General features: G+C 69.5%; 52 protein-coding genes, 1 tRNA gene and 1 pseudogene (1 of these 54 cut by a window edge). 18 read left to right on the top strand and 36 right to left on the bottom strand.

The annotated features are described in order from the left end of the window. Together fxlM and FRANCCI3_RS22610 are read left to right on the top strand one after the other, a co-directional pair. Positions 1-1,093 carry the 3' portion of a methyltransferase, FxLD system gene (gene fxlM, locus FRANCCI3_RS22605; RefSeq protein WP_011438821.1) on the top strand. The gene continues 110 nt to the left of window position 1, outside the view, so 1,093 of the gene's 1,203 nt are visible here — the last part of the coding sequence; the start codon falls outside the window, past its left edge; its stop codon occupies positions 1,091-1,093. A gap of 481 nt (positions 1,094-1,574) precedes the next feature. Beyond that, positions 1,575-1,778, top strand: a complete 204-nt coding sequence (locus FRANCCI3_RS22610) for a cold-shock protein (RefSeq protein WP_011438823.1) — start codon at positions 1,575-1,577, stop codon at positions 1,776-1,778. A 175-nt stretch (positions 1,779-1,953) separates the two neighbouring features. Here FRANCCI3_RS22610 and FRANCCI3_RS22615 read toward each other — a convergent pair whose 3' ends face one another. Further along, the gene (locus tag FRANCCI3_RS22615) at positions 1,954-2,400 is read right to left on the bottom strand and encodes a response regulator (protein ID WP_011438824.1); all 447 of its coding nucleotides are present in this window, start codon (positions 2,398-2,400) and stop codon (positions 1,954-1,956) included. 456 nt (positions 2,401-2,856) lie between these two features. Here FRANCCI3_RS22615 and FRANCCI3_RS22620 point away from each other — a divergent pair, with 456 nt between their 5' ends. Then, positions 2,857-3,306, top strand: a complete 450-nt coding sequence (locus FRANCCI3_RS22620) for a carboxymuconolactone decarboxylase family protein (protein ID WP_011438825.1) — start codon at positions 2,857-2,859, stop codon at positions 3,304-3,306. A 320-nt stretch (positions 3,307-3,626) separates the two neighbouring features. Beyond that, positions 3,627-3,962 (top strand): ferredoxin, encoded by a 336-nt coding sequence (gene fdxA, locus FRANCCI3_RS22625; RefSeq protein WP_011438826.1) that lies wholly within the window; start codon positions 3,627-3,629, stop codon positions 3,960-3,962. Between the two features lie 487 nt (positions 3,963-4,449). Here fdxA and FRANCCI3_RS22630 read toward each other — a convergent pair whose 3' ends face one another. The 17 genes from FRANCCI3_RS22630 to nifV form a co-directional block, all read right to left on the bottom strand. Then, positions 4,450-5,529 carry a 2-oxoacid:ferredoxin oxidoreductase subunit beta gene (locus FRANCCI3_RS22630; protein WP_011438827.1) on the bottom strand — a complete coding sequence of 360 codons (1,080 nt, stop codon included), beginning with the start codon at positions 5,527-5,529 and terminating at the stop codon, positions 4,450-4,452. Then, the gene (locus tag FRANCCI3_RS22635) at positions 5,526-7,529 is read right to left on the bottom strand and encodes a 2-oxoacid:acceptor oxidoreductase subunit alpha (protein ID WP_011438828.1); all 2,004 of its coding nucleotides are present in this window, start codon (positions 7,527-7,529) and stop codon (positions 5,526-5,528) included. The genes FRANCCI3_RS22630 and FRANCCI3_RS22635 overlap by 4 nt, the downstream gene beginning before the upstream one ends. A 114-nt stretch (positions 7,530-7,643) precedes the next feature. Further along, positions 7,644-8,996 carry a cysteine desulfurase family protein gene (locus tag FRANCCI3_RS22640; protein ID WP_011438829.1) on the bottom strand — a complete coding sequence of 451 codons (1,353 nt, stop codon included), beginning with the start codon at positions 8,994-8,996 and terminating at the stop codon, positions 7,644-7,646. Beyond that, the gene (locus tag FRANCCI3_RS22645; protein ID WP_011438830.1) at positions 8,993-9,829 is read right to left on the bottom strand and encodes a HesA/MoeB/ThiF family protein; all 837 of its coding nucleotides are present in this window, start codon (positions 9,827-9,829) and stop codon (positions 8,993-8,995) included. Before FRANCCI3_RS22645 ends, FRANCCI3_RS22640 begins: the two co-directional genes overlap by 4 nt. Positions 9,830-9,876: 47 nt before the next feature. Beyond that, positions 9,877-10,497, bottom strand: coding sequence for an iron-sulfur cluster assembly accessory protein (locus FRANCCI3_RS22650; RefSeq protein WP_011438831.1), 621 nt, complete (start codon positions 10,495-10,497; stop codon positions 9,877-9,879). After that, positions 10,494-12,023: a nitrogenase cofactor biosynthesis protein NifB gene (gene nifB / locus FRANCCI3_RS22655; RefSeq protein WP_369808114.1), complete on the bottom strand. Its 1,530-nt coding sequence runs from the start codon at positions 12,021-12,023 to the stop codon at positions 10,494-10,496. The genes FRANCCI3_RS22650 and nifB overlap by 4 nt, the downstream gene beginning before the upstream one ends. Before the next feature lie 50 nt (positions 12,024-12,073). Next, the gene (locus FRANCCI3_RS22660; RefSeq protein ID WP_011438833.1) at positions 12,074-12,433 is read right to left on the bottom strand and encodes a nitrogen fixation protein NifZ; all 360 of its coding nucleotides are present in this window, start codon (positions 12,431-12,433) and stop codon (positions 12,074-12,076) included. After that, a complete protein-coding gene (gene nifW / locus FRANCCI3_RS22665; protein WP_011438834.1) occupies positions 12,430-12,885 on the bottom strand; it encodes a nitrogenase-stabilizing/protective protein NifW in 456 nt (151 codons plus the stop codon). Before nifW ends, FRANCCI3_RS22660 begins: the two co-directional genes overlap by 4 nt. Next, complete coding sequence (locus FRANCCI3_RS22670; protein ID WP_011438835.1) at positions 12,882-13,148, bottom strand: CCE_0567 family metalloprotein; 267 nt, start codon at positions 13,146-13,148, stop codon at positions 12,882-12,884. The genes nifW and FRANCCI3_RS22670 overlap by 4 nt, the downstream gene beginning before the upstream one ends. Beyond that, entirely contained in the window at positions 13,138-13,581 is a 444-nt protein-coding gene (locus FRANCCI3_RS22675; protein ID WP_011438836.1) for a NifX-associated nitrogen fixation protein, read from the bottom strand. Before FRANCCI3_RS22675 ends, FRANCCI3_RS22670 begins: the two co-directional genes overlap by 11 nt. After that, positions 13,578-14,012, bottom strand: a complete 435-nt coding sequence (gene nifX, locus FRANCCI3_RS22680; RefSeq protein WP_011438837.1) for a nitrogen fixation protein NifX — start codon at positions 14,010-14,012, stop codon at positions 13,578-13,580. Before nifX ends, FRANCCI3_RS22675 begins: the two co-directional genes overlap by 4 nt. Further along, positions 14,006-15,733: a nitrogenase component 1 gene (locus FRANCCI3_RS22685; RefSeq protein ID WP_011438838.1), complete on the bottom strand. Its 1,728-nt coding sequence runs from the start codon at positions 15,731-15,733 to the stop codon at positions 14,006-14,008. The genes nifX and FRANCCI3_RS22685 overlap by 7 nt, the downstream gene beginning before the upstream one ends. Next, entirely contained in the window at positions 15,733-17,103 is a 1,371-nt protein-coding gene (gene nifE / locus FRANCCI3_RS22690) for a nitrogenase iron-molybdenum cofactor biosynthesis protein NifE (protein ID WP_011438839.1), read from the bottom strand. The genes FRANCCI3_RS22685 and nifE overlap by 1 nt, the downstream gene beginning before the upstream one ends. 208 nt (positions 17,104-17,311) lie before the next feature. Further along, positions 17,312-18,868: a nitrogenase molybdenum-iron protein subunit beta gene (nifK, locus tag FRANCCI3_RS22695; protein WP_011438840.1), complete on the bottom strand. Its 1,557-nt coding sequence runs from the start codon at positions 18,866-18,868 to the stop codon at positions 17,312-17,314. Positions 18,869-18,935: 67 nt separating this feature from the next. Next, positions 18,936-20,396 carry a nitrogenase molybdenum-iron protein alpha chain gene (gene nifD, locus FRANCCI3_RS22700; RefSeq protein ID WP_011438841.1) on the bottom strand — a complete coding sequence of 487 codons (1,461 nt, stop codon included), beginning with the start codon at positions 20,394-20,396 and terminating at the stop codon, positions 18,936-18,938. A gap of 43 nt (positions 20,397-20,439) precedes the next feature. Then, positions 20,440-21,303, bottom strand: coding sequence for a nitrogenase iron protein (gene nifH, locus FRANCCI3_RS22705; protein WP_011438842.1), 864 nt, complete (start codon positions 21,301-21,303; stop codon positions 20,440-20,442). Between the two features lie 201 nt (positions 21,304-21,504). After that, a complete protein-coding gene (gene nifV, locus FRANCCI3_RS22710; protein ID WP_035729057.1) occupies positions 21,505-22,710 on the bottom strand; it encodes a homocitrate synthase in 1,206 nt (401 codons plus the stop codon). A gap of 742 nt (positions 22,711-23,452) precedes the next feature. Here nifV and FRANCCI3_RS22715 point away from each other — a divergent pair. After that, positions 23,453-23,890, top strand: coding sequence for a hypothetical protein (locus FRANCCI3_RS22715; protein WP_011438844.1), 438 nt, complete (start codon positions 23,453-23,455; stop codon positions 23,888-23,890). A gap of 128 nt (positions 23,891-24,018) precedes the next feature. Here the strand turns inward: FRANCCI3_RS22715 and FRANCCI3_RS22720 are convergent, their stop codons facing one another. After that, the gene (locus FRANCCI3_RS22720; RefSeq protein ID WP_041258067.1) at positions 24,019-24,246 is read right to left on the bottom strand and encodes a hypothetical protein; all 228 of its coding nucleotides are present in this window, start codon (positions 24,244-24,246) and stop codon (positions 24,019-24,021) included. Between the two features lie 2,241 nt (positions 24,247-26,487). On the opposite strand from FRANCCI3_RS22720, the gene FRANCCI3_RS22725 reads away from it, so the two are divergent. Together FRANCCI3_RS22725 and FRANCCI3_RS22730 are read left to right on the top strand one after the other, a co-directional pair. After that, positions 26,488-26,910 (top strand): TOBE domain-containing protein, encoded by a 423-nt coding sequence (locus tag FRANCCI3_RS22725; protein ID WP_011438847.1) that lies wholly within the window; start codon positions 26,488-26,490, stop codon positions 26,908-26,910. A 78-nt stretch (positions 26,911-26,988) separates the two neighbouring features. Next, positions 26,989-28,134, top strand: a complete 1,146-nt coding sequence (locus FRANCCI3_RS22730; RefSeq protein WP_011438848.1) for a site-2 protease family protein — start codon at positions 26,989-26,991, stop codon at positions 28,132-28,134. Between the two features lie 49 nt (positions 28,135-28,183). On the opposite strand, the gene FRANCCI3_RS22735 is transcribed toward FRANCCI3_RS22730, so the two are convergent. Genes FRANCCI3_RS22735 through FRANCCI3_RS22760 form a run of 6 tightly spaced genes read right to left on the bottom strand, consistent with a single transcriptional unit; the run spans position 28,184 to position 33,362 of the window. Next, complete coding sequence (locus FRANCCI3_RS22735) at positions 28,184-28,717, bottom strand: hydrogenase maturation protease (RefSeq protein WP_011438849.1); 534 nt, start codon at positions 28,715-28,717, stop codon at positions 28,184-28,186. Then, positions 28,675-29,967 (bottom strand): Ni/Fe hydrogenase subunit alpha, encoded by a 1,293-nt coding sequence (locus FRANCCI3_RS22740; RefSeq protein WP_011438850.1) that lies wholly within the window; start codon positions 29,965-29,967, stop codon positions 28,675-28,677. The genes FRANCCI3_RS22735 and FRANCCI3_RS22740 overlap by 43 nt, the downstream gene beginning before the upstream one ends. After that, positions 29,954-30,778 carry an oxidoreductase gene (locus FRANCCI3_RS22745; RefSeq protein ID WP_049761148.1) on the bottom strand — a complete coding sequence of 275 codons (825 nt, stop codon included), beginning with the start codon at positions 30,776-30,778 and terminating at the stop codon, positions 29,954-29,956. Before FRANCCI3_RS22745 ends, FRANCCI3_RS22740 begins: the two co-directional genes overlap by 14 nt. A gap of 11 nt (positions 30,779-30,789) precedes the next feature. Continuing rightward, entirely contained in the window at positions 30,790-31,749 is a 960-nt protein-coding gene (locus tag FRANCCI3_RS22750; RefSeq protein ID WP_108913670.1) for an FAD/NAD(P)-binding protein, read from the bottom strand. Next, entirely contained in the window at positions 31,721-32,188 is a 468-nt protein-coding gene (locus tag FRANCCI3_RS22755) for a cyclic nucleotide-binding domain-containing protein (protein ID WP_011438853.1), read from the bottom strand. Before FRANCCI3_RS22755 ends, FRANCCI3_RS22750 begins: the two co-directional genes overlap by 29 nt. Then, positions 32,175-33,362, bottom strand: a complete 1,188-nt coding sequence (locus FRANCCI3_RS22760) for a sulfite reductase subunit A (RefSeq protein WP_011438854.1) — start codon at positions 33,360-33,362, stop codon at positions 32,175-32,177. Before FRANCCI3_RS22760 ends, FRANCCI3_RS22755 begins: the two co-directional genes overlap by 14 nt. A 243-nt stretch (positions 33,363-33,605) precedes the next feature. Here FRANCCI3_RS22760 and FRANCCI3_RS22765 point away from each other — a divergent pair, with 243 nt between their 5' ends. Beyond that, complete coding sequence (locus FRANCCI3_RS22765) at positions 33,606-34,523, top strand: NUDIX hydrolase (protein WP_035957976.1); 918 nt, start codon at positions 33,606-33,608, stop codon at positions 34,521-34,523. 54 nt (positions 34,524-34,577) lie between these two features. Here the strand turns inward: FRANCCI3_RS22765 and FRANCCI3_RS22770 are convergent, their stop codons facing one another. Both FRANCCI3_RS22770 and FRANCCI3_RS26520 read right to left on the bottom strand, forming a co-directional pair. Beyond that, entirely contained in the window at positions 34,578-35,288 is a 711-nt protein-coding gene (locus tag FRANCCI3_RS22770; protein ID WP_011438856.1) for a DUF1918 domain-containing protein, read from the bottom strand. Between the two features lie 2 nt (positions 35,289-35,290). Beyond that, a complete protein-coding gene (locus FRANCCI3_RS26520) occupies positions 35,291-35,554 on the bottom strand; it encodes a hypothetical protein (RefSeq protein ID WP_148214927.1) in 264 nt (87 codons plus the stop codon). Between the two features lie 366 nt (positions 35,555-35,920). Between FRANCCI3_RS26520 and FRANCCI3_RS22775 the strand changes: the two genes are divergently transcribed. The 5 genes and pseudogenes from FRANCCI3_RS22775 (at position 35,921) to FRANCCI3_RS25745 (ending at position 40,344) form a co-directional block, all read left to right on the top strand. Next, positions 35,921-36,514 (top strand): DoxX family protein, encoded by a 594-nt coding sequence (locus tag FRANCCI3_RS22775; RefSeq protein WP_011438857.1) that lies wholly within the window; start codon positions 35,921-35,923, stop codon positions 36,512-36,514. Positions 36,515-36,733: 219 nt separating this feature from the next. Further along, entirely contained in the window at positions 36,734-39,163 is a 2,430-nt protein-coding gene (locus tag FRANCCI3_RS22780; protein ID WP_011438858.1) for a UvrD-helicase domain-containing protein, read from the top strand. A 465-nt stretch (positions 39,164-39,628) separates the two neighbouring features. Continuing rightward, on the top strand, positions 39,629-39,931 hold the full coding sequence (locus FRANCCI3_RS22785) for a DUF6342 family protein (protein ID WP_011438859.1): 303 nt from the start codon (positions 39,629-39,631) through the stop codon (positions 39,929-39,931). A gap of 50 nt (positions 39,932-39,981) precedes the next feature. Then, positions 39,982-40,095 (top strand): annotated as a pseudogene (locus tag FRANCCI3_RS25190) (IS607 family transposase); the annotation flags it as partial. Continuing rightward, positions 40,084-40,344: a zinc ribbon domain-containing protein gene (locus FRANCCI3_RS25745; RefSeq protein WP_349257427.1), complete on the top strand. Its 261-nt coding sequence runs from the start codon at positions 40,084-40,086 to the stop codon at positions 40,342-40,344. The pseudogene FRANCCI3_RS25190 and the gene FRANCCI3_RS25745, both read left to right, overlap by 12 nt. Before the next feature lie 487 nt (positions 40,345-40,831). On the opposite strand, the gene FRANCCI3_RS22795 is transcribed toward FRANCCI3_RS25745, so the two are convergent. From FRANCCI3_RS22795 to FRANCCI3_RS22805, 3 genes are all read right to left on the bottom strand, one after another. Then, a tRNA-Ala gene (locus FRANCCI3_RS22795) sits at positions 40,832-40,904 on the bottom strand. A 317-nt stretch (positions 40,905-41,221) separates the two neighbouring features. Then, entirely contained in the window at positions 41,222-42,286 is a 1,065-nt protein-coding gene (locus FRANCCI3_RS22800) for a ParA family protein (RefSeq protein WP_011438861.1), read from the bottom strand. 187 nt (positions 42,287-42,473) lie between these two features. Then, positions 42,474-43,328: a maleylpyruvate isomerase family mycothiol-dependent enzyme gene (locus FRANCCI3_RS22805; RefSeq protein WP_011438862.1), complete on the bottom strand. Its 855-nt coding sequence runs from the start codon at positions 43,326-43,328 to the stop codon at positions 42,474-42,476. A gap of 224 nt (positions 43,329-43,552) precedes the next feature. On the opposite strand from FRANCCI3_RS22805, the gene FRANCCI3_RS22810 reads away from it, so the two are divergent. Continuing rightward, entirely contained in the window at positions 43,553-43,900 is a 348-nt protein-coding gene (locus tag FRANCCI3_RS22810) for a hypothetical protein (protein ID WP_011438863.1), read from the top strand. A gap of 79 nt (positions 43,901-43,979) precedes the next feature. Here FRANCCI3_RS22810 and FRANCCI3_RS22815 read toward each other — a convergent pair whose 3' ends face one another. Together FRANCCI3_RS22815 and FRANCCI3_RS22820 are read right to left on the bottom strand one after the other, a co-directional pair. Further along, positions 43,980-44,126 carry a DLW-39 family protein gene (locus FRANCCI3_RS22815; RefSeq protein ID WP_035729042.1) on the bottom strand — a complete coding sequence of 49 codons (147 nt, stop codon included), beginning with the start codon at positions 44,124-44,126 and terminating at the stop codon, positions 43,980-43,982. A 101-nt stretch (positions 44,127-44,227) separates the two neighbouring features. Further along, positions 44,228-45,019 carry a nuclease-related domain-containing protein gene (locus tag FRANCCI3_RS22820; protein ID WP_011438864.1) on the bottom strand — a complete coding sequence of 264 codons (792 nt, stop codon included), beginning with the start codon at positions 45,017-45,019 and terminating at the stop codon, positions 44,228-44,230. A 386-nt stretch (positions 45,020-45,405) separates the two neighbouring features. On the opposite strand from FRANCCI3_RS22820, the gene egtA reads away from it, so the two are divergent. From egtA to egtD, 4 genes are read left to right on the top strand one after another with little or no spacing between them, the layout of a single operon-like run. Next, the gene (egtA, locus tag FRANCCI3_RS22825; protein ID WP_011438865.1) at positions 45,406-46,914 is read left to right on the top strand and encodes an ergothioneine biosynthesis glutamate--cysteine ligase EgtA; all 1,509 of its coding nucleotides are present in this window, start codon (positions 45,406-45,408) and stop codon (positions 46,912-46,914) included. Further along, complete coding sequence (gene egtB, locus FRANCCI3_RS22830) at positions 46,896-48,359, top strand: ergothioneine biosynthesis protein EgtB (protein ID WP_011438866.1); 1,464 nt, start codon at positions 46,896-46,898, stop codon at positions 48,357-48,359. The genes egtA and egtB overlap by 19 nt, the downstream gene beginning before the upstream one ends. Positions 48,360-48,389: 30 nt before the next feature. After that, a complete protein-coding gene (gene egtC, locus FRANCCI3_RS22835) occupies positions 48,390-49,127 on the top strand; it encodes an ergothioneine biosynthesis protein EgtC (RefSeq protein ID WP_011438867.1) in 738 nt (245 codons plus the stop codon). A gap of 43 nt (positions 49,128-49,170) precedes the next feature. After that, positions 49,171-50,250 carry an L-histidine N(alpha)-methyltransferase gene (gene egtD / locus FRANCCI3_RS22840; RefSeq protein WP_011438868.1) on the top strand — a complete coding sequence of 360 codons (1,080 nt, stop codon included), beginning with the start codon at positions 49,171-49,173 and terminating at the stop codon, positions 50,248-50,250. A 58-nt stretch (positions 50,251-50,308) separates the two neighbouring features. Here the strand turns inward: egtD and ilvD are convergent, their stop codons facing one another. The 4 genes from ilvD to dnaB form a co-directional block, all read right to left on the bottom strand. Beyond that, positions 50,309-52,162 carry a dihydroxy-acid dehydratase gene (gene ilvD / locus FRANCCI3_RS22845; RefSeq protein ID WP_011438869.1) on the bottom strand — a complete coding sequence of 618 codons (1,854 nt, stop codon included), beginning with the start codon at positions 52,160-52,162 and terminating at the stop codon, positions 50,309-50,311. Between the two features lie 197 nt (positions 52,163-52,359). Next, positions 52,360-53,151 (bottom strand): hypothetical protein, encoded by a 792-nt coding sequence (locus tag FRANCCI3_RS23740; protein ID WP_011438870.1) that lies wholly within the window; start codon positions 53,149-53,151, stop codon positions 52,360-52,362. 27 nt (positions 53,152-53,178) lie between these two features. After that, positions 53,179-53,526 carry an antibiotic biosynthesis monooxygenase family protein gene (locus tag FRANCCI3_RS22855; RefSeq protein ID WP_011438871.1) on the bottom strand — a complete coding sequence of 116 codons (348 nt, stop codon included), beginning with the start codon at positions 53,524-53,526 and terminating at the stop codon, positions 53,179-53,181. A 166-nt stretch (positions 53,527-53,692) separates the two neighbouring features. After that, on the bottom strand, positions 53,693-55,051 hold the full coding sequence (gene dnaB, locus FRANCCI3_RS22860; RefSeq protein ID WP_011438872.1) for a replicative DNA helicase: 1,359 nt from the start codon (positions 55,049-55,051) through the stop codon (positions 53,693-53,695). Positions 55,052-55,559: the final 508 nt, after the last annotated feature.

Raw genomic sequence — 55,559 nt, forward strand, 5'->3', positions numbered from 1 at the left:
ACACCTGTTCCTGCCCGACGTCGACCTGGAAACCGCCTACGCCCCCCAGGTCGTCGTCACCCGCCGCGCCCCCGACGGCACCGCGCTGTCCTCAGCATCCCAACCCAGCCTCGTCGCCGCCATGCTCGAACAGGCCGGCGTCCACCCCGGCCACCGCGTCCTGGAGATCGGCACCGCCACCGGCATCAACGCAGCACTCCTCGCCGAACTCACCGGCCCGACCGGCCAGGTCACCACCATCGAGATCGACGAGGAGCTCGCCGCAGGCGCGCGCACCGCACTGGTCAAGGCCGGTTACGAACGCGTGGACGTTGTCCACGCCGATGGTGCGGCGGGCCACCCGGGCGGAGCGCCCTACGATCGGATCGTCATCACGGCCGGGGCCTGGGACCTGGCCAAGGGCTGGTGGAACCAGCTCGCCCCCGCCGGTCGTATCGTCGTGCCTCTCCGTCTCCACGGAAGCGGCCTGACCCGCTCCCTCCCGCTCGACGCCGTTGAGCCGGGCCGGCTCGTCAGCCGCTCGGCGCTCGTCTGCGGATTCGTCCCCCTACGTGGCGCCGACGCCCACACCGGCCGTACCCTCGCCCTCGCAGACGGTGTCGCCCTGCACGTCGACGACCACGACCCCGCCGACGAGCCGGCGCTGCGCGCCGCGGCGGCCAGCCCACCCCACAACCTATGGACGGGGCTGACGATCCACGACGACGAACCGACCGCGCACCTCGACCTGTGGCTCGTCACCATGGGCGCCCGCTTCGGCCGCCTCGCCGTCGACACCACCGTCCGCCCTGACAGCCAGCTCACTCCGACACGGCGCTGGGCCGGGGCCACCATCCACGACGGCACCACCATCGCCTACGTCACCCTGCGTCCCCTCGCATCCGACACCGACGAACTCGGCGTCACCGCCCACGGACCCCACGCGGCCACCCTCACCGCGCACCTCACCGATCTGCTGCACCAGTGGCGCAAAGAAGGCCCCGCCGAACCTGTCGTAACGGCCCATGCCGCGGACACCCTGGAGGACCAGACCGTCGCCGGACACCGCGTCGATCGGCCGAACAGCCGACTCACCGTCCGCTGGCAGCCCTGAGAAGAGGCGGGACCCGATGGCCTTCACCACATCGACAGATGCGGCACCCACGACGTTCGCTCTCGTCGCACCACGGTTTCCCCTCGTCCCCCGTGACCGGCCATCCTGCCCAGCCCTCGACGCCCGGATCTACCGGGGTGGATCACCCGCGGCGCCACCCGCGGCGCCACCCGGATGGCAGGTCCCGGGTCATCATCGCCGACGCCGAGATGCAGCGGCTACGCGAGCGCCGGCCCCCGGCTACTACACTCGCTGGGTGCCGATAACCGACGTTTCGCCAGCTGCTTCGCATCGAGTCGGACGGGACAAGAGCCAAGCGGGCACACCACGTCGGTGGAGGGGTAGGCTGTAGGTGTTGCTTGTTCTTCCGTGCGTGACCTACGCAGAGAACGGCACGACTGGACCACGGCACCGGCCGGGGTCTGGGGCGAGGCCGGTACGCGAAGGACGCTTACCGGGAGCGCGGCAAGGAGAAATAATCGTGGCGCAGGGTACCGTCAAGTGGTTCAACGCGGAGAAGGGCTTCGGATTCATCTCCGTCGACGGTGGCGGCCCGGACGTGTTCGTCCACTACTCCTCGATCGTGGCGGACGGCTACAAGTCCCTGGATGAGGGCCAGAGCGTCCAGTTCGAGATCGTGCAGGGCCAGAAGGGACCGCAGGCGGACAACGTCCAGCCCGTCTGAGGCCGTACCACCCCCAGCCTTACGCGTCGGCGCGCGGCTCCCGTGGGAGCCGCGCGCCGATGTTGCGTTGGCCGATGTTGTGTTGGCAGGCCGGTAGTCTCACCGCAGTAGTTGACCGACGCCGTCGGCGGGCACCGCTCGATCATGGGCCATGTGCACCTGACGAGCGACCAGATCAGCGCCCGGGCAACCGAACCACGGTGATGAAGAAGTCGTCGATGAACCGCACGTCGTCGACGAACCGGTCGAAATCGACCGCCTTCGTCACGTAGGCGTTGGCGTGCAGGTTGTAGCTGCGCAGGATGTCCTCGGCAGCGCCCGAGGTGGAGAGCACCACGACGGGGATGCGTCGCAGGTCGGTGTCGGCCTTGACCTCGGCCAGCACCTCGATGCCGCCCCGGCGCGGCAGGTTGAGGTCCAGCAGGATCAGGTCGGCCGCCGGGGCCTGTGTGAAGGGCTCCTCCCGGCGAAGGAACGCCATGGCTTGGATGCCGTCGTTCACGACATGCAGCCTGCCGTTGATCCGATCATCCGCGAACGCTTCGCGGGTCATGAGGACATCCCCCGGGTCGTCCTCAACCAGCAGTACGTCGAACGGGTCCGTACGGACACTCGCCGTCATCTGGATACCTCGAAGTAGAGGCCGCCATGGCATGGCAGCCGGACGAGAAGCGGGGGTAGGGGATGTAAAGCGGGGCCAGGGCGGACAGGACAATCAGCGCCTACGGCGCGGGACGGCCGCTCCTCGAGAGCGTGAGCGGGGCCGCGAGCAGGCGCGGGCGGAGTCCGTCCGGCCCGGAACGGTAACCGGACACCCCGGAATCGATGCACGGACTTTGGCGATGTCTGACGGTACGCCAATGGAAGTGGTCTGTCGCCCCCCTAACAGGGACAAGTCCGAGGACGAGCCGAGGCTCACCGTTTTCGGCCTCGCCGCGACCGCCCGGGCACCCACGACCCCACGACCGCCCGGCTACCCCGACCGCCCGGCTACCCCGACCGCCCGGGCACGAGGCCGAGCTTCGGCCGTTCCCGGCGTGGCGGTTCCCGGTCGTCCCCGGCGGGAAGGCAAGGGGTCATGAGCTCCGGCAGCCCGGTCCAAGACGAGATCCGCCCGCATGCCCGCGAACTGCGTCGGCTGATCCCGGACGTATACCGGGGGCTCGGCACCCTGGGCGACGCGGCTCTCCGTGACGGCGCCCTGGACAGCCGCACGAAGGAGCTGATCGCACTGGCGCTCGCCGTGAGCACCCAGTGCGACGGTTGCATCGAGGCACACGCTCACGGCGCCGTCCGGCAGGGTGCGACCTGCCAGGAGGCGGCCGAGGCCATCGGGGTGGCACTGCTGATGAACGGCGGACCGGCGTCGGTCTACGGCCCGCGCGCGTTCGCCGCCTTCAGGCGTTTCCGCGCCGAGCGGCACGAGGCGGGGGACGGTACGGCGCCGCTCGGGCACGTAACCCCGGCCTCGCCGGGACACGCTCCATCAACCGCCCAGGTTCAGCCCCCCGGCAACACCGACGTCTGAACCGGCGACAGAGGACCCGCCGCGCCGGCGGCCCAACGGACGGTGGTGCCCGCAGACCGTCGTCAAGACCGGCTGAGGACACGCCGGCGCGGGTGCCACCGCCCTCCGGCGGACGGGCCCGGACGGCCCGGCTACAGGCAAGGAAAATCTCATGGTTAAAAATATCCCTGGAGATTTCCTCGTCCCCCGTTTCGGGCCATCGAAATTCGTTGCCCTACGGACGAGTTGTTTACCTGTCCTTTACAGTTCCACCCACCCCGGCCGGCGGCATCCTGTTACGATTTTCCCGTGACCGCAGGCGAACGGGGAAGAAGGCTCCGATGACGTTTGTCGTCCTGTCGCCCTGCATTGATGTCAAGGACACCGCCTGCGTGGAGGAGTGCCCGGTCGACTGCATCTACGAGGGCAGCCGCAAGCTGTACATCAACCCGGACGAGTGCATCGACTGCGGAGCCTGCGCGTCGGTCTGTCCGGTCGACGCGATCAAGAGTACCCGGATCGTGCCGGCGAGCGAGGCCGAGTTCATCGCGGACGAGGCCCGGTTCTTCACCGACATCCTGCCTGGTCGGGATGCTCCGATCGGTAATCCGGGCGGCGCCGGCAAGATCGGCCCGATCGGAGCGGACACCGCTTTCGTCGCGTCCTACAGACGCTGACGAGACAAGCCGCCGGCGAAGGCTGACGCGGCCACGGCGTCAGCGAGACCGCCGGCCCACGGCCGGTGCTCAGGACCCACCCCGTCCGGGCACCGGCCCTCTACATTTCGGGGGCGAAACAGGGGCCGAGACCGAAGCAGAGTTGCGGGTTTCCCAACGGGTGATGTCGACCGGTCGTGCCGTCGACCAGATGACGCGCCGCGGAATGTCGATTGACGAGAAGGCGGCGTGACAAAAATCCCGGAAAACGGCATGCAGACGTCATCGCCAGGCGACCGGAGAACATGACGGAAACCACGTGGGGCCGGAACCGAAATCACTCCGGGCCGAGGCCGGGGCGGGCACCGTAACGGACCCCCTGAGGGGATCAGGCCAGCCCCGACAGGCCTGATCCCCCGCCCCCCGAGCATCCATCCGACGACCGTCCATCGGTCCGGTTCGCCTCAGCCGTAGGTCTCATCCCGGCCGTAGGTCACCCGGCTGCGACCTACCCGGCCACCGTCCAGGAGTCGGCGCCCTGGAGCAACGTCCGCAGATCGCCCAGGCCGCCGGGCCGGGCGGTCGCCAGCCGCTCCTGGAACAGCTGGTCGAACACGGGATGCGAGACCGACCGGTAGACGCCGATCGGCGGCTCCGGAAACTCCGCCTGCGCCAACTGGGCCAGGGCGTAGGCATAGGTCGAGTTCTCCACCGTCGGATCGTGCACCACGACGCGGGGGTCACCGCTGTGCCCGACCGCCAGCTCCCCGGTGGCCGGGTCGCGGATCACGGCGTACTGCTCGTCCACGCCGAAAACCACCGGCATACCGGGCGAGAGCCGGATCGGCCCCTGCTCGCCCTTCGCCCCGGCGGCGCCGGCATCGGCATCGGCATCGGACCGCTTCGGCTGACGGGGGATCGCGTTGAACGTGGGGCAGCCCTGCCGGATCTCCACCAGCGCCGCTCCCTGATGCGCCGCGGCGGCGGTGAGGGTGGCGGTGAGGTGGCGACGGTCCGAGTCGATCGTGCGGGCGACGAACGTCGCGCCGGCGCCGAGCGCGAGCGCAACCGGGTCGAACGGGTTGTCGAGCGACCCGTGGGGGCTCGACGGGCTGATCGTGCCGATCCTGGAGGTCGGCGAATGCTGACCCTTCGTCAAACCGTAGATCTGGTTGTTGAACAACATGATCTTGAGATTCACGTTGCGACGCAGCGCGTGAATAAGGTGGTTACCGCCGATCGACAGCGCGTCGCCGTCACCGGTTACGACCCACACCGCCAGGTCCGGCCGGTTGATCGAGACACCGGTCGCGAAGGACGGCGCCCGGCCGTGGATCGAGTGGATGCCGTAGGTGTCGAGGTAGTAGGGGAACCGCGAGGAGCACCCGATGCCGGACACGATCACGATGTTCTCGGGCGGGACGCCGAGGGCCGGCAGCAGACCCCGCATCGTCGAGAGGATGGCGTGGTCCCCGCAGCCGGGGCACCAGCGGACCTCGTTGCCGGTCATGTAGTCCTGCGCGGTCAGCGCCGGCCGTCCCGCCAAGTCACCCGACGGTTCTCCGGATCCACCATTCAGCGAGATCATCGTCCTGCCTCCCCGGCCGTGCCGAGCTTCGAACCAAGGTGTACGTTCAACCGGGCGCTCACGTCCCCGACCGGCTTCGAGGCCGCATCCGCCGACGGCTCCTCGTCGATGCCCTGGATGATCCGGCTGATGACGGAGGTAAGCTCGGCGACCCGGAACGGCATGCCGCGGGTCTGGTTGTAGCCGACGGTGTCGATCAGGCATTCCCGGCGCAGGAGTCCGGCGAGCTGCCCGAGGTTCATCTCGGGGACGAGCACGGTGTGGTACTCCGACAGCACCGAGGCCAGGTTCGCCGGCAGCGGGGCGAGATGGCGCAGGTGCGCCTGGGCGACCTTCATGCCGTCGCGCCGCACCTGGCGGCAGGCTTCACCGATCGGCCCCCACGTCGAGCCCCATCCGATCACCAGCACATCGGCGCCGGATCCGGGGGGCCCGCTGGGATCATCGACCTCCAGGAGCGGCACGTCGATGTTATCGATCTTGGACTGTCGGGTGCGGACCAGCAGGTCATGGTTGTCGGGGTCGTAGGAGACCGCACCGGTCAAGTCGGCCTTCTCCAGACCGCCGATGCGGTGCGTGAGCCCCGGGGTACCCGGGATCGCCAGCGGGCGGGCCAACGTGATCGGGTCCCGCACGTACGGCAGGAAGATCGGGTTACCGGCCTCGTCCACCCCGTTCGGGCCGGTGGCGAGATCGATCCCGATGGTGGGCAGCTCCGCCGTCTCGGGCACCCGCCACGGCTCGCTGCCGTTGGCGACGTAGGCGTCGGACAGCAGGATGACCGGGGTGCGGTAGGCCAGCGCGATCCGGGCTGCCTCCAGCGCGGCGTCGAAGCCGTCCGCGGGCGAACGCGCCGCGATCACCGGCAGCGGCGCCTCGCCGTGCCGGCCGTACAGGGCCTGGAGCAGGTCGGACTGCTCGGTCTTGGTCGGCAGACCGGTCGACGGCCCGCCGCGCTGCACGTTGACGACAACGAGCGGCAGCTCCATGATCACCGCAAGGCCGAGAGCCTCGGTCTTCAGGGCCATCCCGGGACCGGAGGTGACGGTCACGCCGAGCATCCCGGCGAAGGACGCGCCGATCGCGGAACCGATGGCGGCGATCTCGTCCTCGGCCTGGAAGGAGCGCACGTCGAAGGAGGCGAGCGCGCTCAGCTCGTGCAGAATGTCGGAGGCGGGAGTGATCGGGTAGGCGCCGAGGAACAGCGGCATCCCGGCCTGCTGCGCGGCGGCGACCAGGCCGTAGGCGATCGCCTTGTTGCCCTTCATGTGCCGGTAGGTGCCGGCGGGCAGCTTGGCCGGCTTCACCTCGTAGGAGAGCGCGAAGGCCTCGGTGGTGTCGCCGTAGATCCACCCGGCCCGCAGCGCGGCGATGTTCGCGGCCTGCACGTCCGGCTTCGCGGCGAACCGCTTCTGCAGGTAGGCGATCGTGTCCTCGATGGGCTGACTGAACATCCAGGACACCAGGCCGAGCGCGAACATGTTCTTCGTCCGGGCGGCGTCCTTGCGCTTCAGGTTGAACTCGGCGACGGCCGTGGCGGCGAGACCGGTGAGGTTGATCGCGTGCACGTGGTAGGCGTCCAGCGACCCGTTGGTCAGGGGATCGGCCTCGTAACCGGCCTTTTCCAGGCCCATCACCGTGAACGCGTCGGTGTCCACGATCAGGACCCCGCCGGGACGCAGCTCGGCGATGTTCGCCCTGAGCGCCGCGGGGTTCATGGCGACCAGAACGTCGGGCCGGTCGCCCGGGGTCCTGATGTCGTGGTCAGCGATGTGGAGTTGGTAGCTCGACACCCCGGCCACGGTTCCGGCTGGCGCCCGGATCTCCGCCGGGTAGTTCGGCAACGTTGCCACGTCGTTGCCGCCCGCGGCGGCCTGGGCGCCGAACCGGTCACCGGTGAGCTGCATCCCGTCGCCGGAGTCACCGGCAAAACGGATCACCACGTGTTCCAGTTGCGTGACCCCCGGATCTGGTCGTTCGGACAACTGTTCGGTTGGCATGGCGAAACCTCATCTCAACTTCTCAGCTACGCACGCCCGCGCCGGGCGAGCGGAACCGCGCGTGGCAACGCTGACAGCACGGAAGCGGGGTCAGGGAAGCGTGGGGGGAACGGGTCAGGGATAGGCGGATCGGGGGGCGGGCACCTCGGGCATGCGCAGGGCCCGCGAGAACACCCGGTCGGTGGGGATCTCCTGCGCCCGGAACTCGGTGGTGGGGCCGTCGAAAAGATCGTTCGACCGGTTCTGCTCCAGGGCACGCACGCGCAGCACCGCGCGAGCCACCGCGGCGGCGGCGGCGTGGATCTGGTCGACGCTGGTGAACCGGCCCACGCTGAACCGCAGGCTCTCCATGGCCGCCGTGGTCGACCGGCCCATCGCGGTGAGCACATGGGACGGCTCGGCGCCGCCCCCGTGACAGGCGGAGCCCGCGGACACCGCCACGTCCGGCAGACAGGCCTGGACGGCGTCGGCGTCGGCACCGACGAACCGCAGGTTGATGGTGTTCGGCAGCCGGCATTCGCGGCTCCCGCCGCGCTCACTCGGCCCGTTGAGCTCGACGGCATCGACGCCGAGCCACTCGACGAGCAGATCGTGCAGCAGCTCGGTCTGGGCCCGCTGCCGCGGGGCCTCGTCGTCCATCACCGCGGCGGCGATCCGCGCCGCGGCGCCGAAGCCGACCACCCCGGCGGTGTTGACCGTGCCGGCGCGCAGGCCCCGTTCCTGCCCACCGCCGTGGATCAGCGGTGCCAGCTGCGACCGGGCGTGTCGGCCGGCGATCAGCGCGCCGGTGCCCTTGGGCCCGTAGAGCTTGTGCGCGGACGCGAGGGCGAGGTCGATGCCGGCGTCCGCGACCGAGACCGGCATCCGGCCCAGTGTCTGGGTGATGTCGGCGAGGTAGAACGCCCCCGCCCCGTGGGCGAGCTCGGCGATGGGCCGCGGGTCGTTCAGCGTCCCGGTCTCGTTGTTCGCCGTCATCACCGCCACCAGGGCGACCTTCGAGACGGAGGCCCCGAGAACCCCCCCGTTCCCCGCGACGGCGGAACCGTCCCATACCGGTTGCAGCAGCGCGCGCAGATGATTGAGGTCGATCGTGCCGTCGGGATGAACCCGGATGGTCTGCACGATCGCCCCGTGCACCCGCGCCGCGGCCTCCGCCGCGGCGAGGACCGCCCGATGCTCGGTCGCTCCGACGAGTACGCGGCGGCAGGACGGCGGGGCGGTGGCCAGGACCCCGGCGATCGCCAGGTTGGCCGCCTCGGTCGCCCCGCTGGTGAAGATGACGTCACGCGGCTGGGCGCCGGCGAGGTTCGCCACGTCCCGCCGGGCTCCTTCGACGAGCCGGGCGACGGCCTGCCCCGCCGGGTGCGAGCTGGCCGGATTCGCGAAGTGGTCCCGCAGCAGCGGCAGCATCGCCCGGACAACCTCCGGGTCGACCGGGGTCGTCGCGTTGTGGTCAAGATAGATCACGGTGCGCCTCCAGAGCCGCAGTCCACGCAGGCGGGATCGCGCCGCGTCCGCGGCGTACGCAGGTCCGTGTCCCACAGGTCGAGGTGGATCAGCCGGCCGACCGCCGGCTCGGCGAATCCACCGGCGATCTTCAGCGCCTCGGTCGCCGCCAGGCAGCCCACCGTTCCGGCGACCGCGCCGAGCACCGGGAAACCGAGGGGCTCCCAGGACGGGTCCCCCTCCGGGAACACACACCGCAGGCAGGGCGAACCCGACCGGACCACCAGCAGATACGCCTCGGTGGCGTTCATCGCGGCGACGACCAGGGGGATCTGCGTCGCCAGGCACAGCCGGTTGAGCAGATACCGCTCGGGGAAGTTGTGCCGAGCGTCGACCACCACGTCCGCCTCGGCGATCAGACGGGGCAGGCTGGGATCGGTCAGATCCCGGTCCAGGGCGACGATCTCGACGTCCGGGTGGTGTGCGCGCAGGGTGTCGGCCGCGCACTCCACCCGGGCGTCGCCCACCCGGTCGGGCCGCATCAGGGTCTGCCGGTTGAGGTCCGGCTCCTCCAGAACGCCCGGATGGACCAGGATCAGCCGGCCGATGCCGGCGGCGGCCAGGTAGGTCGCCGCCGCTCCGCCGACCCCGCCCACCCCCGCCACCAGGACGGTCGCGCCGCTGAGCCGCCGCTGAGCGGACACTCCGAAGCCCGGAATACCCAACTGCCGCTCGTACCGTCGATTCGGGTCGAAGACGGACGGCGCCTGCCGACGGGATGGGTACGGTGCCGGCGGCCCGGCACAGATGGACCCCAGCAGACGCGGGTGGGAACGGAATCGGGCGGTGACCATCGGGCGCTCCCCGGGTTAGGCCGAACAGGTGATCAAGTAGTGCGTTGTCAGGACACCAGCGCGACCCGGCCGATCTCGGGCAGGGCCTCCTTCAACCGGCTCTCAATGACGCCGGTCAGGGTCGCGGTGGCGCTGGAGCACCCGCCGCAGGCTCCGGTAAGGCGCAGGTGCACCTCCGCCGTCCCGGGCTCGCCGTTGCCGGCGAGAGTCGCGACGACCTCGGCGTCCCCGCCGTCTCCCCGCAGGAAGGGCCGGATCTCCTCCATGATCTCCTCGACCTGCTCGCGCAGGCGGGCGTCCGCGGCGGTGCGCTCGGTGGAGTCCGAGGCACCGAAGGACGTCCCGCAGCCGCAGGAGCTGGTCGCGTTCGGGTTCTGGAAGGTGAACCCGGAGGAGGTCAGCGTCTCGGTGTAGTCCACGCGCAGCCCGCGCAGCAGGTGAACCATCGACGAGTGGACGACGACGTCAAAGCCGTCCTGGCCGATGACGACGTCCTCGGCCTCGGCACCGGGGACGAGCGCCAGGTTGTAGGTGAAGCCGGCGCAGCCACCGGGGTCGACGCCGATCCGCAGGCTGAACCCGCCCGTGCCGGGGGTCGAGGCGAGCAGGTGACGGACCTGCTTCACGGCCCGGTCGGTCAGTTCGACGGTGGGGGTGGTGGCGCTCATCGGACGGCAACCTCCGCTTCGGCACGATGTGCGACAAGGCGGGAGCCGACCTCGGCCACCGCCTTCTCGATCAGGTCGTAGAGCTCCACCGGTTCGATCCCGGCATTCTCGAGCGCCTCGCGCGGCCCGAGGCCGATCTTGCTGCACAACACCGCCGCGCAGTCGGACAGCATCGCGACCGTCTTGTCGAGCTTGGAGGCGTCCTCGTCGCAGTCCGACGGGCCGTTGCAGTAGCGGTCCACGTCGCGGGTCTGCACGAGCCGGGCCCAGCCCGGACCCCCCTCGTAGATCCAGAACTCGGTCGCGTGACCGAAGTGCTGGTTCACCACGCCGCTGCCCTTGGTCGCTACAGCGACGAGCACGACGTTCTCCGGGCGGGCGTTCCCCGGGCGGGCCCCGGCCGGGGTGCCCTCATCGGGGGATGCGCCCGGGCCAGAGGGAATGACCGCGCCGGTCGAGATGTTCAGCGCTCCCCGGGTGGCAGCCACCTCGGAGCGCCACCGTTCGATCTCGCTATGCGTCTGCCGGCGGCCTTCGAGGTCGTATTCGATCTCACGGCCACGGAACGCCTCGGGAGTGAACTCCTCACCCCGGTCCTCACCGAGCAGGCCGACGGCGTCGGCGCGGCACTGCCGGCAGTGCCGCATCATGTTCATCTCGGCGCCGTCGTCCTGCTCGCAGCGGTCCTGCAGCGCCTTGAGCTCCTGTGGGGTGGGGCCGCGCTGCCCGGTCAGGCCGAAGTGGGTGCCGTGCTCGGGCGCCGACACCAGCGGCATCACGTTGTGCAGGAAGGCGCCGAGCTCCTTGACCTTCCGGGAGACCTCGACGAGGTGGTCATCGTTGATCCCGGGGATCATCACCGAGTTGACCTTGCAGAGAATCTTCCGCTCGGTGAGCATCGCCAGGCCCTCGAGCTGACGCTCGGAGAGGATCCGGGACGCCTCCCGGCCGGTGTACCGCTTACCGCGGAAGGCGATCCACGGGTAGATCCGCTCCCCGACCTCGGGGTCGATCATGTTGATCGTGATGGTGACGTGGTCGACGTTCAGTTCGGCGATGCGGTCGACGTGGTCCGGCAGGGTCAGCCCGTTGGTAGACAGGCAGAGCTTGATGTCCGGGCAGTCCCGGGCCACCAGTTCCATCGTCCGGAAGGTCGGCTTCGGGTTCGCCAGCGGGTCGCCGGGGCCGGCGATCCCCAGCACGCTCATCTGCTTGATCTCGCTGGCCACCAGCTTGACCTTGGCGAGGGCGTCCTCGGGGGACAGCAGGGTGCTGGTGACGCCGGGACGGCTCTCGTTGGCGCAGTCGAACTTGCGGTTGCAGTAGTTGCACTGGATGTTGCAACCTGGGGCGACCGCCACGTGCATCCGGGCGTAGTACTGGTGGGCCTCGGCGCTGTAACAGGGATGATTGGCGATCTTCTCCGCGATCTCCGGGTCCCGCACCGGAGCGCTGGTGCCACAGCTGGACTTGCTCGCGCAGCCGGCGGCGGTGTCGGGCGCCGGCCCGGTGGCCTGCCGGGGCATCTCGCCTGCCGGGTCGGTGGGCAGCATCGGCAGGCTGACGGGGGTTGCCTTCACGACCGCCCTTCCTTCCCCCCGGCGGTCGCCGTGCCGGTGGCCGGAGCGGTCGCCGAGGAGGTCGCGGTGGTCGTCGCGGCGGGTGCGGCGGTACCGGCGGCGACAGCCGCGGCCTGCTGCCACTGCTCGGGGGAGACGAGCTCACGTTCCAGCGCGCCGACGATGCGGCCGTGGTCGAAAGCCACCGCGTACACGATGTGTTCCTGCAGGTAGAGGCCGACGTTGATGACCTGGCCACGGGTGCCGGCCTCGACGAGAACCTCACCGACGGCGATCGCCGGGTCCGGATACGTGCCGTCGTTACGCAATGCCTTGACGGCGACCACGATGTCGCCGACGTCGTAGGTGCTGTTCATCGGGTTCCACCCAGGTAGTCGGCGGACGCGGCGGCGTGGTGCGGCCAGGCGGACTGGGACGGCTCCACCGGGTCGGACGGCGCCGACGGCTGGGGCACCGTCGGGGTCAGCCGCTCGACGGTGATCGACGACGCGGGCACGAACGACGACTGCGGAGCGCGGTCCTGCAGCACCTTGAACAGGCGGTGGTCCAGGGCGGAGGCGGTGGTGAAGGCCTCATAGGAGCGGATGAGCGCGTCGCGATACTCCCGCAGCAGCTCCACCGGGTTCCCGGCCTCGGTCCGAGTGTCGTGCAGCTCGACCAGCTGGTTGGCGAAGTACCGGAGGATGTGCAGCCGGTTGACGGCCAGGACTCGCGGGTCGTAGTCGACGTCCAGCAGGATGAAGTACTCCTCGGCGGTGGAACAGCGGCGGAAGTCCGCCAGCTGGCCGGCGGCCATGCTCACGCTCATCGCGATGTCTCCTTCTTGAGCAGGCCCTCGAGGAGGGCGATCTCCGCATAGGCGTCGTAGGTGCGGCGGGCGGCGTCGAGCAGGCCCTCCCAGCCGATCGGGAGGTCCTCGGCGAGGTCGTGCAGGTCGAGCTTGAGCTGGGAGGCCCGGCTGCGAAGCTTGCGCAGCCGCAGCTCGGTGTCGGCCGGGGCGCCCCCTGCCGGGGTGTCGGCGGCTTGGGCGTCGGCGGCCGGGGTGTCGGCGGCTTGGGCGTCAGGAGTCATCGCGGGCCACCTCGTTCCATCGTTCGATCTGCTTGGTCGCGCCGGTCACCAGCGACTCGCCCCGGGCGGAGAGCTCGTCCATGGAGCCGAAGCCGAACCGCTGCACGTCCCGCAGCGCGTCGGAGAGGACGACGAGCCGCCCGGCACAAATGATCACGCGCCCGAACCCCTCGTGGCTGAGGTCGAGCACGGTGGTGGTGAACGCCCCGGTCGCCTTCTCGGTGGCCGCCGCGACCGCCTGGTAAAAGGAGCGCACCCGGCCCTCTACGGCGGCGTCGATGTCGCAGTTCACCGCGATCTCGCGGCGCTGCTCCCGCGTGACGATGAACGGGCGGAGCAGGTCCTCGTCGGAGAACCGTTCCAGTTGGCCGTAGGTGTCCCCGGCGCGCAGCTGGTCGACCAGGTCGCCGAGGAAACCGGTCTTCGCGGTCATGCCGCGTCCCCCTTGGGCTTCAGAGCCGTAGCACCGCCGCGGGTCCAGGTCGCCGCCGGCTGCGGCTCGTGGGACCGCAGCACCTTGCGCAGCCAGGGCGGAGGATTGCCGGCCAGCGTCGAGGTGTAGCGGCGGAGCAGCTCGGGGATGGCGGTGCCCTTGACCACCTTCACCGGGTGAACCCGGGCCTTCACCACCTTCGCCGCGGCCGTCCCGCCGATATCACTGATGTTGAGAATCGCGCAGTCCGAGACCGCGGCGAGCCTGGATTCGATCTTGTCCTGTTCGTCCGTCGGCGCCGCGTCGAGCGCGCGGGTCTCCAGGAACCTGGCCCCCTCGGGGCCGACCTCGTACACGTCGAACCGTTGGCACCACCCGAAATGCTGATCCACAGCGGTGCCGTCGCTGGTCGCGAAGGCGATCTTCAACACGGAGACTCCTGGAACAGGTTGTCGAGTTGATCGGATTCACCCGCGGAGCCGGGTTGGGTGGGGATCTCGGTCCGGTGGGCGGGCTGTCCATCCGCGCCGGACACGGAGAACCTCCGCCCGGAACGGCGGTGCACGTGCTCGTGATCGAGCAGACGATTCGCGGCGTCGATGAGCAGGCGCAGGCTTCCGGCGTACCCGGCGGTACCGGCCAGCGCCGCGCCGAGCCGATCGAAGATCGGGAAGCCGACGGGCAGGTGCGCGGCGCCAATCCGGTCGGCGACCTCGCGGGCGTGGCTGGAACCGAGGACGAGGTGCGCACCACCCGCCCGAGCCCGTTCGGCGAGGTCGGTCAGATCACCGACGACGACCTCGTCCCAGGGCGCGTCCGCGAGGACCGGCGCGGCGGTCGGGGACACCGCCGCCACGACCTCGGCCCCGACGTCGTGCAGCAGGGAACCGACGGCGACCAGGGTCTCCGGCTCCATTGCCAGCGCGACCCGGGCGCCACCGAGGACGAAGTGCGTGTCGAGCAGACCGTCGGCGAGCCGGGCCCGGGCCTGCCGGACCCGGGCCGGCGCGGACGCTCCGGTGAGTTCGATCAGCTCGGTGACCAAGGTGTCCATCTCCGTCAGCCCGCTGAGATGACGGTGGCGGAGGATCCGGGCGCCGGTCCGGGCTGCGAGCAGGTCACCGGCCGCCGCCGCGGTCGCACCCGCGACGAGCACGGCCCGCGACCGACCGAGCGCCCGCAGCCGCGCGAGCCCGGTGCCGCCGGTCGTCGTGGGCTGCCAGGCGGGGGCCAGGTGCCCGTCCACCGATCCGGACAGGTCGGGGACGAGTACCGGGTCGAGCCCGAACGCGCGAATCAACTCACCGAGCTCGTCGAGGTCGGCCGCCGTCAGGGACGGGCCGACCAGGACGGCGAGCTGGCGCGGGTCCAGAGCACCACCGTCCGCCGCCGCCACCCGTCGGGCGGCGGACCCCAGGGACCTGGCGGACCTGGTGGACCTGGCAGCCTCGGCGGACCCCAGGGACCTGGCGGACCTGGTGGACCTGGTGGACCTGGTGGACCTGGCAGCCTCGGCGGACCCGGCGGACCCGGGGGTAGTGAGATGCGTTACGGGAGCGCTGGCCGCGATGAAGGCGGTGCGCCCGGTAAAATATCTCGCTTCGGAAGGCTCCGTTTCGGAATGCTCTGCCGGCACCACCGCTCGGACCAGCGCCTCCAACGCGGCCGACCAGCCGTCGGACAGCCCCCCGATGAAGTCCGGGGTGGAGACCCCGACGATCAGCGGGGCCCTGCCGGGGGCGGAGCCGTTCGCGCCCGCCTCCGGCCCGCTCGAGTCGGTCTCGTTCCAGGCCGAGAGGTACTTGCGCAGCTGGCCGCCGACGTCCTCGCCGCTGACCTCGGTGACCCCCGTGGTGAGCAGGCCGATGATCTCCGGCCGCTGCTTCTTCCGGATGGCATCGAGCGTCTCCACCATCGCCTCACCACTGCCGAGGACCGCGGTCACCTCGGTGATCGCGGTGGTCTGCAGCGGGATCGGCTCGTTGAAATGCCGGGTGAGCAGGGCCTTGGCGAATGACGCGCACCCCTGCGCACCATGCATGATCGGCAGCGAGCCGGCGAGGCCCAGGAAGACCAGCGCACCCCCGAGCGGCTGGCTGTGCTTGAGCGGGTCGATCGTCGCCTGCCGCTCTCCGGTCACGATCTCGGCCATCAGCGGGCTCCGACCAGGTCCCAGGGAGCGGGCCGGCTGACCTGCTCCCAGACCGGGCTCGCGATCGCCAGGTCGAGGCGCCGGGCGAGCTCGACCATCCCGGTGTAGCCGGCGTAAGGGATATGCCGCTCCTGGTTGATATCGAGGAACGGCAGCCGGCCCTTCAGCGCGGTGTACTGGTTGCGGCCGCCGGCGACGAGGATGTCCGCCCCGGTCTGTTCGGCGACCCGCAGCAGCTCGCGCGGACTGCCCTCTTTGATCATTTTTGCGTCGCCGAGCAGCTCGCGGATCTTGTCCACGTCGCCGTCGGAGCTCTTGGTAATGCCGCTGCCGACCACCTCGATGCCGAGGTCCTGCAGCGCGGACACGATCGACCAGCTCTTGACCCCGCCGGTGTATAGCACCGCCTTACGCCCGGCGAGCCTGCGCCGGTACGGCTCAAGTGCGACGGCGACGGCCGCCTCCTCGACAGCGATGAGCTCCTCCGTGCGGCGGGAGAGCTCGTCGTCCTCGAGCAGGCGGGCGAAGCCGCGCAGGGTGTCGCCCATCGCCCGGGTGCCGTAGAAGCTGCCCTCGAACCACGGGATCCCGTAGCGTTCCTGCAGGCCACGGGCGAGTCCGAGCAGCGCGCGCGAGCAGACCACCATCGTCGCCCTGGCCCGATGGGCCGCGGCGACGTCACGGTAGCGGGCATCACCGCTGATGCACGCCTGCACCCGAAGGCCCAGCCGGGACAGCAGCGGCAGGACGTCCCACAACTCCCCGGCGATGTTGTACTCACCGATCAGGTTGACGTCCCGGTCGGTGGTGAGCTCCGGCTCAACGGTGCCGATCACGTGGTCGAGCAGGGCCTGGCCGGCGAGCCGGTTGCCGAGGTTCTTGCTGCCGACGAACCCGGGCGAGTGGATCGGGATCACCGGCACCCCGGACTCGGCGGCGGCAGCCGCGCACACCGCGTCGAGATCGTCTCCGATCATCGCGGTGACGCAGGTCGAATAGACGAAGACCGCTGGCGGCGAGTGCCGCTCGACGACCTCCAGGATGGTGTCGAACAGGCGCTGTTCCCCCCCGAGCACCACGTCGTTCTCGGCCATGTCGGTGGTGAAGCCGTGCCGGTAGAGCACCGGCCCGGACGACAGGCTGCCTCGGCCGTCCCACGAGTTGCCCGCGCAGCCGATCGGGCCGTGGACCACATGAGCGCAGTCGGCGATCGGGACGAGGGTGATCATGGCTCCGTCGAAGGCGCAGCCTCCGGAAGTGCCCCCGGGCTTGGGTTTGGGACAACCCGCCTTGCGGGCCTTGGTGCTCTTGGCGTTGTTGTGGTTACAGGCCGGTTCGGTGAACAGCGCGACGCGTTCTGTGGCTGCCATGGGCCATCCTCGGAAGGACGCGGTTCTACGGGCACGGTTCTTGAAAGAGGTGAGACGGGGGCGAGGGGTCGATCGATCCGGGAGGTGATCGATCGACCCCACGGCGGGGTGGTCGGCCGGTCGCAGGGAGCGCGGTGGGTGCGGCCGGCCGACCACGTTCAGATCCGGCCGGGAGCCGGACCGGCCACAGCTGTGCCCGGTCGGACGCTCAGCGGACGACGTCGAAGCTGTGGTCGGGGCTGGTGCGGTCCAACTCGTCGAGCACCGTGTTGACGAGCTGGGTGAGCAGGTGCAGACCGCCGGTGTAGCCGACGATCGGGAAGCGGTGCAGGTGGTGCCGGTCGAAGATCGGGAAACCGACCCGGACCAGCGGCACGTTCGCCTCCCGGGAGATGTACTTCAGGTACGAGCTCCCAATGAGCAGGTCGACCGGCTCGGTGAAGACCAGCGACCGCAGGTGCCAGAGGTCCTTGCCCGGCCAGACGGTCGCCGCCTCGCCGAACTTGCTAGTCGAGAGGACCTTCTCCAGCCTGGGCGCGAAGGAGTTGTCGGCGTTCGTGCTCAGCAGGTGGACCGGGATCATCCCGAGTTCGAGGGCGAAGCCGGTCATCGCGATGACGAGGTCAGGGTCACCCGCGATGGCGACCCGCTTGCCGTGCAGATAGGCATGCGAGTCGGTGAGCGCGTCCACCAGGCGGCCACGCTCGGCGGTGAGCTCGGCCGGGATCTCGACCTCCGCCAGGCGGGCCACCTCAGTCAGGAAGCGGTCGGTGTTCTTCACCCCGATAGGGGTCTCGAGCACCACCGTCTCCTGCTTCCACCCGTCCCGGACGAACTCCGTCGTCTTGCGGGTGGTGGTCTCCTGAAGCATCACGGTAGCGCGGCTGAACCGAGCCGTGGCGGCCTCGGCGAGCGGGGTACCACCTGGGTAGAGCTCGTACTCACCCGTCGCCGGCGAGTCCAGGGAGCTGCTGTGGTCGCCCAGGATCAGGGGGTCGACACCCATCAGCTCGAGGATGCGGCGGTACTCGCGGTGGTTGCCGACGTAGGTCTCGAAGCCGGGCACGATGTTCAGCCGGGGCTTCCCGGGGGACTCGACCTTGTCGGCGTCCGCTGTCCTGCTCAGGAGCTCCAGGATGCCCTTGAGCATGCTGTCGTAGCCGGTGAGGTGCGAGCCCACGAAGCTCGGCGTGTGCGCGTACGGCACCGGGTAGTCGGCGGAGATCGCGCCCTTGTCCCGCGCCGCGCCGATGTAGGCGAACAGGTCCTCCCCGATCACCTCGGCCATGCAGGTGGTGCTGACCGCGACCATCTTGGGCTTGTACAGGGTGGTCGCGTTCTCGAGCGCCTCGACCAGGTTGTTCAGCCCGCCGAAGACGGCGGCGTCTTCGGTCATCGACGAGGATGCCGCCGGGACGGGCTCCTTGAAGTGCCGGGCGAAGTGGCTGCGGAAGTAGGCGACGCAGCCCTGCGAGCCGTGCACCAGGGGCATGGTGCCCTCGAAGCCGAGGCCCGCCAGGACCGCGCCGAGCGGCTGGCACGCCTTGGCCGGGTTGACGGTCAGCGCCTCCCGGGCGAAGTTCTTCTCCCGGTACTCCCAGCCGCGGGTCCACTCCAGGACCCGGGCGACCTCGGCGGCGTCGCTGCCGTTCTCGAACTCGCGCTTGCCCTCGAACTGCTTCTGGTAGACCTCGTCCTTGAACAGCTCGCTGTGGTCGAGGACCCGCAGCGGGACGGAACTGTTTGTTTCCGGAGTCGTCGTCACCGGACATCCTCCCTTCTACCGTGGCTGATGACTGCCGGCTACCGCCGGCGGGGGCCGGACCGGCCGGTCAGAACACCTCTCCGGCCTTCGACCAGGGGGTCTCCATGAGGTCCCAGGTCGGGCTGTTGATCGCGATGTCCATGTCACGGGCGAAGACCGCGAAGCCGTCCACGCCGTGGTATGGCCCGGAGTAGTCCCAGGAGTGCATCTGGCGGAAGGGGACGCCCATCTTGTGGAAGACGTACTTCTCCTTGACGCCCGCGCCCATCAGGTCCGGCTTGAGCCGCTTGGCGAACTCCTCCAGCTCGAAGGCCGTCGGGTCGTCGTAGAGGACCACGCCCTCCGCGAGAGCGGGGTAAGTACGGGTGTAGTCGTCCTTGTGCGCGAACTCGTAGCCGGTGCCGACGACCTCCATGCCGAGGTCCTCGTAGGCACCGATGGTGTGCCGGGGCCGCAGTCCGCCGACCGCGAGCATGACCCGCTTGCCTTCCAGGCGCGGCCGGAAGGCGTTCGTGATCTCGTCGAACCGGACCTGGTAGCGGGCGATCGCAGCCTCGGTCTTCTGCTTGATCTCGTCGTCGAAGAAAGCCGCGATCTTCCGCATCGAATCGACGATCTTGGTAGGACCGAAGAAGTTGAACTCGGTCCACGGAGTGCCGTAGCGCTCCTCCATGGTCGTGCAGATGTAGTTCATCGACCGGTAGCAGTGGATCAAGTTCAGCTTCGACAGGTGCGTCGAGGCCATCTCGTTGATCGTGCCGTCACCGGACCACTGGGCGATGACCCGCAGGCCCATCTCCTCCAGGATCTTCCGGGAGGCCCAGGCGTCGCCGCCGATGTTGTAGTCGCCGATGAGCGCGACGTCATACGGCGTCTGCTTGAAGGTGTTCCCGCCGGTACCCAGCACGTGGTCGCGGACCGCGTCGTTGGCGATGTGGTGGCCGAGGGACTGGCTGACCCCGCGGAACCCCTCGCAGCGCACCGGGACGACCGGCAGCTCGAGCTTCTTCGAGGCCTTGCGGGAAACCGCCTCGATGTCATCGCCGATCAGACCGATCGGGCACTCGGACTGGACCGAGATCCCCTTGGCCAGCGGGAACAGCTCGACGATCTCGTCGCAGACCGTCTCCAGCTTCGGGTCACCGCCGAAGACGATGTCCTTCTCCTGGAAGTCGGTCGTGAACTGCATCGCGGCGAAGTTATTCACGCCCCAGGGGCCGCGGGCGTAGTTGCGCCGGGTGGCCCAGGAGTACTGGCCACAGCCGACCGGGCCGTGGCTGATGTTGACGATGTCCTTGACCGGGCCCCACACCACACCCTTGGAACCGGCGTAGGCGCAGCCGCGGATCGTCATGACCCCCGGGCGGGATTTGATGTTGGACTTGACCTCGCACTCCTTCGACCCATCGGGGTCGTTGGCCTTGAGGTGCTTGGCCCGGAACTTGGCCGTCTTCGCAGGGTAGTTAGACAGCACCTCGGCGATCATCGCCTCGGTCTCGGCCTTGATAGGTGCCGGCGTCGTCGTCATGGTCGGGACCTCATCCTCGACGGAGTCGGAGCAGGTGACAGGGTCAGGCGACAGCGGCGGCCTTGCCGATGATGCTCTCGTCCTCCTGCTCCATGATCCCGAACTCGATGAGGAGCTCCTCGAGCTCGTCCATGGTGATCGGCGTCGGGATGGTCTTCATGTCGTTGTCGACGATCTTCTTGGCGAGCTGCCGGTACTGGTCGGCCTGCTCGTTCTTCGGGTCGTACTCGATGACCGTCATCCGGCGCAGCTCGGCGTGCTGCACGACGTTGTTGCGCGGGATGAAGTGGATCATCTGGGTGTTGAGCCGGCGGGCGAGCTCAATGATCAGCTCGTCCTCGCGGTCGGTGTTGCGGCTGTTGCAGATGAGCCCGCCGAGCCGGACACCACCGGAGTGCGCGTACTTGAGGATGCCTCGGGCGATGTTGTTCGCCGCGTACATCGCCATCATCTCGCCGGAGGTGACGATGTAGATCTCCTGCGCCTTGCCCTGGCGGATCGGCATCGCGAACCCGCCGCAGACGACGTCACCGAGGACGTCGTAGGTGACGAAGTCGAGGTCCTCGTAGGCGCCGGCCTCCTCCAGGTAGCTGATGGAAGTGATGACACCGCGGCCGGCACAGCCCACACCGGGCTCCGGGCCACCGGACTCGACGCACTTGATGCCCCACTGGCCCTCTACCAGGACCTCGTCGAGCTCCAGGTCCTCGACCGAGCCCTTCTCGGCAGCCAGCTGGATGACGGAGGTCTGGGCCTTGGAATGCAGGATGAGCCGGGTCGAGTCGGCCTTGGGGTCGCAGCCGACGATCATGACCTTCTTGCCCATCTCGGCCATCGCCGCCATGGTGTTCTGCTGGGTGGTGGACTTGCCGATACCACCCTTGCCATAGAATGCGATCTGGCGCATGCGGTGTTCCTCCTCGGAACGGTTGCCCAGCGCAGGGGGCACCGGTGCCACGACCACGCCGATCGGGCAGGTCGGGCCGCGAGAGCCCCTGGGCTGGAGTCGTGCCGCCGGCCGGGTTTGGCCGGGACATCGGCACAACCGTTAGTTGTTGATCTACCCCGTTGCGTCTGTCAGCCGGGTCCGGGTCCTGCCGGACCCGGCCTAGGACGGCGGGGCCTCCACTCGGGGGGCCGGCACTTCGGCCCGCCCGAGAAGCTCCTGGAAGTCACGGCCGTGCAGGCCGCGCTTCGTCTGGGTCGCCGTGGTCCGGACCCGCTCAAGCAGCGGCTCGATCTCGCTGTCGTCGGCGGTGATGCCGTACTGGGCCAGCGCGTAACGCACCGAGGCCCGGCCACTATGCTTCCCGAACGCGAGCCGCCGTTGCCCGCCGACTTCGGCGGGGTCGAACGGCTCGTAGGTCGACGGGTGTCGCAGCACGCCGTGGACGTGGATCCCCGACTCGTGCGCGAACACCGACTCACCGACCACCGCCTTGCCTACCGGCAGCGGGCGGCAGGCGGCCCGGGCCACCATCCGCGCGAGCCTGCGGAACGAGGTGGTGTCCAAGTCCACCGGCACCTTCAACAGGTGCCGCAGGGCCATCGCCACCTCCTCGAGCGGGGCGTTGCCGGCCCGTTCCCCCAGACCCAGCACCGTGGTGCTAACCCAGGTGAATCCGGCCTGAACCGCGGCGAGGGTGTTTGCGGTCGCCAGACCGAAGTCGTCGTGGGCGTGGATCTCCCACTCCCCCGGGACCGCCTGGACCAGCCGGCCGAGCCGGGTGTAGGCGCTGACCGGGTCCAGCAGACCGACCGTGTCGGCCCAGCGGATCCGGGTGGCGCCCCACTCGCGCAGCTCGCCGGCCAGCTCGATGACGAAGTTGTCGTCCGCGCGGGAGGCGTCCTCCAGGCCGACGCTGAATCGCAGCCCGCGGTCGGCCGCGTCGAAGACGCAGTCGCGGATGCGGCGCCGCGCCCATCCCCGGTCCCGGCCCAGCTTGCTCTTCAGATGCAGGTCGGAGACGGGAATGGTGAGGTGCGCGGTGACAATTCCGCAGGACACCGCGGCATCGATGTCGCGGCGGTCGGCCCGGCACCACGCCACCACGCCGGCCTGGGGTTGCGTCGCGAGGATCTCCCGCAGGACATCCCGTTCGGCGGGTCCCATGGCAGGTATTCCGGCCTCGATCTGGTGTACGCCGATGGCGTCCAGAGCAGCGGCGATGGCAAGTTTCTCGGCTGCGGTGAATGCCACTCCAGGCGCCTGCTCGCCGTCGCGCAGGGTGGTGTCGCAAAACCTGACCGGCGCGGCCGGCTCGACCGTAGGCGCGGATGAGCTGGGAAAACGGGGACCGGGCACTGTCATCACCAGCCGTCGATCGAGAACAGAAGGCCATGGGATCGCCCCCGAACAGTGGTTCTTCGTTTGTCCGGTGGCGACACGAAGAACACTAGGAGCCGTTTATTTCAGCCCTGCAAGCCCCGGTAACTTCGGCGTTAACAGGTATTCCGTCGGGATGACTGGAAGCTTCTCCCGAAAGATACCTCGAAGGATATTCTCAAGGAAAAATCTTTAATTAAAATTTTCCTGGAAACTTTCCCCCGTGGCGCCGCCCACATAGCCCCGGGCGCGCCGCCGAAGTGGTCCGGAGCACACGGTACGCCAGGAAGATCGCCCGATTACGGGGATCCCCCAGCTCCGTCGGCGCGATGTAGATGACAGTAGCAAACGCCCCGTGCAGATGAGATGTTATCGGAACATTCGAACAAGAGTTTCAGCGAGGTACCTGCCATGTTACGTAGAGATGTCGGCGCTATCGATGCTGGTCACGGCGGATGAACAAGATGACTCACATTCATGTTGGCAGCTTCCCGACCGCCGCGCGATCCCGATCACCAGGATTAACTTTTCCGAAACCGACAAGGTCCGTCGTGAGTGGACCTCGCCCGAGGAGTCGGTTATCTTATGGATAACAGTTATTTTCCGCCGGGCGACGCCGGGCGACGCCGACCTGGCAGCACGCAGTGCTTTCCTATGGAGAGCGGAAGGAGCTGGGCGTGTCGGTTCGCGCATACGTGGAGTACTTGGGTTGCCAGTCGGGATGGTAGAGATGACGGACACGCAGATGGTCGGCGTGCCGTCCGACCCGCCGGGAACGTGGGAGGACCTGCGTGCGACCGTAGTAGGCAACAACGGTGTCTTCCGGATCAACATGGGGACACTGCGGGAGATCGGCGGCTATGGCCGATTGGGTACCAACGTGCGGCAGATCCTGAGCCGGAACCTCGCCGGCATCGGTCTCGGGCACCTGCCCACGGAACTACCGTCCTACCAGGACAAAGAGGTTCTGCTCTTCCAGTTCGGCACACCGGCGGCAGAGATCGTCGAGGCGGTCCGGGAGGGCGCCTCCGACGGAGCTGAATCCGCGCTGGTCAGGCTGAACTCCTCGCAGGACATCGCGAAGGTGCGCGACGCCTCACTCAAGGCTGTCGAGCTCCTCTCGATTCTGAACGACCGCTGCCGGGACTGCATGCGCCCGCTGCATTAAGCGACCGGTGGCCGTCACCTCCGTCGCCGGCCTGACGGTCGGCGACGGAGGTGTCTGGTCGTGGCTGCCGGAGGCGGTGGACCGCCAGGTCAACCGGGGGAAATCCGGCAGCTTCGTGTTCGTCACGCCTATGTTTGATCATGGCCGCGAACCACGGCGTGGGAACGACGGCGACAAAGCGTCATCGTGGCGACGGCGCTGTCCCGCTCCGCCCACGCCATCGCCCAGTGGAAGTGGCCATATCGTGGCTGACCGTCATGGTTGGCGGCACGGACCGGGACGGCGGGCGGCGTTTTCCAACGCCACCCGCCGTCTTCGGCATTGAACTCGCCGTTGAGCTTGGCGTTGAACGCCATGAGACAATGCACCGTCGATCGAATCCCGCATCGCCGGGACGGCCCCCGCATTCGCGGAGCGCACTTGCATTTGCCGGAACGCACCTGCGCTGTCGGCCTGCCCCCGTATTTACCCGGCGCCCCGCATTGTTGTTGAGCACTCGCATTCGCCGGACGCCGCTGCACTCGCATTCGCCGGACGCCGCTGCACTTGCATTGAGCGCCCGGAACAGACGTGGATGCCTTCGGTGGCCGCCCGGTCCGGCGTCCCGTATCCGTGGCGTCAGGGGTGGAGTCAGGCCGCGGTGCCGGTTGTTCCGGCCGGCCCCGTCGACGGAGGCAGGCGGGCGGGATTCGACGCCGGCAATCCGGTGGTTCGACTGTTATCGATGACCACTACCGGGAACTGTACGGCCAGCAGCTCACCGGTATCGGCGTCGACTCACTGCCGGTGGACTGGCAGCGCGAGCAGCTTGAGTGGTTCGCCGCCGACGTCGCCCCCCGAACTGCGTCGCCCCCCGAACTGCGTCGGGCGTATCCGAGCACCCGCTGGGAGCCGCAGGATTCGGCCCAGACCGCGTCACAGGCTTCGACGTAGGCCGCGTCACGGGCCTCGTCACGGGCTTCGACGTAGGCCCCGTCACGGGCCCCGTCACGGGCTTCGACGCAGGTCCCGTCACGGGCCCCGTCACGGGCTTCGACGCAGGTCCCGGTTGGCTGACCCCGATCAGCCGAGAGATGTCGGCCGCCGCGGATCGCCGGCCGAGAGCCGACGACTGCTGACGGGGGTCCGCGGCACCACCCACAGGAACGCTCCGAACCCCGGATCGATGGTCGCGCGACGCAACGCCGCCAACACCACGCGTACGTGAAAGGCTCCGCAGGAAACCGAGAAGCCTTTTTCCATACCGCAACCATGCCCCCAACCGACCAAGCGCCGCGACCGGCGCAGGCGTGCCGCTATAGCAAGTGATGAGTGAGCGCGCACTTGCGCTAACTCCAGCCGGCAGCCGAGCTAGCAGGCGGGCGCTAACTGTTGAAAGCGTATCAGCTAGCACGGCAATCACCGCTCGACCACTTCTCGTCCGGCTTATCGAAGGTCAGTCCGTCTCGTCGGACCGGTCCAGTGATACCACCGCCGCGCGACGAGCGGATCGGGCGACCGCGCCGCACCGATCACAATGCACAGCCAGCCGCACATCCAGACATCCGGCCGACCATGAACGCGGTGCCGAGGAGGAACGGTCCCCTCAACGTCGTTGACCGACGCCCGTTCCGGAGCACTCCAGCGGCGGTTCCAGCGCGAGGGATGCGCACCCCTACGAGGTAGTCCGACACCGGAAGCGGGGGTACCCCTTCTGGCCCCCTCATCGGGAGGTAGGCCATGGCCCGGAACATTCTCGGCTTCCCTGAACACCGTTCCCCGCAGGCGTGTCGGGAATACGGATGACGGGGACAGCCGGGTACAGCGAAAACAGCCCTACGAGGCCCTCCGCAAGCCCCCTACGGGGTTAGTCCGGAGGTTGGCTCGGGGGTTAGTCTGGGGGTAGTCCGGCCTAGGCGCCGGTTCCACCGTCGGCAGCCGTTGCCATCGGCCGCCGGCCATCGGCCATCGTGATTCTCCGCGGCTCGGCTACCCGGTCGGCTACCCGGGGCAGCCGCTCGGACGGTCCGCCGAGAGTTGCCGTTGTTTAATGTTGTGCGCTTTCGTTGCTTCAGCACGATTGCCCGATGTCATACGACGATGATCTGTTGTTGCGGGGGTGGACGCCAGTCGGATGATCGGCGGGGCTGCCGCCGAGGGAGGCCGGGATTTCTTTGGGTCGCAGACGTGGGTGGATCAGGCGCGGGTGACCTGGCGCCCATGCTGGCGGCGAGGTAGGTGTGTTGTCTGACATGACAGTGGGTAACAGTAGAGCTTCTGGCGACATTTCCTGCCTATCCGTTGTGTCAAGGCAGTGTTCTGTCGGTGCGGGGCGCCTGCGTGCGGGAGGCCGGACTCTCGGGGTCGGTGGTCGACATCGACCTGTTCGGGGTAGGCGAACCGGTGGCACCGCACTGCCCGCTCCCCCCGACGCGGGCGGTGCGACCCGCACGGACCGATCAGGCGCGACCGCCTGTCGGACATCACTCGTCCGCAGGACCCTTCCGCACGACTGTTCCGCACGACTCTTCTGCAGGTGAGGCATGTACGCGGCACGGACGGACGGGTAGGAGTTGACTGACGGCACCTGGCGGCACCCGAGAGGACAAGGTGGACCGATGAGCCTGAGCATCCGCAACCGACTGACCGGAACCGTCACCGACATCACCGAAGGTGCGGTGATGAGCACCGTGACCGTCGATCTTTCCGGCGGGCAGACCGTCACCGCCGCGGTGACCCTTGATGCGATCAAGGATCTCGGCCTCTCGGTGGGGGCCACCGTCGAGATTCTGATCAAGTCCACCGAGGTGGCGCTGGCCACGGGCGGCGTGGACGGTCTGAGCATCCGTAACCGGCTGCGCGGCACGGTATCCAGCCTGGAGACCGGCGGTGCCATGGCCGTCGTGCACATCGCCCTCGACGGTGGCGGCGTGCTCACCGCGGCGATCACCCTGGCCGCCGCGACCGACCTCGCTCTGGCCGCGGGTTCCTCGGTGACTGCCCTGGTCAAGTCGACGGAGGTGGCCCTCGCGACAGCCTGACGGGGCCGGCTGCGCGCTTAACCGCGGAGTCGAGCCGGGTCTTGGTCCCGGGGCACGTTCGAACAGGGGAGAGACGCTGTGCGGGCGACCTTCGTGGTGGGACGGATCGCTGGAGTCCGGATCGGGGTCCACTGGAGCGTGCTGCTCATCTTCGGCATCATCGCGTTCGGCCTCGCGCAGGGCCGCCTCCCACAGGCCTACCCGGGCCATGCCCTGGTGGTGTACTGGGTGGCGGCTCTTGCCGCCGCAGTGGTTTTCTTCGCCTCGCTGCTCGCCCACGAGGTGGCGCACGCCGTGGTGGCCCAGCGCAACGGGGTGGCCGTGGACGACATCGTGTTGTGGCTGCTGGGCGGGGTGGCCCGGCTGAAGTCGGAGGCGTCGAGCCCGGCAGCGGAGCTGCGGATCGCTGGTGTCGGCCCACTCGTCAGCCTCTTGCTGGGCGGGCTCTTCGTGCTGGGCGCCTGGCTGCTCGCCCTGGCGTCCGCGCCCGAACTCCTGATCGAGGTGGTGGCCTGGCTGGCGGGCATCAACCTGCTGCTCGCCGTCTTCAACGCCTTTCCCGCCGCTCCGCTCGACGGTGGGCGGCTGCTGCGCGCCTTCCTGTGGTGGCGTACGGGAGATCGGCTGCGGGCGACCGCCGGGGCCACCGCGGCCGGACGCGTCCTCGGCTGGCTGCTCGTCGTTCTGGGACTCCTCGTGTTCATGAGAGGCGGCGGATTCGGCTGGCTCTGGCTGGCCCTGATCGGCTCGTTCCTCATCGCGGCCGCCACCGCCGAGGGACGGCAGGCGCAGTTGCGCGGTGTGCTCGCCGGCGTCCCGGTACATGACGCCATGACGACGAAACCGCTCACGGTGCCCGCGGCCCTGACCGTCGCGGACCTGCTGGCCGGCCCGCTGTACCGGTACCGGCACTCGGCGTTCCCGGTGACCGGCGAGAACGGAGCCCCGGTCGGGCTGGTGACCCTGGACGGCGCCAAGCAGGTGCCGCCGGAGAAGAGCGGCACGGTAACGGTAAGCGAGGTGATGGTGCCACTGTCGCGGACCACCATCGCGGGTCCCGACGACCCGCTGGCGGATCTGCTGCCGCGCATGGAGCCCGGCGCCGAGCACCGCGTCCTGGTGATGGATCAAGGCAGACTCGTCGGGATCCTGTCCCTGTCGGACATCAGCCGCACGGTGACGTGGCTGATGAACGCCGCCCCCGGGCCGCGCGAAGTCCCGTGACCGAACCCCACCGCCAACGCGGGCCTTCGGCTACCGCGGTTGGCGGCGGTCAGCGGAGATCGTGGGGTTCCCTGGCGGCATCGTCAGGTTCCCTGGCGGCATAGATCGCTGTTTCGGCGCGGATGGCGGCGGCCACGTTTCGGGCCGCCGCCGCGACCTCGGGGTCAAGTCCGAGGCCTGCGGAGAAGGTATGGCCGCAGATTGCGTAGATGACGAGATGCCGGGGAAGCCAGCCGAGTGTTCGGCTGATCTCGATGGTGTCCGCGAGGCCGAGCGCGTGGGTCGATGGCCCGACGAGATCCGCCGGTAGTGTGCGCTCGTTGGCCGGTATGCGGTGCACAGTTCCGGGCGGGGCCGCGGAATGGGCGGCGTCGATGATCCAGACGGCGTCGGCCCCTTCCCAGGCGGCGAACAGCCCTGTCGGCTCGCCGGCGCCTTCGAGTACGTCGACGCCGGCTGGGAGCGTGCAGCGTAGCTGCCGCGCGACTGCCAGGCCGACGGCGTCGTCGTGTCGGTAGGGATTGCCGATCCCGATGACGGTCAGCCGTGTTCGATGTGGAGAGTCAGGAAGTGGGTCGCACATGAGATGCAGGGGTCGTAGTTGCGGATGGCCCGTTCGCAGCGCAGGGCGAGTTCGGGCTCCGACAGGTTCATGAAGCGTTCCACCACACCGCGCAGGTCTTCTTCGATCGGACGTTGGTTCTGGGCGGTTGGTGGCACGATCTTTGCGTCGAGGATGGTGCCGTTGTGGTCGATCGTGTAGCGGTGGTAGAGCAGGCCGCGGGGTGCCTCCGTGACCCCGTATCCGGTTCCCGCCCGGGGCGGGGCCTCCAGCGCGGAGGGGTCGGGCTCGGTGTAGTCCGCGATGATCCGCAGCGCCTCGTCGGCGGCGTGGACCATCTCGATGCAGCGCACGATGATGCTGCGGTAGGGGTTGCGCTCCGGTGGGCGCAGGCCGATCTCGGCGGCGGTCTCGCGGGCGGCGGGCGCCAGCCGCTCCGCGCCCAGCGCGAAGCGAGCCAGCGGTCCGGTGAGGTAGGAGCCGCCCGCGGCCAGGGTCGAGTGCAGGGCGTTCGACCAGGGCACCTGTTCTTCGGTGAAGTGCCGGTCGTAGTCGGCCGGGGCGATGTCGAGGCCAGCGGTGGAGGCGATCCGGCCGCGCTCAACGGGGTATTCGCCAGGTTGGTGGAGCGCGACGAAGGTCTGGTGGAGTTCGTCTTCGGGGAAGTCCAGGGCGGCGGTGAATCGGGCCGTGTCCCGGGCGATGTCTCGCGCCTGTTCCAGTTGCCCGACAAGCTCGGTCAGGTCACGCCGGCGTGGTGCCCGGTACCAGCCGCCGACCCGCGCGTTGACGGGGTGGATCGCGCGGCCGCCGATGACCGTCATGAGCGTGTTGCCGGCCTTCTTCAGCGTGAGTCCCAGCTTGACCAGGGCGGGCTGGTCCTGGGCAAGATGCAGTGCGCTGTCGTAGCCGAGGAAGTCCGGTAGGTGCAGCAGGAAGACGTGTAGTGCGTGACTCTCGATCCATTCACCGCAGTAGATGAGCCGCCGTAGGGCGGCGGGTGGGCCGGTGACCGTGACGTCGCAGATTTGTTCGATGGCCGCCAGCGCGCTCATCTGGTAGGCGACCGGGCAGATGCCGCAGATCCGGGCGGTGATGTCGGGTGGCTCGGTGTAGGCCCGGCCGCGGAGGAACGCCTCAAAGAAGCGCGGCGGTTCGAAGATCTTCAGGTGGGCCTCGTCCACCCGCCCGTCGGTGATCTTGATTAGCAGCCTTCCTTCGCCCTCGACCCTGGTGAGTGGGGGAGGTGCGATGGTCCTAGTCGCGCGCATCGGTCTCACCGCTTCCCGAACCCTCGCCGGGGGCGTCGCGGAATGCCGGCGCGGCGGTGTTGAACGTCCGGAACACTCGGTCGACGTTGTCCTCGTTCATCCCGAGGACCCGTAGCTGGCGGATCAACGCGGGGGTGTTGGGGCTCTCCATCGGGCCGAAACAGCCGTAACAGCCGCGGTGATAGGCCGGGCAGATCGCACCGCATCCGGCATGCGTGACGGGGCCGAGGCACGGCGTGCCGTGCGCGACCATCACGCACACCGTCCCCCGCCGTTTGCATTCGGTGCAGACGGCGGACGAGGAGATGTTCGGGCGTCGGCGAGCGAGGAACGCGCTGATGACTTCGAGGAGCTGGCGAGGGTTGATCGGGCAGCCCTGGAGTTCGAAGTCCACCCGGACGTGCGTGGAGATCGGGGTGGAGGTCGCCAACGTCGAGACGTACGCCGGGGTGGCGTAGACGGCCGCGAGGAAGTCACCGACGTCGGCGAAGTTGCGGAGCGCCTGGATGCCGCCGGCGGTCGCGCAGGCGCCGATTGTGACCAGACGCCGGGACGCGGCCCGGACCTGGTGGATGCGTTCCACGTCCTGTTCGGTGGTGACCGAGCCCTCGACGAGGGAGAGGTCGTAGGGACCGTCGACGGTCGCGCTGGATGCCTCCAGGAAGTAGGAGACGTCGATCTCGCCGGCGAGCGAGAGCAGCTCATCTTCGCAGTCGAGCAGGGTGAGCTGGCAGCCGTCGCAGGAGGCGAACTTCCAGACGGCGAGCCGGGGCCTGGCTGGGCTGGTCGGCGTCGGCGTCGGCGTAGACATCGGCATCGGCATCACAGCTCCCGGACGGCGAGCAACGGTTCCAGGCGGTCGTAGCCGCAGACCGGTCCGTCCAGACAGAGCATCAGCGGGCCGAGCTGGCAGCGGCCGCAGTGACCGAGGCCGCAGTGCATGTTGCGTTCCATGGACAGGTGGATGCGGTCGGCGAGTACGCCGGCGTCGACCAGGGCCCGTGCGGTCAGCCGCATCATGATCTCGGGTCCGCAGGTGAACGCGACGGTTCTGGCCGGATCGAAACGCACGTGCGGGAGGAGGGTGGTGACGACGCCGACCCGGCCGTCCCATCCGGGCCGCGCACCGTCGACGGTCACCAGGGCTTGGAGGTCGGTGCGGTCCTGCCAACCGGCCAGCTCCCGGCGGTAGAGGATGTCCGCGGGTGTACGGGTGCCGACGAGCACGACCACGTTGCCGTAGTCGGCGCGCCGTCGCAGGATCTGCCGGACGACCGGCCGCAGCGGCGCCAGCCCGAGCCCGCCCGCGACCACGACGACGTCCAGCCCGGCTGCGGCGCCTACCGGCCAGCCTCGCCCGAACGGGCCACGCACCCCGAGGACGTCGCCCGGGCGGGACGCGCAGATCGCTTCCGTCACCGCGCCGACCGCTCGGACGGTGTGCACAAGCGGGCTGTCGGTACCAGCCGCCACGGAGTCGTCGCCCGCCACGGAGTCGTCGCCCGCCACGGAGTCGTCGCCCGCCACGGAGTCGTCGCCCGCCACGGAGTCGTCGCCCATCGCCGGGTCGCAGCCCGTCACGGACAGGGGGACCTCGCCGACGCCGAAAGCGTAGACCATGGTGAACTGGCCGGGTGCGGCGATGATCGGAGCGTTGGAGAGCGGCGCGAGTTCCAGGGTCCACGTGTCACCCGTCTCCTGGTGGCGGCGGGTCACCCGGAACGGCCGAGGGGTCATCTCCCCGGCCGCGCCGTCAGCCCTGGCCCGGGTTTGCGTAGACATCGAGCAGCCGCAACCGGGTGGCCTGCAAGCGCTCGATGAGCACCTGCGCAAGGTGGGACAGCACGTCGTAGCCCAGCGCCGGGTCCTGGGAGAACTTCCCGCGTAGGCAGGCACCGTCGATGGCGGTGGCGCGGACCAGCGAGAGGGCACGGGCGTCGAAATGGAGCCGGTACGGCGGGAACAGCCAGGACCAGCCCACCACATTGCCGGCTCCGACGGTCTCGATGGGGACCAGACCCCGGGTCGGGACGAAGGTTTCGATCGCGACCGTGCCGTGCCGGATGACGTAGAGGGTGTCGGCCGGGTCGCCTTCCCGCAGGAGTACGTCGCCCGGGCGGAAGATGGCGTGCCGGGCACACCCGGCGAGGAGGGCGAGGTGGTCCGGGTGCATACCGGCGAAGACGCCGACCTCGCCGAGCGGTGCCTCAACCAACGTCATCGCCGGCCGCGGAGTTCGCTCGAATGGCGGTCAGTTCCTCGGTGACGTCGATGCCGACGGGACACCAGGTGATGCACCGTCCGCAGCCGACGCATCCGGACGTTCCGAACTGGTCGTGCCAGGTGCCGAACTTGTGGGTCAACCACTGGCGGTAGCGGGAGCGTCCGGAGGCACGGACGTTGCCGCCGTGGAGGTAGGAGTGGTCCAGCGAGAAGCAGGACTCCCAGCTGCGCCAGCGCTCCGCCTCACTTCCGGTGAGGTCGCTGACGTCCTCCACCGAGGTGCAGAAGCAGGTTGGGCACACCATCGTGCAGTTGCCGCAGCTCAGGCACCGCTGCGCCACCTCGTCCCACCGTGGATGTTCGAGGTTGTCCGCGAGCAGGTCACGCAGGTCGGCCGCGTCGACGGTGCGTCCCATCCGGTCGGCCGCCCCATCCACGGCCGCCTGGGCCGCGCTCCGGTCGGCGGCTTCGCCCGGGCGCCCCGCCAGCTCGCCCAGTATCTCGACACCCCGAGGGGTGCCCGCCTCGACGAGCAGCCGGTGGTCACCGGCCAGGACTTCGCTGAGGACCAAGTCGTAGCCCTCCCGCACCGCCGGGCCCGTGTTCATCGACACGCAGAAGCAGGTCCCACCCGGCTCGTGGCAGTTCACCGCGACGATGAACACATCGCTGCGGCGAGCAGCGTAGTCGCGGTCGGCGTGGCGCCCCCCGAGCAGGATCCGGTCCTGGGTCGCGATGGCCTGCAGCTCACAGGAACGGACGTCGAGGAATGCCACCGCTGCCCGCGGTAGCGGTTCCTCCGCCACCTCGAAGCCGCCGTCCCCGAAGCCGCCGTCCCCGAAGCCGCCATCGCCGAAGCCGCCATCGCCGTCGCGGCGGGTCGTCAGCAGGCGCAGCCGGGGCGGCAGCAGGTTCTGCTTCCACGAATGCGGCCCCACCGCGTAACCGAACAGCGCCGCGTCGCGACGACGCTCGAGCCGGTAACGACCCGCCTCCTGGACATCGGTCCACCCCACCGGGAGCTGCGCCGCGCTACTGATCTTGTCGTACACGATCGCGCCATCCCGCACCGTCGGGCCGACGACCTGATACCCGCGTGCACGCAGCACGTCAACGAGCGTCCCGAGCACCGCCGGCTCGACGACGAGCTCGGCCACACCTGCGTCCGTCACCTCACCCTCCACTCCCCGGACAGCGGTAACCTTCTGTGGCGAGTTCCATACCCCTGGGTGCCGTCGGGGAACATGCGCTTCAGGTGGGGATCCCCGCCCTGGTAGCGATGGACGCCGCGGACGGCCCGACCGCGATCCGCGCCGCCGGCGGCGGGTTGTCGACCGAGGCTTGCGGGACCGGGTCTTGCGGGGATGTGCCCGTCGTCCTGGCGCCGCGGCGGCTGGAGCCGAAGACTGGACGGCATGAAGTCGTCGGCTGATCCCTGGGATAGGCCGGTACGGGTCGTAGGTGCCGCCGGTGGGGTGCTGTGGCGGCCCACGCGGGACGGGCGGCAGATCGCGGTCGTGCACCGGCCACGGTACGACGACTGGTCCCTGCCCAAGGGCAAGCTGCGTCGGCGGGAACATCCGTTGCTCGGTGCGTTGCGGGAGGTCGAGGAGGAGACTGGTTACCGGGCCTGGCTCGGGCCCCCGCTCGGCGAGTACCGCTACCTGACGGACGGCGGCAGGACGGTGAAGACGGTCCGGTACTGGGCGATGCAGGCCCGTTCCGGCACGTTCGTCCCCACCCGGGAGGTGGACAGGCTTGCCTGGCTGGCGAAGGGGGATGCGGCGCGCCGGGTCAGCTACGACACCGACCGCCACGTCCTCGCCGAGTTTGGTCGGCTGCCGGCGCCGACGGCCGCACTCGTCGTCATCCGCCACGCTCGGGCCGCCCACCATCGGCGCTGGGACGGGCCTGACCGGCTACGCCCGCTCGATGAGCGCGGCCGGGCCCAGGCGAACGCACTGGTGCCGCTGCTGACCAGCCTGGGGATTCGCCTGTTGATCAGCGCCGACCTGCCCTGCTGCACCGCCACGCTCGCCCCGTACGCGCGCGCGGCCGGGCTCGCCGTCGAACCGGAGCCGGCGCTGGCGGACACCGGCTATCCCGGATCGGAGGCGAGGGTGGTCGCTACCTTGATGGGGCTCGCGGCGTCCGGGACTCCGACGGCGATCTGTAGCCAGCGCACCATCGTTGCCGACCTGATCCGACGGCTCCTGGACGGCTGGTGCTGGCCGGTCCCGGACCAGCTCGGGGTACGGGAGGGCGGCTTCTGGCTGCTGCACTGCCCTCCCGGCAGGCTGGTCGCAGCGGAACGTCACGATCCCGTAGCATGATTAGCCTGACGGTGCGTGTTTGTCACGCATGCAGGGTTGAACCCGTCGTCCTTTTCAGCCGGTGCCGCTGCGGGCCTCCTCGGGAGGGTGGCGGACCTCGGCGTCCGGTCCCGGGTAGACGAAGCTGACGTGCCCGGTGTCGGACCAGCGGACGGTGAACGGTGGGTCGCCGGCAGGCGAGCGCACCTCAAGGATCTCCCCAAGGCGGTCCGGTTGCGTGACGGTGGGACGGTGGACAACCAGGGTGTCGCCGGGATGGGCGCGCATCGCCCTACGCCGGGGCGGCAGTTCGAGCGCCAGCTCGACGGGCTCCTCGCCGGTGGTAGCCAGCGGTGGGGCCTCGCGGTGGGGGGCAAAGACCTCATCGGCGAGCGGGTGTACCAGCTCGGCCATCTCGTGCTCGGTGCGGATGAGCAGATCGTCGACGGACAGCAGGCCGACGAGCCGGCGGCCGTCGACGACCGGGAGCCGGCGGATCGCGTGGTCACGGAAGATTTCGTAGGCCCGTTCGAGGTCAACGCCGGACGGTACGGTGATGACCTCGGTGGTCATGAGGGCGTCGATCCGGCTGTCCGTCGGGATACCGCGGGCAACGCCGCGTAGCACGATGTCGCGGTCGGTGACGATCCCGACCAGGCGGTCGTTCTCCATGACGAGGAGCGCGCCCACGCCCTGCCGTTCCATCTGCGCCGCCGCGTCCCGAACCGTGGTGGACCGCTCCACGGTGACCGGCAGCCGGACGATCGTGCTACGAATGTCGGCCATGCTTACCCCTCCAGGAAGGTGCTCGCCCCCGGGCAGTGACCCCTGGCCCCAGCCCCGCGCCGGCCGAGCAGCCCCGCCGCGGACGTCCGCGCCTGCGACCTGGGCAGACCCAACAGATCGGACCAGTTCCGCCGAGGGCGCTGGCGTTCCATGCTCGCCATCTGGTTGTTCCGTCCTGGCGGCAGGCAGCTGCCCGGCCCAGCCTGCGCCACACACGCCCGCCTGCCGGACGCCGCCGGCCCGTTGTAGACGGGCCCAGATGCCACCGGATGAGCGTCGCCAGACGGTCGCCGAGTCGCGCGGGTAAGGTCACAATCTTCTCTTCCCCCTAGAAGAATGCAGATCATCACCCAGTGTGTCCATTCTGACCACTTTCAGTCTCTACCCACGCCTGGCTCGCCCGAACCACAGACCGGCCAGATCCAGGCCCACGACGGGCTAGCTCGCCCCGGCCGCTCCATCTCGGCAGGACGCCGATGATCGCCATCTATCCGCTCAGGTGCGCGCTGCCCCCGGTCGGATCACCCCCACGGGCGTGGGGAGGACCGAGGTGGTATCTGCCCGGCAGAGCGGGCAGGCACAGTAGTGACCAAAGCTTCACCGTATGCTTTCGCCTGGATCAGGGTTTCGACATGAAACTGCTCGCTACGCGGCACCGGGCATCCCTCCACCTGGCACCCGCCACCCCCGCACCGCCCGACGCCTCCCACCCGGGCCCGTCCCGCACGGGCCCGTCCCACACGGCCGTGTCCGCAGCCGACCTCGGGCTGCTGCTGCTTCGGATGACCTTCGGTCTGCTGCTCGCCGGGCACGGTGCGCAGAAGCTCTTCGGCATGTTCGGCGGCCACGGCCTCACCGCGACCGGCAAGGGATTCGCCCAGCTGGGTTACCATCCCGGCACCTTCTTCGCCGGGCTGGCCGGCGCGTCCGAGTTCCTCGGCGGCCTCGGCCTGGCGGTGGGCCTGCTGACTCCGTTGGCGGCCGCGGCCGTGATCGGTGTGATGATCAACGCAATGATCGTGACCGCACCAAACGGACTGTGGGAAACCGACGGCGGCATGGAGTACCCGCTGTGCGTCGCGGTGGTCGCGATCACGGTGGCTGCGGTCGGTGCCGGGCGGCTGGCGCTCGACCGCCTCTTCCGGCGGCGCGACGGCGGGCTGCCCGAGGCGGCCTTCGCCCTCGGCCTCGGCGGCATCAGCGCCGCCATCGTGCTGGCGGTCTAGACCGAACTTACGTGATCTTTCTCTGCCGAAAGCGGCCGTGGCCAGAGTGTTCGAAGAGTTCGAGTCGGCACGCTCGAACCAGCGTTCGAAAGTGGACTTACCTTTACAAGAACAACCGCTCTTCCCTAGGGCCTGCAGACCACCGTTGCCCGTAAACGTAGCCAAACGATGGCTCATTACCGTACTCTTACCTGTGACATAAGGTGAGGGAGTAGTGACGTGCTTTTGGATGGACCGGCAGCGCGCATCCCCGCCACCGCTGCGTCGACCGCCGGCACGTCGACCGCCGGCACGTCGACCGCCCATCCTCCGACGACCGCCTCGTCGACGCGAGACGCCGACCCGCTGCCAGAACCGTCGGCCCTCGGTCAAGCCGTCCTGCTCGGGATGGAGATCGACGGAGTCCAGCGACAGATCCAGCACCTGACCGACGTGCTGAAGCAGTTACGCCGCCACCGCCAGCACTGGGAAGCCGGTGGCCGGGCCGAGCAGAGTGTGGTCCGAGTGCTGGTCGGTATGGACGACGCAGGGTGGCACGTGCTGCCGGACCGACGGTGGCCAGGCACCCGCCGGGCCAACATCGACGTGATCGTGGTGGGGCCTGGCGGAGTCTTCGTGGTAGACGTGAAGAACTGGCGAGAGATCACCGTCGAACGCGGCCGGTTATGGCGTGGCGACGCCGACGCGGACGACGACGTCCGCAAACTTCTGGATCAGACCGTAGCGGTGGAGGAGGTGCTGGTAGAGGCAGGTCTGCCACCGACCGAGGTGGTTCCGCTGCTGGTTCTGGCCAGGCGGAAAAACGTCCGGGCACAACTCGACCGGGTGACGGTGCTCGGCGAGCAGGACCTGACCCGCGACCTGGCGCGTCGTGGCGCACGCCTGGCACCGGACCTCGTTGAACAACTACTGGACCGTCTGGCACGCGGTTGCCCGCCGATGCCCCGCGCCGCCGCCGTCACCACCGTCACGGTCGCCGAGGCGCCGACCTCACGGTCTGTCCGCCGTCCGGTCGCGCGCCGGGCAGGTCCCTCTTCGAACGGTACGGCCGCGACCGAAAGCCCAGCCGCTATCGAGCGGCCCACTCAGGCCTACTGTCCGGCTCCGGCCGGGCGTCCGACTTCTTCCGAGCCGCTGTCGCCGCCCGAGCAATCGGTTCCACCAGATCAGGATGCGCTGCTGAGCCGCGAGGAGCTGTGGCAAGAACTTCTCGACGCCGCCGCCCGAGAGCCGATCGAGACGTGGATGACCTGGCTGCACCCGACGCAGGCCCGCCTGGCCGGCCGGCAGTGGTCGGGTCCGGCCCGCGTCCGCGGCGCGGCCGGTACCGGCAAGACGGTTATCGCGTTGCACCGCGCCAAGTATCTGGCCGCCCGCGGGGAACGGGTGTTGTTCACCTCGCTGGTGCGTACGCTGGGGCCGGTCTACCGCGCACTGCTGACCCGGATGGCCCCCGAGCACGTCGACCGGATCGAGTTCGCCACCGTCCACGCCGTCGCCACACGTTGTCTTCGCGAACACGGCTTGGCAGACCGGCACCAGCAGGAGGCCGCCGACACCTGTTTCTGGCGCGCCTGGGGGCAGGTCGGGCAGTTCTCGGTTCTGCCCGGGCTCGGCCTGGCTCCCGGGTATTGGAAGGACGAGATCGCGACAGTCGTCAAGGGCCGAGGCCTGACCGACTTCGAGCAGTACGCCAAGCTGGCACGCGTCGGGCGCAGCACTCCCTTGCAACCGACCCACCGGCGTGCGGTGTGGGAGCTGTACGAACGGTACGAGCAGCTCCGGACAGAGCGCGGCGTCCTCGATCGCGACGACGTGCTGCTCCTGGCTCGCGACCTGGTGCGCGAGAGTTCCGACACCCGGTACGACGCGGTGATCGTTGACGAGGTACAGGACCTGACGTGCGTCGGTCTGCAACTGCTGCATGCCTTCGTCGGCGACAAGCCGGACGGCCTGCTCGTGGTCGGCGATGGCCAGCAGTCCATCTATCCCGGCGGTTTCACCCTCGCCGAGGCCGGCGTCGCCGTCGTCGGACGCTCCACCGTGCTCGGGAGAAACTACCGTAATCGCGAGAAGATCCTGCGCTACGCTCAGGCGGTAGTCGCCGACGACAGCTTCGACGACCTCGACGGCGTCCAGGAACGCGGGCGGCGCGAGGTCGACGTCGACCGGCCGGGAGGCGAGATCCGCGAGGTCACGGTGTCGGGCACCGTGGCGCAGGATGCGGCGCTCTGCGAGCACCTCGTGGAGTTCCATGACAATCGGAACGTCCGTTACGGCGATATGGCGGTGCTCGTGCCGACGAACGCCGCGGCTGCGCGGTGGCTGCGCGTCCTCACCGAGCGGGGCATTCCAGCGGTTTCCCTCAAGGAGTATGACGGAACCAGCTGTGAGGCGGTCAAGGTCGGGACGTACCACCGGGTCAAGAGCCTCGACTTCGCCCATGTCTGTATTCCCGACCGCAACCTCTTCCCAAAGCCGCGGCGGCCGTCCGAATCGGCCGACGCGTTTCGCGAGCGAACCCAGTTGGAACGCCGACAGATGTACGTGGCCATCACGAGGGCACGAGACAGCGTGTGGGCCGGTATCCGCGAGGTACCCGACTCGGACCACTCGATCCCCGCCGAGATCGGACACAGCTCCAGGTAGGAACTCTGGTTCGATTCCCCCCAAAAGCGGACAGTGGTTAACTGGTTTGATATATTTAGGTAATATCCGTGCGCCACCGTCTCCGACATGTGACGCTACGTACGCGAGATACGCTTCCATCACTAGCTCTGGGGGGAGAGGTGTTGTGGCCCTCATGCCTGTGACTCGGATGGTTGAACGGCCCCATCCGGAACAGGGAATACGGAGATCAAGGAAGCGATCGTTCCTGTCTATTGAGACTTCCACGCACCCGTTTACTGGTCCGATCGGGTAGAAAAATTGGCCAGGAGCGCAGCCGGCAGTCGAGAAAATTCCGGCCGGAACGTGCGGTGTTCTCTCCACGCCGGCACACGCAGAGATGCCTCCTGCTAACTCCTGTTTTCCGATGGCCAGGTCTTTCTCGAAACCATACGAACCTACTCCAGCCAGGAGAGGTTTCCCCCGCAAGCCAGAATGGAGCAGACCATGGCGGAAATTGACCTCGGATTGGCCACGGACTGGGATGAGGGCGACACCCACGGCCGAATCAGGTTGAGGCAGAACCAGAAGTACCCGAACTCGCCCAAGAAGGATGTGCTCATCAGCTCACCGGTGAGCATCGAACTCTCGGTCAACACAAACTACTCCACCTCCCAGGAAGCCGACAAGATCTTCTTCACGACCCACCACGGCAACCAGAAAAAGATCATCGCAATACTGGACTCCAACGGAGACCTCTACATCGCTGGCCGCGTGATCGAAGGGCAGTCGAACCTGTCCTACGAGTAGCCCGACAGCTCGGGGTGGGCCGGCACCGCCGCGCCCACCCCGGCACGGACGTCGCTGCCATGCTCGCCCCGCTGGGCCGGCGGCTGCTGGTCGTCGACCCGGCCGAGGTCGACGACGACCTGGTGCGCGACGTCACCGAGATCCTGACGTCGCTGTGCGCCCGGCCGCACGCAAGCCTGACACTGTCCGAACTCACGTTCACCTGCCAGTCCTGCGGGCTGGTAGGCGACCGCGACCTGAACGCCGCGGTCAACCTGTCCAACCTCGTCGCCGCCAGTACATCGGAGACGGTAAACGCCCGTGGAGCCGACCGTAAGACCCCGTCCGCGGGGCGGGCGGCTGGGAAACGGGAACCCGGCACGGCTCCGGCCGGTCAGACCGGGAGTGCCTCACCGCAAGGTGAGGCGGCATGAGCGCCGCTATCGGGCGCTCTTATGCAACGGTTACTCCGATCCCCACGTCACTCCCCTATGTCCCCTCCCCTGTGTCCCCTCCCCTGTGTCCACGCCGCGATGTCCCGGTCCGACGCGATGCTGTGAGGGCGCGTGCTCGTCGAGTCGGCCGCGTTGTCCGGCCTCCACACACGGCCGAACACCTGGTAGGACTGCCCCCGGGCACCGAGGAGGCGGCCCCGCCAGCACCGGGACTGGCGGATAGGAGGCCCTTCCGCGTCTGACGCGGCCCCGCCGCCCATCGGCCAGCCAGGTGGCGGTGCTCATCCAGAAGCATAACCGGCAAGATCATTATGCTCCGTCCGTCTGTGGCTACATAACGAACAACCCAGCCCCCGCCAGGTCGGGCGAAGCCCGACACTCGGGGGTCCGGGGGTCGCCCCCCGGGCAGGCATAACGGCCGATGGCGCAGCCGATCAAAGATCGGCAAGCAGCCGAAGCCGGCGCGTGGAGACGAGGGGACTCGAACCCCTAACCCCTGCCTTGCAAAGGCAGTGCTCTGCCAATTGAGCTACGCCCCCCGCGGGACGCACTCCGGCCGGGACGGAACCACCCGACGATGACCACCTCGGCGAAGCGCTTCACAAGCGTACGGCATGACGGTCTCCTCGGACGTTGGTCCGGCACGGGAACCATAGGGGGACACCGATGCTCGGGTTGATCCGGTCTTCCGGCGATCACAGTGCCCGCCTACGACCATCGGGCCCCGCGGGCGCCCTGTGGATAACCGGGCCGCGACTCCCCCAATCGCCACCCTGTGGATAACCGGCCCGCCGACGCCGCCGTCAGCGATGGCTACGGCTACGGCCGTGCCGGCACCGGCCGCGAGGCCCGTCGGTCAGGACCGGCGCAGGGTCGGATCGATGAAGGCCAGCCGCTCCCGCACCTTAACCGCGAGATCCCGGAAGTCGGAGTAGCAGCGCCGCACCGCGCTCTGCGTACCGCCGAGTGCGCCGTCTCCGGCCCGCAGCTCGAACATCGGCTTACGGGCGTCGTGCGCCAGCGGGATCAGGTTCGCGTAGTGCCCCAGGGTGGCGATCTCGAAGGAACGGTCATGCGGTCCGGGGTTCCCGCTGGTGAGCACCGAGGTCGCGAACACCTCGGGAATCCGGTCGAGCCACCGGTCGTGCGCCTTCGCCGGCCGGTCGGTCCGCGTCGGCGGCTGCATCACGATGTACCCGATCGGCATCATCAGCCCGCGCGGGGCCGAGATACGCTCGGGAATCTTCGGCAGCACCATGCCCTGCCAGGTGGAACGCCACTCCCGCAGTGTGGGGCCGAGGTTGCGCAGCCCTCGCAGCGAGAATAGGTCCGCCGTCAGTGGCATGAGCACGGTGTCGGCGGACAGCAGCGCGGCCCGGTTGATGGCCCCCAGATTGGGCCCCACGTCGATGAGCACGATCTCGGCGCCGACCGAGCGGGCACCATGGTCGATGACCCGGTGCAAAGCCGTCGTCGTACGCAGCGCCGCGATGTCCTTGCCGAGGAAGCTGTTCGGCCAGGCGGCCGACAGCCGGTCCTCGAAGACGCTCAGCTCGACGTCGCCGGGCAGCAGCCACAGACCGTCCTCGATCGTCACCGGATCGAAGAGCGTGACGTCCCCGACCCCCTCCATGATTGGCCCGATCGCCGTCGCCATCGTCCCCGTACCGGGGACGATCCGAACCGGGCGCACGTCGAGGTCGATGATGGACTTCGGCGCGGACGACGCGGTGACCTCCGGCTCCTCCCACAGCTGGGTCAGCTCGTCCTCGTCGAGGAACTGGGCGGTCAGGTTCGCCTGCGGATCGAGATCGACCGCGAGCACCCGGTGACCCATGCGCTGCAGCATGTGCGCCAGGTGGTAGGCGAGGGTCGTCTTACCGACGCCGCCCTTGTTGTTGAACAAGGCCATCGTGATCATGAAAAGCCCCGGCCGCGATCCCCACGTCGCCCGCGCGCCGCCTCACCCCAGTTGTCCCTGTTGTCCAACACGGCAGACATTGTCGCGCTAGCCGGAAACCTCAGAAGAAGCCCGCCCCGTCGCGGGTCCCGCCGGCCCCCGACCCGGGACACCGAGCGGCCGGCCGGTCAGTCCGAGAAAGCGCCGGTCATTCCCAGGGGGCGAGGGTGGGCCAGTCCGGCCGGCCCGGATCCCGGCCGGCGAGCCAGCGCAGCGTCGGCCTGGTAGGCGCGTCGACGACCACGCGCCGCTGCCCGCGACCGACGGCGGTCGACGGCCGGTCCCCCGGCGCCAGCACGACGGTGATCTCCGGGGGTACTCGGGCCGGCAGCCCGCGCAGGGTCCACTCCCATTCGGCCTGGACGTAGGCCGGGCTCAGGTCCGCCCAGCCGGGACCGCCGAGATCGGCAAGATCGAGGTCGACGAGGTGTATCTCGGTCTCCCGCCAGCGGAGGAAGACCAGATCGGCAAGGGTCGTCAGGCCATAGGTGGCGGTGTGCCCGAGACCCGTGCGCCAGACGTCGACCTGCACGCCGTCCCAGGCCCGCTCCAGCCGGGTCACCGCGGCCACCAGGTCGTCGCGGACGTGCGCGGCGGGCAGATCGCGACCGGCGGCGATGCCGTCCTCCCGCTGCCGCGCGCCCCCGGGATACTGGGCCCGGATCCCACCGGCCCGGGCGGCTTCGACCATGCCGGTGTGACCGTCCGCGTTGCGGGCCAGGTGGGTGAGCAGATGACCGACCGTCCAGCCCGGCAGGCCCAACGGACGGCGCACGACGACGTCGTCCAGCCGGCCGGCCACCTCCAGCAGACGCCGATGGGCCGCCGCGCATCCGGCGAGCCGATCGTGCGGAACCACCGAGGGGAGGTAGGAGGGACCGGACGGCGGCGACGTGTCGATGCTCGACTCCTGAGCGATGCTCACGCCCGCCCCGGGGTCGGCATCGGCTCCCGCGCCGGGAACGAGGGCGTCGGACGGTCGAGACGAGGTCGGGGTGGTCATGGTTCTACGGTGCCTCCCCACGCCACCACACGCCAGGTCAAGCCTTCTGCCAGCGTCTTTACCCGCAGATTCCTTATAGTCGGCACACTCCACGCTCGAGATCCACGCCGCGCCCGACGCTCCCTCAATGGCCGACGTAACGCGGTGGAAACAGCTCCGAGCGAAAATACCCAGAGGAAGATACGGAAAGCATGCACACGGATACCCGACGGAAGGATGAGCGGATGTTCACGACTCCTCGCTTCCTGCAGGGCATTGTCCCCTTCGAGGGCAAAGGTCTGGATGTTCCGATTTCGCTTGGCTCGTCGTTCAGCTACGTCGTCCCAGCCGGCATCACCGCCCAGCCGCTCTACTTTCGGGGCGGTAACTCGACGGACGAGCTGATCTGCCCGATCCTCCTGCGGAACGGGATTCCCATGCGCTTCTTCCCGATCGGAGCACGGGGTTCAATCCACGTGCCGCTGCGCGTCGTCGAGGATTTGGTACCGGAGACGCACATCGAGCTGCACCTCGCCGCCCCGACCGGGCTGGTCGGCACCCTGGTCGTCGACGTGGGCCTAGTCGAGCTCTGAGGCCCTGAGCTGGAAGCTTTGACGGGCTGACACCTCGGGCACCTCGGGCCGGGGTGGCAGCCCGGCCTTGCCGCGGACCTCAGCGCCCGCCGGCCGGGGCGCCCGCCGCGGAGGTCGCCTCCCGCCAGAGGTCGATCTCCTCCTTGCCCCTGCCGCGGCGCCGGACGGCGGTCAGCGCGGCTCCGGCGCTCGCCAGTAGAGCCAGCACGGTCACCTTGCGAACCATCTCGTCTCCTTCGTAGGCCACCTTCACCCAACGGTATCCCGCCCGCCGGCACCGTGGTCGGACCGGGTCGCATCGTCCTGATCAACGTCACTGCGAACCGATCAACGCCGCAGCAGGCCACGCAGCCGGGATCGGGCCGGCCAGGACGGCGGGGGTCCCGACACCGCATAGGCCGGGAACACCCGCCCGGCCACGTCGACCAGCATCGCCACGTCGATGGGCCGAAGCACGACCCCGGCGGAGAGCACGTAGTCGGCCACCCCGGTGGTGGGCAGCAACAGCACGCCCTCGACGAGGGCCAAGCCGGCGGGAAGATCCGCGCGGGCGAAGGCTACGACCGGCTGGACCTCCAGCTGCCAGCCCGCCGGCAGTTCCGCGAGGAGCTGCGCGGTGGCCTCCTCGCCCATCCACGCGACCAGCCCCAGCATCGCCCGCAATGGAACCTTGCCGGCCCAGACCCCGGCGGTGTTCTGGCGGATCGGTCCCGGATGGGCGTCGGTCTCGATCACCCAGGCCCCGGATGGCCCGATGACGAGATGGTCGATATTGCCGGCCGAGTCGGCCAGCGCACGGTCGTGCAGGACGGTGTAGCCGGCCCGGGCCAGACGGTCCAACGCCCGTGCGGTGCTGCGTTCGGCCTCCGCGTCCTCGCGCCAGGCCTCGATCTCCGGCGGGGACCGGAGAAACCGGGTCGCCGCGACGAGGACCACCACGACGGCCGAGATGATCGCGAGCTGCACGGCCACGAGCGCGGGCAGCCCGGCCAGGAGGATGACCACGGCGACGACGAGGGTGACGGCACCCGCCGTGGCCCCGGCGACGGCCATCGCCCGCCGTTTATGATCGCTGCGCTCGGCGACGTAGAGCTGCTTGCGCCGCAGGTACTCGGCCATGGCCGAACGTCCCGCTGACTGCCGATCGGACACGTCCGCGGTCACCACCTCCCGGCGCCGTCACGACGCCGTTGCGCTCGGCGTTGTCTCCGGGTCCGGAACCGGCTCCGCCGTCAGCCAATCACGGCGCGCTGCCGACTCCCGGTCCGTCCCGGTCCGTCCCGGCCACCATTCCATCGAATACACAACAGCGACAGGGTCAAGGGCGTGGAATATGCGAGGGAGAAGAACGTTGGAAACACATCTATACCACCCATCGGCGAGACGGCCGAGGCGACACCGGGTACGGCGGCCGGGTAGGGGGCCGGCGGCGCAGGGGAGAACCCACCGGAGGCCGCCGTCGGGCGCGGTGTCGAACAGTTGCAGTGCCGGAGAGGAGCCACAGGATGCCACGCCACGTGACACCCGAGGGGATCCGGAATGACGAGCCGCAGCCACCACACCCTCACTCACAGCCGCAGCGGCGGGCGATCGACACCGACCAGGTATGGGCCTTCGCGGCCGGCTGCGTCACGCCGGTCCACGGGACAGGCGATGAGGCGGCCTACGGGAACGACCGCGGGAACGACCGCAAGGGCATCCGGGGGAACGACCGCAAGGACACCCGGGGAAACGGTGGCCCGACGGTACCGGGAGGATGCGTCGGCATCGAGACGGAGTGGCTGATCGTCGACACGCAGGCAGTCCACTGTCTGATCCCGCCGGCCCGCACGCTGGCGTCCCTCGCCCGGATTCCCGGGACCACCCCGGGTCCCGGCGGGCCGGTCCTGCCCGGGGGCAGCCGCATCACCTTCGAGCCCGGCGGCCAACTGGAGCTGTCCGGGCCGCCGGCCGAGCTCACCGCGGCCGTGCGGGCGAGCTCCGCCGATCTGAACCTGGTCCGCTCCGCCCTGGCGGTCGACGGCCTGGCCCTCGTCGGCATGGGGGTCGATCCCCTGCGCGTCGGGATGCGGCAGACCACCGCGTCCCGATACGCGGCGATGGAGGAGCATTTCCGGACCGGGGGCGGGGCGTCCGGCACGGTGATGATGTACTCGACCGCCTCCGTCCAGGTCAACCTGGACCTCGGCGGCTCGCCTGCCGAGGCGGCGCGGCGGTTCCAACTCGTCCACGCTCTCGGCCCGGTCCTCACCGCCCTGTTCGCCGCCTCACCCGCGTACGCCGGCCGCCGGACCGGATGGCGGTCGACCCGCCAGGCGGTGTGGGACGGCATCGACGCGAGCCGAACCCGGCCCGTCGCGGCCGCTCTCACGGCCCCGGGGTCCGGGGACACCGAGCCCGATCTCGTCGACCTGTGGGCGCGGTACCTGCTCGACGCCAAGCTGATGATGGTCGAGAATCCCGCCAGGGCCGGCAACCCCGAAGACGATCATCATTTCGTCCCGGTCCGGGACGACTCAACCTTCGGGGACTGGCTCGCCGGCCGCGGCCCGGTCACCCGTCCCCCGACCCGCGAGGATCTCTCCTACCATGCGACCACGGTGTTCCCCCCGGTCCGACCGCGTGGCTGGTGGGAACTGCGCTACCTCGACGCGCAACCGGGTGACGGCTGGCAGGCTGCCGTCGCGATGCCGACGGTACTGCTTGACGACCCGGTCGCCGCGGACGGAGCGTTCGAGGCGTGCCTGGCCGTCGCGCATCGCTGGCCGGCCGCGGCGATGCTCGGCATGGCCGACGAGCCCCTGCGACGCGCGGCGGTGCGCTGCGTCGACCTGGCCGTGAGCGCCCTGCGCCGCGGCGGCGCGACCGATCTCGCCGAGACGGTCGAGTCGTTCGCCGGGCGCTACCTCGACCGCGGCCGATGTCCGGCCGACGAACTGACCGAACGACTTCTCGCGATCGGCCCGGCCGGTCTGCTGCGTGAGGAGGCCCACCGGTGCGTCTCACTCGTCTGACCCGGTCCCCGGCATCCCTGGCATCCCCAGCCGCCCCGGCCGACCGGGAGACCGCCGCCGACCAGGATGCGAAGCCGATCCGGGAGGCGAAGCCGATCACCGCCGACACCGTCGCCGACGCCCTGCGGACCGCACGCCAGCGTTCACTCACGTACACCGACATCGCCGCGGAGGATCTCCTCCGCCAGCACTCGCCGCTGATGTCCCCGCTGGTCTGGGACCTCGCCCACGTCGGCAACTACGAGGATCTCTGGCTGGTGCGCGCGCTGGCCGGCGGCACCGGGACGCGGCCGGGGCTCGACGACATCTACGACGCGTTCCGGCACAGCCGCGCGAGCCGCAGCCGGCTGGCCCTGCTCGGCCCCGCCGAGACCAGGGCGTACCTGCACGAGGTCCGCGGCCGCACTCTCGACCTCCTCGACCGGTTCGGACCCGACCGGTTCGGACCGATGGCTGGCGCCGGCGCGGAAACCGCTGCCGTACCGGAGCGGGAACGACTGCTCGCCGACGGCTTCGTCTACGGCATGGTCGTGCAGCACGAGCACATGCACGACGAAACGATGCTCGCCACGCACCAGCTCCGCCAGGGACCGCCGGTACTTGCTCCCGGCGCGGCGCCACCGCCCGGCCGCCGGGTGCCGCGGCCGGAGGTCCTCGTGCCGGGCGGCGAGTTCACCCTCGGCACCAGTATCCATCCCTGGGCCTTCGACAACGAGGATCCCGCCCACCGCGTCCACCTCCCCGCGTTCTGGATCGACACCCTCCCCGTCTCCAACCGGGCGCAGATCGCCTTCATCGACGCCGGCGGATACGACGACGAGCGGCTCTGGTCGGCGGCGGGATGGGAATGGCGCCAGACGGAGGGCCTGAGCGCGCCCGCGTTCTGGTGGCGCGAGGGCGGCACCTGGCTGCGCCGCCGGTTCGGCCGGGTCGAGCCGGTTCCCCTCGACGAGCCGGTCCAGCACGTGTGCTGGTACGAGGCCGAGGCGCATGCCCGCTGGGCCGGCAGGCGGCTACCGACCGAGGCCGAGTGGGAGAAGGCCGCCGCCTACGACCCGGTCACCGGACGTTCACGGCGGTATCCGTGGGGGGACACCGATCCGACTCCGGAGCGTGCCAATCTGGGCAACTGGACGAGCGGCCCGGCCCCGCTGGGGGCCTATCCCGCGGGCGCGAGTCCCTGCGGAGCCGAACAGATGATCGGGGACGTCTGGGAATGGACGGCGAGCGGGTTCACGCCGTACCCGGGCTTCGTGTCTTACCCCTACCGGGAGTACAGCGAGGTCTTCTTTCCGAAGGCCGGGCGGGAGTCGTCCTTCCGCGTCCTGCGCGGAGGCAGCTGGGCGACGGACGCCGTCGCCGTCCGCGCCACGTTCCGGAACTGGGACTACCCGATCCGCCGGCAGATCTTCGCCGGATTCCGGCTGGCCCGCGACGCCGGGTGACGAACGAGCACGCGTGCGAAGGAGACCTCGGTGTGCCGGCACCTCGCCTGGATCGGAACGCCACGGACCCTGGCGGGGCTGACCTTGGAGCGTCCGTACAGCCTGCTGCGCCAGTCGTGGTCGCCGAGGCGGATGCGCCACGGCACGGTGAACGCCGACGGGTTCGGAGTCGGCTGGTACGCCCCGGCGCTGCGGGCGGCGCCGGCCCGGTTCCGCCGGGCCGTGCCGATGTGGACGGACGCCTCGTACGCCTCGATCGCCGGCGCGGTCGCCTCCGGCTGCGTGCTGGCGGCCGTGCGTAGCGCCACCGTCGGCATGCCGATCGAAGAAAGCGCGACGGCTCCCTTCACCGACGGCCACCGGCTGCTCAGCCACAACGGCCGGGTCGACCCGGTGGCCGTCCGGCGGATGCTGCGCGACCGGCCCGACGCTCCGGTCCCGGACTCGACGTGCGACTCCGCGCTGCTCGCCGCGCTGGTGTGGGAGCACGCCGGGAAGCGTCCACTCGCCGAGGCGGTCGCCGAGGTCGTGCTGTCGCTGGACGCGGCGGGTTCGGGCGAGCGGGCCCGGCTGAACCTGCTGGTGGTGGATGGAACCCAGATCGTGGCGACCGCCTGGCGGGACAGCCTGTCATACCGGAGGGAGAAGGATGGAGTCCTGGTCGCAAGCGAACCAGACGATGACGAACCGGGCTGGGTGGACGTTCCGGACCATCACCTCCTGGTAGCCGACACACATCAAGTCACTCTTCGTAACATGATCTCCTAGATCAGTTACCGTGGGTTGCACCACGTTGATGGAGGGTACATCCATGACACCAAGGACTCCGACAACCACCCGAGCGGATGATGCCGTCCCTGAGGGGACGGGCGCGAACGGCACGGCGGAGATCCCGTTCCCGGGCCTCTCCGTCGACCGCCACCTGCACGAGTCGGATCGCGCCGTCACGCTGGCCCGCGACGTGCTCGCCGGCCTCACCGCGAGCCCCCGCGAGCTGCCGCCGAAGTGGTTCTACGACACCACCGGCGGCATGCTGTTCGACAAGATCACCCGGTTGGCGGAGTACTACCCGACCCGGCGGGAACGGGCCATCCTGGTCAGTTACGCCGACGAGATCGCGGCTGCCTGTCCGGCCGACACCCTCGTCGAGCTGGGATCGGGAACCTCCGACAAGACCAGGCTGCTGCTCGACGCGCTGCGGGCGGCCGGCAACCTCCGCCGTTTCATCCCCTTCGATGTCGACGAGGCGGCCCTGGTGCGGGCAGGTCGCGGAATCCTCACCACCTACCCGGGGCTCTCCGTGGCGGCCGTGGTCGGGGACTTCGAACGGCATCTGCACCAGTTGCCCCGAGGTGGCCATCGGTTGCTCGCCTTCCTCGGCGGCACGGTCGGCAATCTGCGCCCTGCGCAGCGGCAGAACCTCCTCCGTACGCTGCGCGAGCAGGCCGAGAGCTCCGACGCCCTACTACTGGGAACGGACCTCGTCAAGGACGTCGACCGCCTCGTCGCCGCGTACGACGACGGTGCCGGGGTCACCGCCGCTTTCAACCGCAATGTGCTGACGGTGATCAACCGGGAACTCGGGGGCGACTTCGACATCCGCGGATTCGCGCATGTGGCGGTCTGGAACGCCGAGAACTCCTGGATCGAGATGCGGCTACGTTCCGTTCGGGAGCAGCGCGTCTCGATCGCGACCCTCGCCGTTACGGTCGACTTCCAACCGGGGGAGGAGATCCTCACCGAGATCAGCGCTAAGTTCACCCTGGACGGCATCGCCTCGGAGCTTGCGCTGGCGGGCTGGGCGGTGGCGCGGCAGTGGACGGATCCCGATGGGGATTTTGCCGTGACGCTCGCGACGCCGTCGTCCGCCCCCGCCGCCGTCCCGGTCTGAACCCGTCCCGGTCCGAACCAGGCCCGGTCCGAACCAGGCCCGCCCGGACGCCGCCTCATCAGCCGCCGAGCAGACCGACGTCGCGCGCGGCACCGGTGGAGGCCGAGGTCGCCATCGCCGCATAGGCCCGCAGCGCCATGGACACCGGCCGTTCCCGCCCGGTGGGACGGTAGCCGCCGGCCGCCTCCAGCGCCGCGCGTCGGCTCGCCAGCTCCTCGTCGGAGACCACGAGCTCCAGCCGGCGGGCCGGGATGTCGATCTCGATGATGTCCCCGTCGCGGACCAGGGCGATCGTCCCGCCGTGGGCCGCCTCCGGGGAGACGTGACCGATCGACAGTCCGGAGCTCCCGCCGGAGAACCGGCCGTCGGTGATCAGGGCGCACTTCGGGCCGAGACCGCGGCCCTTGAGGAACGCGGTGGGGTAGAGCATCTCCTGCATCCCCGGACCGCCGCGAGGGCCCTCGTAGCGGACGATGATCACATTCCCGGCCTTGACCCGCCCGGTGAGGATGGCGTCGACCGCTTCTTCCTGGCTCTCGACCACGAGCGCCGGGCCGCGGAAGGTCCACTGGCCCTCGTCCACACCGGCCGTCTTCACGACGGCGCCCTCGACGGCCAGGTTGCCGAACAGCACCGCGAGCCCACCCTCGGCGGAGTAGGCGTGCTCGACCGAACGGATGCAACCGTCCCTGGCGTCGGTGTCAAGGGTGTCCCACCGATTGGTGGAGCTGAACGGCTCGATCGTGCGCACGCCACCCGGCGCCGCGTGGAACAGCTCGATCGCGTCCGGCGAGGGGCTCGGGCCGCGGACGTCCCAGCGGTCGAGGAACTCGCGCAGGCTCGCGGAGTGCACCGTGTGCGGGTCCGGGTCGAGCAGCCCGGCCCGGTCGAGCTCGCCGAGGATCGCGGGGATGCCGCCCGCCCGGTGGACGTCCTCCATGTAGTAACGGGTGGAGCTCGGCGCCACCTTGCACAGGCAGGGGACGGTGCGGGAGATCTGGTCGATGTCGGCGAGGGTGACGTCAACGCCGGCCTCGACGGCGGCGGCCAACAGATGCAGCACGGTGTTCGTCGAGCCGCCCATCGCCACGTCGACCGCGAAGGCGTTACGGAAGGCGGCGGCGGTCGCGATCGACCGGGGCAGGACCGCCTCGTCGTCCTTCTCGTAATAGCGCCGCGCCAGGTCGACCACGAGGCGCCCGGCCTCGACGAACAGCTCACGGCGGGCGGCGGCGGTGGCCAGGGTCGACCCGTTGCCGGGCAGGGACAGCCCGATCGCCTCGGTCAGGCAGTTCATCGAGTTCGCCGTGAACATGCCGGAGCAGGATCCACACGTCGGGCAGGCCGAACGCTCGATCGTCGACAGGTCGCCGTCCGAGACGTCCGGGTTGACCGCCGCCGACATCGCGGTGATGAGGTCCAGCCTGGACCGAGCCGTGCCGCCGGAGATGACCGCGTTGCCCGACTCCATCGCTCCGCCGGAGACGAACACGGTCGGGATGTTCAGCCGCAGTGCCGCGAGCAGCATCCCCGGGGTGATCTTGTCGCAGTTGGAGATGCAGACCAGGGCGTCGGCGCAGTGGGCGTTCACCATGTACTCGACGCTGTCGGCGATGAGCTCGCGGGACGGCAGCGAGTAGAGCATCCCGCCATGCCCCATCGCGATGCCGTCGTCCACGGCAATGGTGTTGAACTCGCGCGCCACCCCACCGGCCTCGGCCACCGCCCCGGCCACCAGCGAGCCAAGGTTACGCAAGTGCACATGCCCCGGGACGAACTCGGTGAAGCTGTTAGCCACGGCGACGATCGGCTTGCCAAAGTCGTCGTCGGTCATCCCGGTCGCGCGCCACAGGGCGCGGGCGCCGGCCATGTTCCGGCCGTGGGTGGTGGTGCGGGAGCGCAGGGCGGGCATCTCGACCTCGAAGATCAATTCAGTGGCACTGCTGGCGGGGACCGCCGGCACTGACAGACGATGACACGACGGTACGCCACCGCCCGGACGGGTCCAGCCTGCCGTGTCGCGCCGCCCGGCCCGCCGGGCGGCGAACGACGAGCGACGGAATCAGGCGCCAGAGACCAGGAACCGGACCAGAAATCAAGAACCCGTGATCAGGAATCAGGGTCCGCCTCGGCCGGTGGCGGGGACGGGGGCGCGCCGGGTGGTAGGCCCCCCGGTCTGGGCCCGCTGGGCGGAACGGCCCAGGGGTAGCCGGCGATCCGCCGACCGGCCCCGCGACCGCCGTCCGGTGCCGCCCGATGACCCGCGGGCCCAGACTGATACCCCGGCTGACCGGGATCACCCGCCCCGCCTGCCGGGTCGTCTTCTCCCCCGCCCGGACCGTCTTCTCCCCCGCCCGGACCGTCTCCTCCCCCGCCCGGGCGGGGCTGATCCGGCTGCGTAAGCGAATATCCGGCGGTCTCGGGATACCCGGATGGACCTCTCGCGACCGGCCCGGCCTGCGGCATGGGGGGGTACGGGTGGCCGGGCTGATGCGGATAACCCGGCTGCACCGGCGGGCCGGGGTAACCCGGCTGCACCGGCGGGCCAGGGTAACCCTGCTGGACCGGCTGGACCGGGCCACCACGTCGCCTGCTCGCCACCTGCCGCGTGCCCAGTGGCCGATGCCGGCGCCACTGCCGCCGAACAGCCCAGAGGAGGGCCAGGGATGCGACGGCGCCGGCCGCCGGCGCGACGTCGTGGCCGGCGTCCAGCACCAGCAGGTAGAGGGCCATCAGCCCGCTGAAGACGTAGCCGGTGACGAAGAACGCGAAGGGCCGCAGGTTCAGCCGGCTCACCACATCCGTGTTCCGGAGCAGGATCGCCGGCACCAGCCAGATGAGGAAACCGAAGAAGAGCGCCGTAAGCGGCGCGAAAAACAGGTACCCGAGGAACGCTGCCATGATCAGAGGTCCGGCGGTCGTCGAGGGTCAGGCCGGGCCGGGAGCGGCGGGGACGTCTGCGCTGTGCGCCACCGTCGGGGTGCCGTCGAAGTACGGGCCGAGGGCGGCACGCCAGCGGACAAACCGCTCCGACTCCCGGAAGTTCGTCAGATGGGCGTCCAGGCTGTCCCACTCGACGAGCAGCACGAAACTCGACGGTGACTCGACCCCGCGGGTCATCCGCGCGGAACGACAGCCCGGCGTGCCGACGAGCTCCGCACGCACCCCGTGATACGCGGCGACGAAATCGTCCTCGCTGCCCGGTTTGATGTCGAACCGGGCAACTTCGAGGACCGCCCCGGCGGGCCGCCCGCCGTCCCGCCTCTCACTCGCCATGGATGATCCTGAAACTCATACCGCCCAGTCTGGCAGCATCGGGAGATCTGCGGTCCGCCAACATGAACCATGACCACGCCAAACACACCCGGGCACCCACCCGGGCCGCTGGCGGGCCGCTGGCGCTCTCCACCCGTGGGCCTCGTCCCGCTCCCGGGCCGAGAATTCAGTTCGCCATGTCGACGAACCGTGAGTAATGACCCTGGAAGGCGACGGTGACGGTGCCAGTCGGCCCGTTGCGGTGCTTGGCGATGATGAGGTCCGCCTCGCCGGCGCGCGCCGACTCCTTCTCGACCGTGTCCTCCCGGTACAGCAGGATCACCGCGTCGGCGTCCTGCTCCAGGCTTCCGGACTCGCGCAGGTCGGAGACCTGGGGACGCTTGTCGGCCCGCTGCTCGGAGGCGCGGTTGAGCTGGGAGATGGCGACCACCGGAACGTCGAGCTCCTTGGCGAGCAGCTTCAGCGACCGCGAGATCTCGCTGACCTCCTGCTGACGGTTCTCCACCTTCTTGGGCGACGACATCAGCTGCAGGTAGTCGAGGATCACCAGACGCAGCTCGTTACGCTGCTTCAACCGCCGGGCCTTCGCCCGGACCTCCATCATCGTCAGGTGCGGGCTGTCGTCGATGAACAGCGGGGCCTCCGCGACCTCGCCTATCCGGCGGGCCAGGCGACCCCAGTCGTCGTCGGTGAGCCGGCCCGTGCGGATGTTCTGCAGGGACACCCGCGCCTCGGCGGACAACAGCCGCATGGTGATCTCCATGCGGCTCATCTCCAGCGAAAAGATGACCGACGCCATCCCGTTCTTGATCGACGCCGCCCGGGCGAAGTCCAGGCCGAGGGTCGACTTGCCCACGGCCGGCCTGGCCGCGACGATCCACAGCTGGCCGCCGTGCAGGCCGTTGGTCAGCTCGTCGAGGTCGACGAAACCGGTGGGCACCCCGGTCAGCGAACCGTCGTGCCCCTGGATGGACTCGATCTCCTCCAACGCCGGGTTGAGCAGCTCCCCCAGCGGCAGGTAGTCCTCGTTCGTCCGGCGCTCGGTCACCTCGTACACGGCCGCCTGGGCGCGGTCGACGACGTCGCTGACGTCCGGAGCCGCGCCGTAGGCGAGCTGCACGATGCGGGTGCCGGCCTCCGCGAGGCGGCGCAGGACCGCCTTCTCCGCGACGATACGGGCGTAGTACCCGGCGTTGGCCGCAGTGGGCACGCTCGAGATGAGGGTGTGCATGTAGGCCGGACCGCCCACCCGTTCGAGCAGATCTCGGCGGCTGAGCTCGGCGGCGACGCTGATGACGTCCGCAGGCTCCCCCCGGCCGTAGAGATCGCCGATGACCTCGTACACGAGGCCGTGCGCGGGACGGTAAAAGTCACCCGTCCGCAGGACCTCGACGACGTCGGCGATGGCGTCTTTCGACAGCAGCATGCCGCCGAGCACACTCTGCTCAGCGGGCAGGTCGTGCGGGGGAGTCCGGTCGAACTCTGCACTCCCACCGGAACCACGCGAGATCTCGGTGACGCTCACGACGCACCCTCCCGGGACTCCCGTAGACCCGTATTCGAACGTATGTTCGTACAGATCGGAACCGCTGTCAACGACCGCTCCGCCCCCGACCGGCCGGGGCTTCCAGCAGGGACCGAACGGGCGGCGCCCGGTGAGCCTCTCGCCGGGCGCCGCCCGCGTCACCGAAGGAGGCCTGGCCCGATCAGGCTAGAAGTACCTTCCTCGGCCTGGAGGGTCCGACCTTACGGACCGGCGGGCACACCCACCAAAAAGTTATCCACAGGCCCTTGTGGAAAAGCTGTGGGCAACCGGCCGAAACCTGGGGAGGACATCGGGACGGAAATCGGAAACCTGTGGACACCCGAGACCACAACCTCGACGAAACCTAGCTGGCAGGCGCCTGCATCCCGAGTGCCCTGTGGATGAGAAAAAGTTTCGGATCTGGTCGTCGCCCCTTGCCCCACACACAACGAACTCCCCTGGCCGACCACCTGAGACGGTCGGCCAGGGGAGCCCGTACAGCGAGCGC

It is taken from the genome of Frankia casuarinae (assembly GCF_000013345.1).
In the GTDB taxonomy this organism is placed as follows: Bacteria; Actinomycetota; Actinomycetes; order Frankiales; family Frankiaceae; genus Frankia; species Frankia casuarinae.

What these genes read in the sequence shown, in the direction of transcription:
- FRANCCI3_RS22615 (WP_011438824.1), bottom strand. Translation starts at nt 2,400, where the DNA reads ATGACGGCGAGTGTCCGTACGGACCCGTTCGACGTACTGCTGGTTGAG.
- FRANCCI3_RS22620 (WP_011438825.1), top strand. Translation starts at nt 2,857, where the DNA reads ATGAGCTCCGGCAGCCCGGTCCAAGACGAGATCCGCCCGCATGCCCGC.
- fdxA (WP_011438826.1), top strand. Translation starts at nt 3,627, where the DNA reads ATGACGTTTGTCGTCCTGTCGCCCTGCATTGATGTCAAGGACACCGCC.
- FRANCCI3_RS22630 (WP_011438827.1), bottom strand. Translation starts at nt 5,529, where the DNA reads ATGATCTCGCTGAATGGTGGATCCGGAGAACCGTCGGGTGACTTGGCG.
- FRANCCI3_RS22635 (WP_011438828.1), bottom strand. Translation starts at nt 7,529, where the DNA reads ATGCCAACCGAACAGTTGTCCGAACGACCAGATCCGGGGGTCACGCAA.
- FRANCCI3_RS22645 (WP_011438830.1), bottom strand. Translation starts at nt 9,829, where the DNA reads ATGGTCACCGCCCGATTCCGTTCCCACCCGCGTCTGCTGGGGTCCATC.
- FRANCCI3_RS22650 (WP_011438831.1), bottom strand. Translation starts at nt 10,497, where the DNA reads ATGAGCGCCACCACCCCCACCGTCGAACTGACCGACCGGGCCGTGAAG.
- nifB (WP_369808114.1), bottom strand. Translation starts at nt 12,023, where the DNA reads ATGCCCCGGCAGGCCACCGGGCCGGCGCCCGACACCGCCGCCGGCTGC.
- FRANCCI3_RS22660 (WP_011438833.1), bottom strand. Translation starts at nt 12,433, where the DNA reads ATGAACAGCACCTACGACGTCGGCGACATCGTGGTCGCCGTCAAGGCA.
- nifW (WP_011438834.1), bottom strand. Translation starts at nt 12,885, where the DNA reads ATGAGCGTGAGCATGGCCGCCGGCCAGCTGGCGGACTTCCGCCGCTGT.
- FRANCCI3_RS22670 (WP_011438835.1), bottom strand. Translation starts at nt 13,148, where the DNA reads ATGACTCCTGACGCCCAAGCCGCCGACACCCCGGCCGCCGACGCCCAA.
- FRANCCI3_RS22675 (WP_011438836.1), bottom strand. Translation starts at nt 13,581, where the DNA reads ATGACCGCGAAGACCGGTTTCCTCGGCGACCTGGTCGACCAGCTGCGC.
- FRANCCI3_RS22685 (WP_011438838.1), bottom strand. Translation starts at nt 15,733, where the DNA reads ATGGCCGAGATCGTGACCGGAGAGCGGCAGGCGACGATCGACCCGCTC.
- nifE (WP_011438839.1), bottom strand. Translation starts at nt 17,103, where the DNA reads ATGGCAGCCACAGAACGCGTCGCGCTGTTCACCGAACCGGCCTGTAAC.
- nifD (WP_011438841.1), bottom strand. Translation starts at nt 20,396, where the DNA reads ATGACGACGACGCCGGCACCTATCAAGGCCGAGACCGAGGCGATGATC.
- nifH (WP_011438842.1), bottom strand. Translation starts at nt 21,303, where the DNA reads ATGCGCCAGATCGCATTCTATGGCAAGGGTGGTATCGGCAAGTCCACC.
- FRANCCI3_RS22715 (WP_011438844.1), top strand. Translation starts at nt 23,453, where the DNA reads ATGACGGACACGCAGATGGTCGGCGTGCCGTCCGACCCGCCGGGAACG.
- FRANCCI3_RS22720 (WP_041258067.1), bottom strand. Translation starts at nt 24,246, where the DNA reads ATGGCGTTCAACGCCAAGCTCAACGGCGAGTTCAATGCCGAAGACGGC.
- FRANCCI3_RS22725 (WP_011438847.1), top strand. Translation starts at nt 26,488, where the DNA reads ATGAGCCTGAGCATCCGCAACCGACTGACCGGAACCGTCACCGACATC.
- FRANCCI3_RS22735 (WP_011438849.1), bottom strand. Translation starts at nt 28,717, where the DNA reads ATGTGCGACCCACTTCCTGACTCTCCACATCGAACACGGCTGACCGTC.
- FRANCCI3_RS22740 (WP_011438850.1), bottom strand. Translation starts at nt 29,967, where the DNA reads ATGCGCGCGACTAGGACCATCGCACCTCCCCCACTCACCAGGGTCGAG.
- FRANCCI3_RS22745 (WP_049761148.1), bottom strand. Translation starts at nt 30,778, where the DNA reads ATGTCTACGCCGACGCCGACGCCGACCAGCCCAGCCAGGCCCCGGCTC.
- FRANCCI3_RS22750 (WP_108913670.1), bottom strand. Translation starts at nt 31,749, where the DNA reads ATGTCTACGCAAACCCGGGCCAGGGCTGACGGCGCGGCCGGGGAGATG.
- FRANCCI3_RS22755 (WP_011438853.1), bottom strand. Translation starts at nt 32,188, where the DNA reads ATGACGTTGGTTGAGGCACCGCTCGGCGAGGTCGGCGTCTTCGCCGGT.
- FRANCCI3_RS22765 (WP_035957976.1), top strand. Translation starts at nt 33,606, where the DNA reads ATGAAGTCGTCGGCTGATCCCTGGGATAGGCCGGTACGGGTCGTAGGT.
- FRANCCI3_RS22770 (WP_011438856.1), bottom strand. Translation starts at nt 35,288, where the DNA reads ATGGCCGACATTCGTAGCACGATCGTCCGGCTGCCGGTCACCGTGGAG.
- FRANCCI3_RS22775 (WP_011438857.1), top strand. Translation starts at nt 35,921, where the DNA reads ATGAAACTGCTCGCTACGCGGCACCGGGCATCCCTCCACCTGGCACCC.
- FRANCCI3_RS22785 (WP_011438859.1), top strand. Translation starts at nt 39,629, where the DNA reads ATGGCGGAAATTGACCTCGGATTGGCCACGGACTGGGATGAGGGCGAC.
- FRANCCI3_RS22800 (WP_011438861.1), bottom strand. Translation starts at nt 42,286, where the DNA reads ATGATCACGATGGCCTTGTTCAACAACAAGGGCGGCGTCGGTAAGACG.
- FRANCCI3_RS22805 (WP_011438862.1), bottom strand. Translation starts at nt 43,328, where the DNA reads ATGACCACCCCGACCTCGTCTCGACCGTCCGACGCCCTCGTTCCCGGC.
- FRANCCI3_RS22810 (WP_011438863.1), top strand. Translation starts at nt 43,553, where the DNA reads ATGTTCACGACTCCTCGCTTCCTGCAGGGCATTGTCCCCTTCGAGGGC.
- FRANCCI3_RS22815 (WP_035729042.1), bottom strand. Translation starts at nt 44,126, where the DNA reads ATGGTTCGCAAGGTGACCGTGCTGGCTCTACTGGCGAGCGCCGGAGCC.
- FRANCCI3_RS22820 (WP_011438864.1), bottom strand. Translation starts at nt 45,019, where the DNA reads ATGGCCGAGTACCTGCGGCGCAAGCAGCTCTACGTCGCCGAGCGCAGC.
- egtA (WP_011438865.1), top strand. Translation starts at nt 45,406, where the DNA reads ATGCCACGCCACGTGACACCCGAGGGGATCCGGAATGACGAGCCGCAG.
- egtD (WP_011438868.1), top strand. Translation starts at nt 49,171, where the DNA reads ATGACACCAAGGACTCCGACAACCACCCGAGCGGATGATGCCGTCCCT.
- ilvD (WP_011438869.1), bottom strand. Translation starts at nt 52,162, where the DNA reads ATGCCCGCCCTGCGCTCCCGCACCACCACCCACGGCCGGAACATGGCC.
- FRANCCI3_RS23740 (WP_011438870.1), bottom strand. Translation starts at nt 53,151, where the DNA reads ATGGCAGCGTTCCTCGGGTACCTGTTTTTCGCGCCGCTTACGGCGCTC.
- FRANCCI3_RS22855 (WP_011438871.1), bottom strand. Translation starts at nt 53,526, where the DNA reads ATGGCGAGTGAGAGGCGGGACGGCGGGCGGCCCGCCGGGGCGGTCCTC.